The organism is Pseudomonas sp. DSP3-2-3 (assembly GCF_049898225.1).
In the GTDB taxonomy this organism is placed as follows: Bacteria; Pseudomonadota; Gammaproteobacteria; order Pseudomonadales; family Pseudomonadaceae; genus Aquipseudomonas.
Map to the genome: position 1 here is coordinate 110650 of NZ_JAFCXH010000012.1, position 56255 is coordinate 166904.

A 56255-nucleotide genomic window follows, 5' to 3' on the forward strand; every position below is an offset into this window, starting at 1 on the left:
CACGTTCAGGCGCATCGCCCGGTAGCCTGTGGAAGTCGGCGAATTCGATTGTGCGAACGCCTGCACGGCCTTCCACGTGGACGACTGCATCCAATGCAGACAAGGCGACGCACATGTCAGAAGGATGAGTCGCAACACATTCGTCGCTGGCGCCCAGAATGGCGTGAATCCGGTTCAGGCCCTCGCGTGCCGGACAGCCGCTGCCCGGTTCTCGTTTGTTACAGGGCACGCTCGCGTCGTAGAAGTAATAGCAGCGGGTGCGCTGCAACAAATTGCCACCCGTGCTCGCCATGTTGCGCAATTGCGGCGACGCGCCAGCCAGAATCGCTTTGGACAACAACGGATACTGCTTTTCGATTATCGGGTTCCAGGCCAGATCGGCATTGCTCACCAAGGCACCAATCAACACGCCGCCACCAGCTGTCTGCGTGACGCTCTTGAGTGGCAGGCCGGTAATATCGATCAGGTGCTCGGGCCGGGTGATGTTTTCTTTCATCAGATCGAGCAGATTGGTGCCGCCAGCGATAAACCGCGTCGCCGCGCCACTGAGGTGGACGGCATCGCTGACGGTCGCGGGTTTGCTGTAGGTGAAGGGATTCATTGGCCGCTCCCTGTGCGTTGAGCTTCGCGCATCTCGGGCAGCACTTCTTCAACTGCGGCGATAATGTTGCTGTACGCCCCACAACGGCACAGGTTACCGCTCATCATTTCCTGGATTTCGGCGCGGCTGTTGGCGCGGCCTTCATTGGCCAGGCCAACTGCCGAACAGATCTGCCCCGGCGTGCAATAGCCGCACTGGAAGGCATCGTGCTTGATGAAGGCCTGCTGCAGCGGATGCAGTTGCTCGCCGTCGGCCAGCCCTTCGACTGTGGTCAGTTCGGCGCCATCGCACATGATCGCCAGGGTCAGGCAGGCATTGATGCGTTTACCGTCACGCAACACGGTGCATGCGCCGCACTGGCCGTGGTCACAGCCTTTCTTGCTGCCGGTCAGGTCAAGCCGGTCGCGCAGCAGGTCCAGCAATGTCGTCCACGGCTGTACATCGAGCGTCCGGGTTTGGCCGTTGAGGGTCAGGCTTATCGCATGGCCGGCGAAATCCTTGGGGGTCGTTGCACTCATGGGAACCTCACGGTAGGTACGTAGTAGCGCATTTTTTCTGCGTCTTAAGGGCTACGACTTCGCGAGGTTGGCAACGTTCAGGGTTTCTGGATGGGCGTCGATCCAGATTCAAAAGCTGGTTAGGGCTGATACAAAACGGTAGGAGGGGACTTGTCCCCGAAGGCGATTGGACGGACAACGACACACGCCTCGGAATACGCTTTCGGGGACAAGTCCCCTCCTGCCAGCGTCAGGCAATAGCATCAAGAACCGCCGCCTTCCGAGCCTTGCCGCACAGCTGCTCGACCAGCATCAGCGCAAATTCCAACGCCGCGACTGAACCCTTGGCAGTGATGCAATTGCCGTCCACCACTACCGGCTGATCAACAAATGCACAGCCTGAGAGCTGATCACTGACCGCCTCGCTGCAGGTCATGCGGCGTTGTTTGAGAACGCCGTATGCCTGAAGGGCCAGCGCCGGGGATTCAGCTATACCGGCGTAAAACCGGCCAGCGGCCGCCTGTTCGCGGACGCGTTGCGCCAACGGCTGATGCTCGGCCAGATGCCGGGCGCCGGGCAAGCCACCGGGCAGCACGATCAAATCGAACGTCTGCGCCAGTACATCCACAAGCATGGTATCGGCAGTCAAACGAGTGCCTCGCGCGCAAGTCAGCATGCGCCGCGCTTCGATGCTGGCCACTACCACGTCGATATCGGCACGCCGCAGCAGGTCGATCAAGGTCACGCTTTGCAGGTCGTCGATGCCATCCGCCACCACAATCAAGGCTCTTTTACTCACAGGCGACTCCTCGAAAAGGTTTCAGGCAAGCTTAGCCAGAATTTGTGAACAACCGCCGATGATCGGTGAGCAGTCATATGAACACGCTACTGGTATGATGCGCGGCTTTTTCGACCCACAGAAAATGTCCCGGCTGCCTGAGCAGTCTGTGCTTTGCTGTTTTAGTCGATTCATTTACGACGCACGCGCGTCACGGGGAGCCAGACATGCTGGAACGGCTGTTTCAACTCAAGGCACACAACACCAATGTGCGTACCGAGATTCTCGCGGGCGTCACGACCTTTCTGGCCATGGCCTACATCCTCTTCGTCAACCCGAGCATCCTCGGCGAAACCGGCATGGACAAGGGCGCGCTGTTCGTCGCCACTTGCCTGGCCGCCGCCATCGGCTCGGCGACCATGGGTCTGATTGCCAACTACCCGATTGCTCTTGCGCCGGGCATGGGCCTCAACGCGTTCTTCACCTATACCGTCGTGTTGCACCTGGGCCATACCTGGCAGGTGGCGCTCGGCGCGGTGTTTATTTCGGCAGTGATGTTTTTCGTGCTGTCGATCTTTCGCATTCGTGAGTGGATCATCAACAGCATTCCACTGCCGTTGCGCTCGGCGATTGCCGCCGGTATCGGCCTGTTCCTGGCACTGATTGCCCTGCACAACGCGGGCATCGTGGTCAGCAATCCGGCAACCATGGTTGGCATGGGCGACCTGAAACAACCGGCGCCGGTGCTGGCGACGTTGGGCTTCTTCCTGATTGTCGCTCTGGAAAGACGCCAGGTACGCGGCGCGGTATTGATCGGCATTCTTGCGGTGACCATCGCCTCCATCGTCCTGGGCTTCACGCCCTTTGGCGGGGTGATCTCGATGCCGCCTTCGCTGGCCCCGACCTTCCTGCAGCTGGACATCAGGGGCGCGCTGGACATCGGTCTGATCAGCGTGATCTTTGCCTTCCTGTTCGTCGATCTGTTCGACAATTCCGGCACCTTGATCGGCGTCGCCAAACGCGCGGGCCTGATGGACAAGAACGGCCACATGCCAAAAATGGGCCGCGCCCTGATCGCCGACAGCACTGCGGCCATGGCCGGTTCGCTGCTGGGTACCTCGACTACCACCAGCTATATCGAATCCGCCGCCGGTGTCAGTGCTGGCGGCCGCACCGGGCTGACTGCGATTGTCGTAGCGATTCTGTTCCTGCTGGCGTTGTTCTTCGCGCCGCTTGCCAGCAGCGTTCCGGCCTTCGCCACGGCCCCTGCCCTGCTGTTCGTGGCCGTGCTGATGACTTCCGGACTGGCTGAAATCGACTGGGATGACATCACTGTCGCGGCGCCCGTGGTCATCACTGCGCTGGCCATGCCATTCACCTATTCCATTGCCAACGGCATTGCCTTTGGCTTCATTTCCTGGACCGCGATCAAACTGTTGTCGGGCCGCTGGCGCGAGCTGAATTCGGCGCTGGTGATCCTGTCGATTCTGTTCGTGATCAAGTTGGGTTGGTTCCCTGCATGAGTCTTCTTCAATGAGTGTTCCATTCGATCCTGCTAGCTACGACCGTCAGCTCGAAGCAAAAGCCGTGCGCCTGCGTGAACTGCTGGCGCCGTTCGATGCGCCCGAGCCGCAGGTGTTTGACTCGCCGCGCGAGCATTACCGGCTGCGCGCCGAGTTTCGTCTGTGGCGCGAAGATCAGAAGCGTCACTACGCGATGTTCGCCCCCGGCGACAACCGCACGCCGATCCTGCTGCAAGGTTTGCCCATCGCCAGCGCGCGCATCAATGCGCTGATGCCGGTACTGCGCGACCGCTGGGAAGCCAGCGGCGTGCTGAGCCACAAGCTGTTTCAGGTGGACTTCCTGACCACGCTGGCCGGCGACGCGATGATCACTTTGTGTTATCACCGCCCGCTGGATGAGGAGTGGACCGCCGCCGCCGAAAAACTTGCCGCCGAACTGGACGTCAGCCTGATCGGACGTTCCAAGGGCCAGCGGCTGGTGATCGGCCGCGACTACGTGACCGAAGAACTGGACGTCGCCGGGCGCACCTTCAGTTATCGCCAGCCGGAAGGCGCGTTCACTCAGCCCAACGGCACGGTGAACCAGAAGATGCTCAATTGGGCCTACGATGCCTTGGGCACGCGGGATGACGATTTGCTGGAGTTGTATTGCGGCAACGGCAACTTCACCCTGCCGCTGGCGACGCGGGTGCGCAAAGTGCTGGCCACCGAAATCAGCAAGACGTCGGTGAATGCGGCCTTGGCCAATCTGGCGGACAACGCGGTGGATAACGTCACGCTGGTGCGTCTTTCTGCTGAAGAGCTGACTCAGGCGTTGAATGAAGTGCGACCGTTCCGTCGCCTGCATGGCGTGGATTTGAAGAGCTACGAGTTTGGCAGCGTCTTCGTCGACCCGCCCCGCGCCGGCATGGACCCGGACACCTGCGAGCTGACCCGGCGTTTCGAGCGCATCCTGTATATCTCCTGCAATCCGGAAACCCTGGCCGAGAACATCGCGCAACTGCACGACACCCATCGTGTCGAGCGTTGCGCGCTGTTTGACCAGTTTCCGTATACCCACCACATGGAGTCGGGGGTTTTGCTGGTAAGGCGTTAACGCCGCACGCCCCGTGGGACCGGCTTTAGCCGGGAAGAGGCAGGTACATACGCTGCATTTATAGCGTCTGGATTACTGTCTTCCCGGCTAAAGCCGGTCCCACGTCGCTTTGCGCAGCTCCTTGATTTACAGGGCCTTTATCTGCCCAATCCCCACCGCCCCCGGCCCTTCGCCGATACCGTTTTCCAGCGCCGCGCCGAACTCGTCCAAGCTGATCTGGAAGCGGTCGCCGGGCTGGGTTTTCACCCCGTCGGCAAAAGACAAAGTTGCCGTGCCAAAATAGTGGATGTGCACATCGCCGGGGCGCAGGAACTGGCTGTACTTGAAGTGGTGGTATTCGAGGTTCGCCAGGCTGTGGCACATATTGTCTTCGCCGCTGAGAAATTCCTTTTCCCACAACACCTGACCATCGCGCACTACGCGGCTCATGCCGGACAGATGACGCGGCAGTTCGCCCACGCGTAATTCCGGTCCATAGGCGCAGAAGCGCAATTTGGAATGCGACAGATACAGATAATTGCGCCGCTCCATGACGTGATCGGAAAACTCGTTGCCCAGCGCATAGCCCAGGCGATACGGCTGGCCATCGTCGCCAATCACATACAGGCCGGTCAGCTCGGGTTCTTCCCCGGCATCCTCGGCAAACGCCGGCACCGGAAAGTCAGCTCCGGGCCGCACGACGATGCTGCCATCGCCCTTGTAAAACCATTCCGGTTGCGCACCGACCTGCCCCGCTGCCGGTTTGCCGCCTTCGATGCCCCACTTGAAGATTTTCATCGTGTCGGTCATGCCCGCTTCGACCTGACCGTCATGCTGGTGCATCTTGTCCCAGGCCGAGGCGCTGCCCAGATGTGTGAGGCCGGTGCCGCTGATCAGGCAATGGGCCGGGTCTTCGTGATCCAGCGGCGGCAGGATCTGGGGGTTTGCAGCAACGCCCGGAAGTCCGGACCGGGCTCGGTGCCGCGACTGGCAACTTCATCCTGCAGGCTGCGTTGTCCGCGAATGGCGGCAAGGGCCAGTTCGCGAGTGCTTTGGGTATTGCGGACCACATCAAGACGGTCGCCGTCGCCGTCGCCGTCGACGGCACCGACCTGACGCTGGCCGGACTGGGTTTCAAACTGGATCAGGTGCATGAATTAATCTCCAGAAACTCGTAGGAGCCAACCTTGGTGGGAGCGAGCTTGCTCGCGAAGAGGCCGATACATCCGAAGCACTACCAGCGCCCGAACCATCGACTTCGCGAGCAAGCTCGCTCCCACGGAGGCCGCCACAGGCGTTACTCAATAATATTGAAGTCGCTCAAATACTCGTCGGAGATCTCCAGGCCCAGTCCTGGTTTGTCATCGTCCAGCTGGATGTAGCCGTTGACCGGCTGTGGTTCGCCCTTGAACAAGTAATAGAACAGCTCGTTGCCGACCTCCACGTCGAATACCGGGAAGAATTCGGCCATTGGCGAAGCGGTGGTGGACATGCCTTACGGGCTGATCACCCGCCGCCATCGCATCCAATCCTCGGCGATGCAGGCGTTCATCCAGTCAGTGAAAGCCGAACACGAGCTGGTTAGAAGCTGAATCCAGTGCGGATAATGGCGAACTAATACCTGCCGAAACATCTCTACTTATCCGTCGAAGCTTTGCTGTCAGCGTCATCCATTTCGCCAGCCCTGATAATCGGACTGGCGCATACCCGACCTAGCAGCGAAACTCCTTAAAGGATAAGTAGAGGATTGCCCCATGCTATGGAAAAAAGGTCGCCGCAGCGACAACGTGGTAGATGCGCGAGACAGTGGTAGCGGCGGCGGAGGGATGCGCTTGGGCGGCAAGGGATTGGGGATCGGTGGCATCGTCATCATCGTCGCCATCGGTCTGTTGACCGGCCAGGACCCGATGCAGATTCTCGGGCAGATCACCGGCCAGCTGAGCGAACAACCTGCGGCGGTCTCCCCGCAAACAACGCAGGCGCCACCCGCCAACGATCAGCAGGCCGAGTTCGTCCGCTCGATTCTGGGCGATACCGAAGACACCTGGCGTGCAGTCTTCCAGCTCAATGGCCGCCAATACCAGGACCCGAAACTGGTCCTGTTTCGCGGTCAGGTCCAGTCGGCGTGTGGTTTTGCATCGTCGGCCAGCGGCCCGTTCTACTGCCCGGCAGACCGGCAGGTCTATCTGGACATGGACTTCTTCCGGGAAATGTCACAGCGCTTCAAGGCCGCAGGAGATTTCGCCCAGGCCTATGTGATTGCTCACGAAGTAGGCCATCATGTGCAGACGTTACTGGGTGTTTCAGATAAGGTTCAGGCAGCCCGTCAACGGGGCCAGAAAATGGAAGGCACCAATGGGTTGCTGGTACGCCAGGAACTTCAGGCCGACTGTCTGGCAGGTGTCTGGGCTTTCAATGCGCAAAAGCGTTTGAACTGGCTCGAACCCGGTGATATTGAAGAAGCGCTGAACGCGGCCAACGCCATTGGCGACGACCGTTTGCAGCAGCAAAGCCAGGGCCGCGTAGTACCCGATTCGTTCACGCACGGGACCTCCGCTCAACGGGTTCGCTGGTTCAAGACCGGCTTCGCCCAAGGCCAAATCAATCAGTGCGACACGTTCGCAGCAAAGAGCCTCTGATCACATGATAAAACCGCTTCTGGTCCTGTCGTTAAGCGCCCTTCTGAGTTTTGCAGCTCATGCCGAGGATCAGGCGGTCAAATCAATCAGTCCGGATCGACTGACCATCAATGGCGTGCAGGCTACGCTGGGCCTGAGCCAGGAATGGCTTCGGCCCAAGCCGCAGATCGAGCGTGCGGTGATCGTGCTGCATGGCCGCTTGCGCAATGCGCAGACTTATTTGCGCAGCATCGAGCGGGCGGCCAATCAGTCCAAGCAACGCAGCAAAACGCTGTTGATCGCGCCGCAATTCCTCAATGAGAAGGACGTCGTCGCTCACCATCTGGCAGACAACATCCTGCGCTGGCACGGCAACGACTGGATGGCGGGCGACACCGCCGTCGGGCCAAAGCCGGTCAGCTCGTTCATCGTCATCGACCATATCCTGCGCCGCCTCAGCGACAGCAAGTTGTACCCCAACCTGAAGGAAATCGTGATTGCCGGTCACTCCGGCGGCGCACAGGTGGTGCAGCGCTACGTGATGCTTGGCGGCAAGGAAGATGTGCTGCTGCGCAAAGAAGGTATCAAGCTGCGCTATGTGATTGCCAACCCGTCCAGCTACGCCTGGTTCGATGCCGAACGGCCATTGCCGGTAACGGCGGCACAGTGCCCGGGCTTTGATGACTGGAAGTACGGTTTGAAACACATGCCGACCTATGCCGGCAAAGTGAACCCGGCGGAAATCGAGCAGGGTTATGTCAAACGTGACGTTACCTACTTGCTGGGTGAACTCGACACCAACCCCAATCATCCCGCGCTGGACAAGACCTGCGGCGCCGAAGCCCAGGGCGCATACCGCCTGGCGCGCGGCCAGAATTACTTCAACTACTTGACCAAGCGCCACCCGGAAGGCCTGAATCAGCGTTTGATCATCGTGCCCAATGTCGGCCACAACGGCGACGGCATGTTCACCTCGCCTGAAGGCCAGGCTGTATTGTTCAAGCCGCTGTAAATGATCCTGCGTTGGAGCGAGGCTTGCCCGCGAACATAGAATCTCCAACGGTTCTGCACGTACAGCCGATGCATTTGCGTCTACTGGAATGCCGTCTTCCCGGCTAAAGCCGGTCCCACAGTGGGACCGGCTTTAGCCGGGAAGACGTCGGTTCAGACAATACATCTGGCGCCTGGCGGTTGCCCCCAGACATAGAATCTCCAAAAGGGGTGATCAGCCCAACAACCCGCGCAATTCCACGCAATCCTGTGCATGCCAATCGGCGAGTTCCGGCCATGGGTTTTCCGGCAGGTTGACCAGAATCGTCCGGGTTCCGGCAGCGCGGCCGCAGTCCAGATCAAACCGGTAATCGCCGACCATGACCATTTGCGATGGCTCGACCTGCCAGGCGTGCGCCAGATGCAGCAGGCCGGCCGGGTCGGGTTTGTGCGCGGCTTCGTCGCGTCCGAGAATGTCTTCCAGCGCAAAACAATCCGCCAGCCCGATGGCTTCAAGCGTCACATGCGCCAGCTCCCGCGCGTTGCGGGTCAGGATGCCGAGCCGAAAACCACGCCCCGCCAGATCACGCACCAGCTCCACCGCGCCCGGCGCGGCTTGCGAACCCAAGGCCAGTTCGCGCTCGTGCTCCAGCAACCAGGCATGCTTGGCCGCAGCCACATCGGCGGGCAATGCCGCGAGATGACCAAGAATGTCGTGATCCTGCGGGATATCCAGCGCGCGTTTGATCGCCGGAAAATCATGCACCGCGATGGTCAGGGTGCCGTCCATGTCGAACACCCAGTGGTGAATTCCGTTCAGGTTCATGCCCAATCCTTGCGGTGACGAATCAGGCCTTCCTGGCTGACCGAGGCCACTAGCTGACCGGCGCGGTTATAAACGCTGCCTCGGGAAAAACCACGGGAATTGCCCGCCCACGGGCTGTCCATCGCATACAGCAGCCAGTCATCGGCGCGCAGGTCGCCGTGGAACCACAGCGAATGGTCGAGGCTGGCGACTTGCATGTCCTTCTGCCAGACCGTTTTGCCGTGGGGCAGCAGCGACGTGGTCAGCAGGTTGAAGTCTGACGCGTAGGCCATCAGGTATTTATGCAGCGCCGGGATCTCGGGCAGCGTGCCGTCGGCGCGGAACCAGACGTACTTCACCGGCTCCGCAGGCTGCGGATTGTAAGGATCGGACGCCGTCACCGGACGGAATTCGATCGGCTTGGGGCAGAGCATTTTGTCGCGCATCTGCTCCGGAATCAGGTGCGCGCGTTGCTGCAGCAATTCCAGCTCCGAAGGCAGGTTTTCCGGGCCGACCACATCAGGCATCGACGTCTGATGTTCAAAACCCTTTTCGTCGTACTGGAAGGAGGCGCTGCAGGTGAAAATCGGCTGGCCTTTCTGAATGGCCGTGACCCGACGCGTGCTGAAACTGCCGCCATCGCGCACCCGATCCACCTGATAGACCACCGGCAGAGCGGCATCGCCGGGGCGCAGGAAGTAGCCGTGCAGCGAATGCACGTGGCGCTCGTCCTCCACGGTCTGGCTGGCGGCCGACAGCGACTGGCCCAGCACTTGCCCACCGAACAACTGACGAAAGCCAAGGTCCTGGCTGCGGCCGCGAAACAGGTTCTCTTCAATCGGTTCCAGAGTCAGCAGCTCGACCAGATCATCCAATACTTGGCTCATTCATCATTCCTCACGTATAACTTGATCGCCCTTTGCGGCGCGACAAAGTTGAAATGATACAGAAATAAACCAGGCATTCCCGGTCAAGCTTGCAGGGTTTTCAGCCATTGTTGGCGATTGATTCGATACAGCACGTGGGGCCGCAGCGGATGCCCTGGCGCAAGTTTCGGGTGCTCGAAGTTTTCCGCAGGGTCGCTGTGCATGCCGATGGCCTGCATGACTTTCTGCGACGGCTGGTTGCTGACGGCGGTAAACGACACGATCTGCTCCAGCCCCAGACGCTCGAACCCGCACCCCAGAGCGGTCCAGGCCGCTTCACTGGCGTAACCGAAACCCCAATGCTCGCGAGCCAGGCGCCAGCCGATCTCCACCGCCGGGGTGAAATCCGCATCGAAACTCACCACGTGCAACCCGGTAAAGCCGATGAACTGGCCACTGTCCTTGCGTTCCAGTGCCCAAAGTCCGAAACCCAGCTCCGCAAAATGCCCACGCACGCGTCCGATCAACGCCGCGCTTTCCAGGCGAGTCAGCGGCGCTGGAAAGTAGCGCATGACCTGCGGATCGGCGCACATCGCAGCAAATGCCGGCAAATCGTCATCTCGCCACTGGCGCATCAACAAACGTGCGCTCTCCAGCTTGAGTATCGGCTCCATCGCTTGCTCCTTTACAGCCTGTCTGAACCGTCGGGGGATAAGTCGGCCAGTGTCGCGCTCGGTTGACCCGCAAAGCTGGGCGGATACGAGCAATGCTGGCACTATCCGGCTTCGACCTCTCAACGGACGCAAAATGTCCCTGCCGCTCATCTATCACGAGGATTACAGCCCGGACTTCCCGGCTGACCATCGCTTCCCCATGGACAAGTTCCGTCTGTTGCGCGACCACTTGGTCGACAGCGGCCTCACGACTGAGGCGCAGTTACTGCGTCCGCAATTGTGTCCGAACGATATTCTGGCCCTCGCCCATGACCCTTCGTACATTCGCCGCTATATGGAAGGTGATCTGTCTCGGGAAGATCAGCGCCGCCTCGGCCTACCGTGGAGCGAAGCCCTCGCCCGCCGTACTGTACGCGCGGTCGGCGGCTCGCTGCTGACCGCCGAAAAGGCCCTCGAACACGGCCTCGCCTGTCATCTGGCGGGCGGCACCCATCACGCGCACTACGATTATCCCGCCGGATTCTGCATTTTTAATGACCTGGCGGTGATCAGCCAATACCTCTTGCAAAGCGCCCGCGTGAGCAAGGTGCTGATTTTCGATTGCGACGTGCATCAGGGCGACGGCACAGCGCGGATTCTCGCCGACACCGAAGACGCCATCACCGTATCGCTGCATTGCGAAAAGAACTTCCCGGCCCGCAAGGCCCGCAGCGACTGGGATATTCCGCTGGCCATGGGCATGGGCGATGAGGAATACCTGACCGTCGTCGATGATGTGCTCAACTATCTGCTGCCGTTCTATAAGCCGGATCTGGTGTTGTATGACGCGGGTGTCGATGTCCATCAGGACGACGCCCTCGGCTACCTGAAACTGACCGACGCTGGAGTAGCCGCGCGGGACGAAGCCGTGTTGCGCCACTGCCTGCGCCGGGATATCCCGGTGATGGGCGTGATCGGCGGCGGCTACAGCAAGGATCGCCAGGCCCTGGCGCGGCGACACGGGATTTTGCATCACAGCGCGCAGAAGGTCTGGGTTTCGGAGGGGTTGTGATTCGATCTTGTGGGAGATTCTATGTCTGGGGGCAACTGCCAGGCGCCGCAGAAAGTATTGTCTGAACCGACGCCTTCCCGGCTAAAGCCGGTCCCACTGGATCGAGCTGATTTTGTGGGACCGGCTTTAGCCGGGAAGACGGCATCCCAGTAGACGCCAATGCATCGGCTGTACATCCTATCGCGAATGTTGTGTAGATCCGTTGGAGCGAGGCTTGCCCGCGAACATAGAATCTCCAACAGAATCAGGCGCCACCGCAACACTGAGGCTGAAGTAGAATGCCCCACTCATTTGCAATAATAGATGCCAAATCCGCCATGACCAGCCCCGCCGCCACATCCCAACCCTCAGTCGCCATCATCGGTGGCGGCCCTGCTGGCTTGATGGCCGCCGAGGTGTTGAGTCAGGCGGGGATCAAAGTCGACCTGTACGACGCCATGCCTTCGGTGGGCCGCAAGTTTTTGCTGGCCGGGGTCGGCGGCATGAACATCACTCACTCGGAACCTTACCCGGCGTTTCTGTCGCGCTACGCGGAACGCGCGCCGCAAATCGCGCCGATGCTGCGCAGCTTCGGTGCGGACCAGCTGTGCGAGTGGATTCACGGGTTGGGCATCGAGACGTTTGTCGGCAGCACCGGCCGGGTTTTCCCCGCTGACATGAAAGCCGCGCCCTTGCTGCGCGCCTGGCTCAAGCGTTTGCGCGAGGCTGGCGTGACGATTCATACCCGGCATCGCTGGCTGGGCTGGGATGCGCAAGGTCATTTGCGTGTCGCCAATGCTGACGGCGAAACAGCGATCAACCCAGATGCCGTGCTGCTGGCGCTGGGCGGCGCGAGCTGGGCACGCCTGGGTTCCGACGGCGCGTGGCTGCCGTGGCTGGAACAACGCGGAGTTACCGTCGCGCCTCTGCAAGCGGCCAATTGCGGCTTCGAAACAAGCAGCTGGAGCGAGTTGCTGCGCAGCAAATTCGCTGGCGCACCACTGAAGAACATCGCCATGGGCCTGCCCGGTCAGGCCGCGCGCCTGGGCGAATGTGTGCTCACCGAAACCGGCGTTGAAGGCAGCCTGGTCTACGCGCTGTCCGCGCAGATTCGCGAGCTGATCAATCAGCGCGGGTCAGCCACGGTTTATATCGACTTGCTGCCTGGCAAAACCGCATCGACCATCGAAAAACTTCTCGCCAAACCGCGTGGCTCGCGCTCGATGTCCAAGCATCTGCACAGTCAGTTGGGGATTGATGGGGTCAAGGCGGCATTGCTGCGGGAACTGGCCTCGAAAGAAACATTCGATAATCCCGCTCAGCTGAGCAAGGCATTCAAAGCCCTGCCACTCAAGCTGGTCAAGCCGCGACCGCTGGACGAAGCCATCAGCACCGCAGGCGGCGTGACCTTCGAAGCCCTGGACGAGCGCCTGATGCTCAAGCCATTGTCAGGAGTGTTCTGCGCCGGCGAGATGCTCGACTGGGAAGCCCCCACCGGCGGCTATCTGCTGACCGTCTGTTTCGCCAGCGGCCGCGCGGCGGGGTTGGGGATGGTGGAGTGGTTGGCAGATAAATGACGTAAAACCCGTAGGACCGGCTAATAGCCGGTCCTACGGGATAAAGCCGAGGCCTCGATCAAGGCTTCTTCTTGCGCGGCCCGGTGTTGAATACGGGCACTTTACGCACCGGCTTGACCGCCACCGGATCGGGCGCCGTGTCGCCGCTGTCGACCCATTTGCCCAGGTTGCGTTTGCCGCCACCGGAGATTTTCGGTTTTTTCGGCTTCTTGGGTTTCTTCAGAATCTGCCCGGTGGAATCGGTCGTCGGCACCCGATGCTCAGGCGTGAAGTCCGGTTCTTCTTCGCGACGCAAGGTCTGCCGCGTCAGGGTTTCGATAGCCGACAGCAGCTCGACTTCATCGGCGCAGACCATTGAAATCGCTTCGCCAGTCAGGCCAGCACGGCCGGTGCGACCGATGCGGTGGATGTAATCCTCGGCCACGATAGGCAGGTCGAAGTTGACCACTGTCGGCAGATCGTCGATATCCAGACCGCGCGCTGCAACGTCAGTCGCCACCAGAATCTGCACTTCGCTGGCCTTGAAGCGATCCAGCGCCCGCTGCCGGGTAGCTTGTGGCTTGTCGCCATGAATGCCGTCGGCGTTAAAGCCCAGACCTTGCAGACGCTCCACCAGTTGATCGACGCCGACGCGCGTCTTGGCGAATACCAGCACCTGGGACCAGCGCAGTTTTTTCAGCAGATGGATGAACAGTTCCGGTTTGCGCTTTTTGTCGACAGTCACCACCCATTGCTTGACCGAACTGGCGGCCACGTTGCGCGGGCTGACTTCAATCGTCAGTGGATCGTCGAGCATTTGCTCTGCCAACTGGCGGATCGCGTCGGAAAACGTCGCCGAGAACAGCAATGTCTGGCGGCGCTTGGGCAGCGCGGCATAGATGCTGCGCAGCTCTTCCGAGAAGCCCAGATCCAGCATGCGGTCGGCTTCGTCGAGGATCAGGGTTTGCAGCTGCGAGAACTTCAGTGCGTTCTGGCGATGCAGATCCAGCAGACGACCCGGCGTGGCGACGAGAACGTCCACGCCTTTGCGCAGCTTCATCATCTGCGGGTTGATGCTCACGCCACCGTAGACCGCGTAGGTGCTCAGCGGCAGGTGTTCAGCGTATTGACGGATGCTCTCGTGAACCTGTTCGGCCAGCTCGCGGGTCGGCACCAGAACCAGGGCGCGGATCGAGTTGGCGGCGACTTTCGGGCCTTCCAGGGTCAATCGTTGCAGCAGCGGCAAGGCAAAACCGGCGGTCTTGCCGGTGCCGGTCTGGGCAGCGGCCATCAAGTCACGCCCGGCCAGAACCGGAGGGATCGCCTGGGTCTGCACCGGCGTCGGCGTCTGGTAACCGAGCGCTTCAAGGGCGCGCAGCAGGGGTTCGATCAGGCCAAGAGTGGCAAATGTCATCGGTAATACCATAGGGAAATTCAACGCAAGACGCGGAGTTTACCCTGTCCTCACCGATCCGGCCTGTTCCGGCTGCGGCTTTCGCCATTGCGGCAGGCCAATCAGCACCACGGCGCTGATAATCACCGCCATCGCCAGGCATTCTTCCGGGCCAATGGTCTCGCCGGCAAACAGGATACCCAGCAACACTGCGACCGCCGGATTGACGTAGGCGTAACTGGTGGCAGCGGCGGGCCGGACGTTTTTCAGCAGGTACATATAGGCACTGAACGCGACGATCGAACCGAACACAATCAGGTACACCAGAGCGCCCCAACCCGCTGCGCTGGGCATATGGTCCAGATGCTCGCCGCTGATGGCGCTGGCGATCAGCAACATGACGCCGGCGGTGATCATCTCGGCGCCGCTGGCCATCGGGCCTTCGGGCAATGGCAGATGCTTGCTCCACACCGAGCCGAACGCCCAGGCCGCGGCGGCGAAAATCACCAGTGCCGCGCCGTAGGGACTGGCTTGCAGGTTCGAACCCAGATTCAGCAGCCCAATGCCGATCAGCCCCAGAATGATTCCTGCCCACTCAAGCCGCGTGGTGCGATTGCCCCAGAACAGGCCGAACAGCAGAGTAAACAGCGGCATGGTCGCAATCGCCAGCGCGGCAATGCCCGACGCGATGCCCGCATGTTCCGCCAGCGTCACCCCGCCGTTACCGCACGCCAGCAGCAAAAAGCCGATGGCAGCCGATGCCTTCCATTGCGCAAAAGTCGGAGCCGGTGCGCCACGAAAACGCAGGAAGCCATACAGCAGGCAACCGGCGATCAGGAAACGAATGCCGGCCATCATCAGCGGCGGCCAGGATTCGACGCCAATGCGGATCACCAGATAGGTCGATCCCCACACCAGATACAAAGCCACGAAGGCACCAATCAGCAGCAACGGAAAACGACGGGAACTCGGCATATCAGGCTCGAAAGTTAATTATTATTCGCCAGCTCTTTGGAAAGGCTGATCTGAAAAGCAAACACTAAACCTTTTTAAACGAGCTGACCTTCGAGGAAAACCCGTTTCTTGCTCACCTACTTCAACAACACGGATCAGAAACCGCGTTGACGCTTGAGGGCTTCGCTGATTTTGGCGGCGGGGACTTTCTGCAAAGTGCAGAGCAACTGATGGGAAATCCCGGCGATGCCATGGGTGTGGCGCAATTCGTTGGTGAGGTGCGCCGTGAGGTTGGCGGCCATTTCGGCGTCGGCCATGGCTCGGTGAGCCTTGCCGGTATTGGGTAAACGCGCGTAGCTGGTCAGGGTGCCAAGCTTGTGGTTCGGCGCGCCGGGCATCAGGCGGCGGGCCAGCAGCATTGAGCAGGCGAAGCTTTGTTCGCGGTTGCGCTGGATGCGCGACAGCTCGTAATCCCAGAACTTCTGGTCGAAGGAGGCGTTGTGCGCCACCAGCGGAATTACGCCGACAAAATCCGCCACATCGTTCATGACGCGCTCGGCGCTAGGCGCTGTACGAATCATGCTGTTGCTGATGCCGGTCAGCGACTCGATGAAGGAAGGAATGCGCACGCCAGCGTTCATCAGGCTCTGATAGCGCTCGACGATTCGCCCCTGCTCCATGATCACCACAGCGATTTCCGTCGCCCGGCAGCCGTGGCCTGGGGAAATGCCGGTGGTTTCAAAGTCGATGACTGCGATGCGTTCCAACACTTGCCTGAATCCTTTGAAAAATGAACATACTCAGTTGCGCAGCAGCAGCGAACCTTCGATCGGTACATAGCGCGTGGCGGCACGGATCAACGAGTTGGCGGTCAAGCCGGGTACGCCGTAAGCGACAGCCTCGACGCCATGCTTGTTGATGATGTGTTCGAGCAGCAAATCGAAATCGCCATCACCGGAAGCAAGCACCACTTCGTCGACTTGCGAGGCGATGTCCATGATATCGATGGTGATGCCCACATCCCAGTCGCCCTTGGCCGAACCGTCGCTGCGCTGGATGTACGGCTTGAGTTTGACGGTAAAACCGAGGTTGCGCAGGATCTGCTGGAATTGCTGCTGTTTGCTGTCGCCCCGGTCGATGGCATAGGCGTAAGCCTGCACGATCTCGCCGTGCTGGCTGATATCAGCCCACAACGCCGCGTAACTGAAATGGCAGCCATGCGCCTGACGAACGGTGTAATAGAGGTTCTGTACATCGGCGAACACTGCAATTTTTTTCACCGGAAATCCTCATGACGCCGATCCAGAAGTGGATCGGCGCCCAGTATGCCAGCTTCCCGCCATCCGTAGGACCGGCTTTAGCCGGGAGGGCACCAATCAGACAAACGAATCATCATCGCCAAACATGTCATCGCCACCGCCATCGTCGTAGCCATTGTCGGCGTAGCTGTCCTGATTGCCGTTGACGTCGTTGTCGCTGACGCGCTGTTCGTCGTTGCCCCAGTTGTTGCCGCTGTCGCTATTGCCGTGATCGGCGACCTGGGCAGGTTCTTCCTTGATCACTTCCACCACTTCCTGCGGCTGTTCGTGATGACCGAACATGCTGCTGATGCCTTGGGCCAGCATCACGCCGCCCGCCACACCGGCCGCGGTTTTCAAGGCGCCGCCGAGAAAACCGCTGCCCATCGGTGCTGCCGGTGCCTGCTGTTGCGGCGCGGCATAGTTGCCTTGCTGAGGATTGCCTTGTTGCGGATTACCTTGCTGGAAATTGGCAGGCGGCGGGCTGGCCGGCCCATCGCGCCAGCCGCCCGAAGACGACGGATTGCTCGGCCGCGCCTGCTGTTGCGGCTGGGAGTTGCCACCACCGAAGATGCTCGACAGGAAACCGCCGCCGCTCGGGGCCGGTGCCGCTGACGACTGCGCCTTGGCCTGCTGCAATTCGGCCTGAAGCTGCTGGATCTGCTCGTCGCGCTGCTTGATCTGCAGGTTCAATTGATTGACTGCCGCTTCCTGCACCAGAATTGCCTGCGCCATGTAATAAGGGGCTGCCGGCTGCTGGGTGAGATGCTCCTTGATCCTGGCTTCGGCCTGCGCATCGCGTGGGGCTGAAGCGGTTTCGGCACTTTTCAATTTCGAGAAAAGGCCATCGATCAGGGTTTGCTCTTCGCTGTTCATGGCGACCTCGTTAGATTGCCGTTAAATATCGTCGCCTGACCAAATGGCCAGACGTACGCAAGGTAATGGGGCTGATCCGATGCGTTTCAATGGCTGTGCGTAAATGTTAAGAATGCCGCGCAGCGCTCTGGCTCGCGCTTGGTTCGCTGGGGTGCATGGGCTAAAGTGACCACCTGCTTTTTCTCTGCGACCCGATTCCATGAACCCGCTGATCGTTCTGCAAGACTCGCTGTATTTTTTCCGGCGCAACCTAGCGAGCATTCTGCTGCTCTGTCTGCCGCTGGTGGTACTCGAAGCCTTGGCCAAGCAGGCGCTGGGCAATGCGCTGGCGGCGGAAGCTTCACCGGCTTACGAACTGCTGGTCGGCCTGTTGTTTTATCCGCTGTACACTGGCGCGCTGATTCTGTTTCTTGACGCCCGCAGCCGTGGCGAAGAACCCCACAAACGCGACCTGCTGGCCATGGCCCTGCGCCTGTGGCCAACCTTTGCCGTGTTGTCGGCGTTGAGCACGTTGCTGATCATGTTCGGCCTGTCGATGTTCATCATTCCCGGCGTGTACATCATGGTCAAACTGGCATTTTCCGAGTATCTGCTGGTATTGCGCGGACTGACGCCGCTGGCCGCGATGCGCGAAAGCCTGCTGCTGACCAAAGGCCAGTTCGTGCGCATCCTGGCCTGCGTACTGTGCGTCTATCTGCCGCTTTCGGTGCTGGAAGGCATCGGCATGTTCCTGCTGCCGGAACCTCAAAGCGCGCCGGTTTCGCTGGCTATCGACAGCATCAGCAGCTTTCTGCAGTTATTTACCAGCGTGGTAATGTTCCGCCTGTTCATGTTGGTCAGCGAACCAGGACAACCGGCGTGAAAGCCCGCATCCTCGCCATTATCGTGCTGTTGACCGGCCTGTTTATCGGCTTTGTCTACAGCGTGACCTGGCGCCCCGCCGCCCACGAGCACCTGCCCGTAACCTGCAACCCGAAACTGCAAGCGCCCACGCTGGTGCCGGGGCAAGCCTTGAAGGTCATGACCTGGAACATCCAGTATCTGGCGGGCAAACGTTATGTGTTCTGGTATGACCTGGACGATGGCAGCGGCGCGGATGAACGGCCTACGCCCGAGGACCTGGCCTACAACCTCGATGAAGTCGCACGGGTCATTCGTGACGAACAGCCGGATATTGTCCTGCTGCAGGAAGTCAGCGACGGCGCCAAGAACACCGACTACGCCGACCAGCTCGCGTTGCTTCAGGAGCGGGTCACTGATTTGTATCCATGCAGCGCCCAAGCGTTTGACTGGAAAGCTGACTTTGTCCCGCTGCCACACATCTTCGGCAGCGTCGGCACTAAGCTGGCGACGCTGAGCCGCTATCACATCGACCGCGCCGAGCGCATCCAGCTGCCCATTCAGGATAGCAACCTGCTGGCGCGCCAATTTCAGCCCAAGCGTGCATTACTGGTCAGTTACCTGCCGTTGCGTGACGGTGGCCAGATGGCGGTGATCAACACTCAACTGGATCGCTTCGCTCAGGGTAGCGACACGCAAGATCGCCAGATGCTGGCCACCAGTCAGCTGCTGGACAAGTTCGAAAGCAGCGGTACACCGTGGTTGATCGGCGGGGACTTCAACCTGTTGCCGCTCGGTCAATACCGGCGTCTGCCACCCGAACAGCGCAGCCGCTACCAAGCGGACAGTCAGCTGCAGGTGCTGTGGGACAAGTACCCAATGATCCCGGACAACACCGAAGTCAGCGGCATTGATCGCAACAACTGGCTGACCCACTTCCCCAACGACCCACGAATCAGCGGCCCGGACCGGACTGTGGATTACCTGTTCTACAGCCCGCACCTCAAACGTGTGAATGCCCGGGTCCGGCGGGAAGACACGCTGTTGATCTCCGATCACTTGCCGGTGATTGGGCGGTTTTTGTTGCCCGTGGTGCAGTGAGCGCCTGCATCAAGGACGCGAAGCCACTTCATCCAGATGCTGCAGCAAGTCCAGTGGATCTTCATAGACTCTCAGCGCGCCCGCCCTTTCCAGCTCGCTGATGTCATAGCCACCCGATAACAAGCCAATACCGGTTGCCTTGCAGCGCCTTGCGGCAAGCATGTCCCAGATTGCATCACCAATGACCAGGCATTGCTCAATGGGCACAGCCAGCTTGCGCGCTCCAGCCAGAAACAGGTCTGGATCGGGTTTGCCGTAATCAACGTCATCCCGGGTGATGAGATTGATGTCTTTGATATCCAGCCCCAGCGCCTTGAGATTAATCTTCGCCGTAGACATGGCGCCACTGGTCGCGATACACCATTTGAGTTTTTCCTTGTCCAGCGTCTCCAGAAGCTCAACTGCCCCCGGCAGCGCAATGATCTGATTCTGTAGTTCTTCGTAGTGCTCGGCATGTTTGGCGCTCAGCCTTTCGGCTTGCTCTTCGCCAATCTCCAGCCCGGTTTCCCGCGACAAGGTCTTGAGCATCAGCCCGCCGCTCATGCCGATCTTGCGGTGAATTCGCCACATGGCCAGGGGGATTTTCTCGGCATCCAGAGCCAGTTTCCAGGCTGCGACGTTTTGATAGACGCTGTCGGTCAACGTGCCGTCCAGGTCGAATATGAATGACGTTTGCGGTCGCATAAGTATTACTCCTCAACATTGCTCTTTTTTTCGAAACCACACCCGGCCAGGCGTTCCGTCTTTCGCTCGGCGATGGTGGTCAGCGGCGGCAATGTGAGGATGCGTTCACGACTTCCTTGGTTTGATCCGCGCCGTTGGTTCGGCAATCAATGGATCGTCGGGCCAGTAATGTTTCGGGTAGCGGCCTTTCAGGTCCTTTTTCACTTCGGCATAGGTGCTGCGCCAGAAGTTGGCCAGGTCCTGCGTGACCTGCACCGGGCGGCGGGCCGGTGACAGCAGGTGCAGCTTGACGATCTGCCGACCGTTGGCGATGCGTGGCGTGTCGGCCAGGCCGAACAATTCTTGCAGGCGCACCGCGAGAATCGGCGGATGTTCGCTGTAGTCCAGGCGCACCGACGAACCGGACGGCACACTCAGATGATGCGGCGCCAGCTCATCAAGACGCTGGGGCAGCGGCCACGGCAGCAGGTTATGCAGGATCGACGACAAGTCCAGATTGCTGAAATGACTGAGTCGTTGCACCTTGCCCAGATACGGCAGCAGCCAGTTTTCGAGTTTTTCCAGCAAGCCTGCGTTGCTCACATCCGGCCATTCGCTGGCGTCCTGACGTTGCAGATCCAGTTGCCGCAGCAGCCCGACCCGCGCCTGCCATTGGCGCAGTTCCGGAGTCCACGGCAGCAATTCGAGGCCTTTGCGCCGCACCAGAGCCAGCAACGCCTGACCTTTGGCGGACTCATCCAGACCGGTCAATGGCTCGCGACTGAGGATCAGCTCGCCGACCTTGCGCTGTCGCTCGGCGCGGAACACGCCTTCGCGTTCGTCCCAGTCCAGCTGATCGAGCGCCACGACCTGTTCGGCCAATACCGAATCAAACAACGCCGGATCGAACTCGGCGGCCAGGTAAATGCGCTCTTCACGCTGCCCCTGCCGACTGCCCAGATCGGCAACCACCAGCCAAGGCTGCTTCATCAAGGCATCGGCTTCGGCAAACAGCGCTGCCCGGCCATTAGCCAGTCGATATTCGGCGCCGCCGGCCCGACGCTGCTGCGCCACCCGGTCGGGATAAGCCAAGGCCAATAACGCACCTAACCAGCGCGAATGCTCGGGATCACTGACCGGCTCAGTCGCAGCACCGCGCAAATAGCCGCGATATTGCCGGGCCAGTTGCCTGGCGCGCTGCACGCCGCCCTGCGTCCCACGCGCCCGCTCGCTACCGGACAGCAGATGCAGACGGCTGTGCAAATCCGCACCCGCACCGCGCAGAATGTCGCGCTCGCCCAATAACGCCGCCACGTCGCAGGCCAGCGCGCCAAGGCCCAACGCTTGACCGCGCAACAGCAAATGGGCAATGCGTGGATGCGCAGGCAGTTCAGCCATCGCTTGTCCGTGAGGCGTGAGCTTGCGCTCCTCGCCGGGCTTGACGGTCAGCGCACCGAGGCGACCGAGCAAATCCTGCGCCTGGGCAAACGCCGCTGCCGGAGGAATATCGAGCCAGACCAGCTGCGGCGGCGTCACGCCCCAACGAGCCAGTTGCAGCGCCAGGCCGGCCAGATCCGCCTGGAGAATTTCCGCCGTGCCGTAGGCCGCCAGCTGTTCATGCTGGGCTTCGGACCACAAGCGATAACACACACCGGGTTCAAGACGCCCCGCGCGGCCGGCGCGTTGCGTGGCGCTGGCGCGGGAAATCCGCTGAGTGTCGAGGCGGGTCATGCCGCTGCCGGGATCGAAACGCGGCACCCGCGCCAATCCGGCATCAATCACCACTCGCACGCCGTCGATGGTCAGGCTGGTTTCCGCGATATTGGTCGCCAGCACCACTTTGCGGATGCCTTTGGGCGCAGGTTCGATTGCCGCGCGCTGGGCATTGAGGTCCAGCTCGCCATGCAGTGGGCAGAGCAAAATATCGGCCCGCGTGCCCAATGCCTCAGCCAGTTGTTGATTGACTCGGCGAATCTCGGCCTGACCCGGCAGGAACACCAGCAGGCTGCCGGTTTCGTCGTTGATGGCATCGAGCACGGTTTGTACGACGCGCGGCTCGATGAATTCCCCAGACTGAAATGGTCGACTCCAGCGCATCTGCACCGGAAACATGCGCCCGTCGCTGCGCACCACCGGGGCGTCGTCGAGCAGGCTGGACAGCCGCTCGCCTTCCAGCGTGGCCGACATCAACAGGATCTTCAGCGGCTGATCGTCGCGAAACAGTTCACGGCCGTTGAGGCTCAGGGCCAGGGCCAGATCCGCATCAAGGCTGCGTTCGTGGAATTCATCGAAGATCAGCAAACCAACGCCTTCCAGCGCCGGATCGTCCTGCAAGCGTCGGGTCAGAATGCCTTCGGTGACGACTTCGATACGCGTCCTGGGACCGACCCGGCTTTCCAGGCGGATGCGATAGCCGACGGTTTCGCCGACCTTTTCGCCCAGCTCACTGGCCAGACGCTCAGCCGCCGCCCGCGCCGCCAGCCGCCTGGGTTCGAGCATGAGAATGGTTTGCCCGGCGAGCCAGGTTTCTTCCAGCAGCGCCAAGGGCACCCGCGTGGTTTTACCGGCGCCGGGCGGCGCTTCGAGCACGGCTTCATGGCGTGCGGCCAAGGCCTGGCGCAGATCAGGTAAAACGGCATCGATGGGCAAGGAAATCATGGCAGCTCCAGAACAGGCGGCTGATTATACGTGCATTCGCAACAGCAAATTCCCGTTGGAGATTCTATGTCTGGGGGGCAACCGCCAGGCGCCGCAGAAGTATTGTCTGAACCGACGCCTTCCCGGCTAAAGCCGGTCCCACTAGATCGTACGACCTGTCGCGAATGTTGCGTCGATCCGTTGGAGCGAGGCTTGCCCGCGAACATAGAATCTCCAACAGATTTCAGAACCCCAAGATGAAGCAATAGTCATAGCCCTGTTGTCTTTGCCTTGTATAGTTGCCACTTCACTTCATGGAGATTGTCATGCGCATTCCTTCTCGTTTCATCGGCGGCGTTATGGTCGCGACGCTGCTTACTCAACTCACTGCGTGTGGCAGCATTTTCTATCCTGATCGGCGCGGTCAGATCGATGGCAAGATTGATCCGGCAATTGCCGTACTCGATGCTGTCGGCCTGCTGTTCTACGTCATTCCCGGCTTGATCGCCTTCGCGGTGGACTTCGCCAGCGGCGCGATTTACTACGCCCCAGGCGAGCACGCGCAGATTGACCCGCAGAAGCTGCAACCGGCGATCAACGCTGACGGCAGCGTCGACAACCTCAAGCTACAGGCCATCATTGAAACCGAGCTGGGCCGCACCTTGCCATTGAACGACCCACGCCTGATCCAGCATCGCGGCAGCGTGCAGCAGTTGGCAACGCTGGGTCTGGTGCCTTCGGCCTGAATGTGATTTTGAAGGAAGCACCATGAGCACCAGCGTCGAACATGCCCGCCTGATGCGGCTGGCAACCCGTGCCTCGCTGGCCGTTGCCAGCATCCTGATTATTGCCAAGGCGGTTGCCTGGTGGCTCAGTGGTTCGGTTAGCCTGTTGGCCGGGCTGACCGACTCGCTGCTCGATGGCGCGGCTTCGTTCCTGAATCTGCTCGCGGTGCATTACGCCCTGCGTCCGGCCGATGACGATCACCGTTACGGTCACGGCAAGGCCGAGGCGCTGTCGGGCATGGCCCAGGCGTTGTTCATTGCCGTCAGTGCCTGCCTGATTGCCTATCAGGCCATTGATCGCATTCAGCATCCGCAGGAACTCGGCGCGCCGGGGCTTGGCATCGTCGTGATGCTGCTGTCGTTTGCCTTGACGGTGGCGCTGTTGATCCTGCAACACAAAGTCATCAAGGAAACCGGTTCAGCGGCGATTCGCGCTGACTCGCTGCACTACCGTTCCGACTTGCTGCTGAACTTGAGCATCCTCGTCGCGCTAGTGCTGGCGTGGTATGGCTGGGCGCAGCTGGATGCGTATTTCGGCCTGGGGATTGCGGTGTACATTCTCTGGAGCGCCTTCCAGATCGCGCGGGAAACCGTGGCGGTATTGATGGACGAGGAATTGCCGGTGGATGTCAGCGCGCACATGCTCGAACTGGCCTGTGCCGTGCCGGGTGTACTGGGCGCTCACGATTTGCGCACACGGATTTCCGGCAACCACTGGTTCGTGCAGCTGCATCTGGAATTGCCGGGAAGTTTGAGCCTGTCAGCGGCGCATACGATTTCCGATCAGGCCGCCGACGCTATTCACAAGGAATACCCGAAGGCCGAAGTGCTGGTGCACGCCGACCCGCAGGAAGTCGTGCAGCCAGCATCCCGTCTGATCAGTTGATGGCGTAGCCGCGATCCATCAGGCACGCCACCATCGAGCGGCGATACACCTGAATCATCGCCGGTGCTGGCTGATAACCCGGATTCGCCGGGTCGAAGCTGCTTTGCTCCACCGACCAGCGATAGCAATCGTAACGGTCCTGTTCGATCTGCTCGGGGCTCTGGCCATTGGCCGGATACGCAACCGGATCGTAAGGGCTGCCCTGGCCAATCGGCTGCGCAATCGGTTGAGCATAACCGCCCGATTGAACCGGCTGCGGCGGCGTGGTCACGATGTATTCCTGAGTGTCGTTCTGATACATGTAGTAAGTGCCAGCCGCCAGGAAAAACAGCGAGCTGCCGATCACCACTTCCTGGGAATACGACGGCAGGCTGCGCACGCGAGCGCCGTAAGGCGGTGTCACCACCACGTAGCGCGGGCCGTCCGGACGATACCAGTAGCCGCCCGAATAGTAATAATCCTGGCCGCGATACGGCACACGCGAGTAATCCGAAGGCACGCGATCAATCACGTGACCGGGGCGATATTGCGGGCCTGGGCCCCAGCCATTGCCGTGGCCATCAGGTCGACCGTCCCAATGATCATTGGGACGGTAATTGCCACCCGCCTGACGATTGCGGTTGTTGCCGTTGTCGTTGTAATAGCCCTGGCGCGGTTGCTGGGTCTGGCGTGATTCGCCAGGACCGCTCTGGATCGGCAGGTTGTTCTGGCGCTGCTGCAACTGCTGGCGCTCAACCTGGCGCTGTTGATTCTGCTGTTCCTGAATCTGCCGCTGCTGGTTTTGCTGTTGCTGGTTTTGCAGGCGCTGGTTCTGCTGCTCTTGCTGACGCTGCTGGACCTGTTGCTGCTGAATTTGTTGCTGCTGCTGGCGCTCGACCTGACGCTGCTGACCCTGCTGCTGTTGAATCTGCTGTTGCTGCTGGCGCTCGACCTGACGTTGCTGGCCCTGCTGCTGTTGAATCTGTTGTTGCTGTTGTTGACGCTGCTGCTGGTATTGCTGGCCGGCGTTATTCTGCTCGCGTTCCTGCCCGCCGCCATTGTCGGAGTTGCCGCGGTTCTGCTCACGCGGACCCTGGCCTTGATCCTCAGCCAATACCTGAGCGCTGATGCTCAGACACAACAGGCTTACACCTGCCAACTGCCAGATGCCTGATTTCATGTTTTCCTCACTGGGACACGGATGTACGCGGTTGTACATGAATAAGACTGCGATATAGACGCGTCGTTCGGCGCACTCTATCAGTACGCCATCACTGTCGGACATAATCCGGGCACAAAGAAAAAGGGGACCTCGCGGCCCCCCTTGAAAGTTTCGTCCTGGCTCAACGCTTGTGGCGTCGGCTCACCTCATGCCGTCTTCTGGACAGTATGTAGCCCGGGGGCCTTGCCAACCCTTTGGGGCTGGAGGCCGCAGCTGGCCTGATTTGGCGAGCCGCGCTGGACGCTATGTCCGGGCAGTGATTCTGGTTAAAAGAATAGGCCTGAGGCACCAGCAGAGGATTGCTAAAATTGCTCAATAAAACATAACTTGCGCAATTTTTAACTTCAGACAGATAATTAAGCGCAATTTAACCTAGAAAGGTGATCTTAGTGAGCAAGCTTGACAGGTACGACTTGAGTATTTTGGCTGAATTGCAGCGCGACGCGCGCATCTCCAATCAAGAGCTGGCTGAACGCATCGGCCTGTCGCCTTCGCCTTGCTCGCGCCGGGTCAAGCAGCTTGAAGATGATGGCTATATCGTCCGTCAGGTCGCCTTGCTGGACCGCAAGAAGCTGGGATTGAACCTGACCGCTTACGTCTTGATCGGCATGGATCGACATACGCCCGAGCGATTCGAGAACTTCGAGATGCACATTCGCAACCTGCCCCAGGTGCTTGAATGCAGCCTGGTAACGGGAATGGATGCCGATTATCAGCTCAAAGTCGTGGTGTCGGACATGGACCACTACCAGAAACTGCTGCTGGGTCACCTTACGCGCATTGAAGGCGTGACCAGCGTGCGGTCGAGCTTCGTGCTCAATCAGGTCCTGGCCAGTACCGAATTGCCGTTGATCCACCTGCGCAGCTGATCGGGCGCGCCATCGGGCCGCATAGGAGGGATCCTGCCGTTCCCGTATACTCGCCGCCCACTGTTTTGTGCTGGAGATGAATGATGGATCCTGCGGTTTTCGAAGAATGGATGATGACGATTCTGGTCACCATCCTGATCGGCTTCATGGGCTTCATCGTCTGGGACCTGGCGAAGAAATCCAAGGCCGGCAGATTCGGCACCTTCATCCTGTTCTTCGTGCTCGGCCTCGGGATCATGGCGTTCGTGATCAAGACCGTGGTGATTGCGTATATAGAAAGCTGAATGCCCGCCTCGCTTTTTGGGCAGGATTTGAAGCCACCCATTGCTCCATGTGGCAGCACAGTCCATGGTTAACCCATTTCCCTGTGGGAGAGGACTTGTCCTCGATGGCTGTCATTTCAGCGCTGCATGTGGGTCAGGCGGATCAGGGTCGTCTGGGCTGGCTATCGAGGACAAGTCCTCTCCCACAAAAGCGCTTTTGCCAGACTGCCAGGCATTGCGACTATAGAATCTCCAACGGTCTCACAGTTTTGCCGGCACTTCCCGCCATTGCCCCTGATCCAGCCCTTCCAGCGTCCAGTCGCCAATCCGAACCCGCACCAGACGCAACGTCGGCAAGCCGACGGCGGCGGTCATGCGCCGGACCTGGCGGTTGCGGCCCTCCTTGATGACCAGTTCCAGCCAGCTGGTCGGTATGCTTTTACGAAAGCGCACCGGCGGATTGCGTGGCCAGAGTTCAGGTTCGTCCAGCTGACGTGCTTGCGCGGGCAACGTCGGGCCGTCGTTGAGTTGCACGCCGTCGCGCAATTGCTGCAACTGTTCAGCGCTTGGCTCGCCTTCGACCTGCACCCAGTAGGTTTTCGCCAGTTTGTGTTTCGGATCGGCGATACGCGCTTGTAGCTGACCGTCATTGGTCAGCAGCAACAATCCTTCGCTGTCCCGGTCCAGCCGTCCGGCCGGGTAAATACCGGGGATCTCGATGAAATCCTTGAGCGTCGCCCGCCCTTCCCCATCACTGAACTGCGTCAGCACGTCGAAGGGTTTGTTGAACAGAATCAGCTTCGGTTCGGCGGGCGGGGCTTTGGCGATACGACGGCCAGCGCCAGGGTTGGCGGGCGCAGGACGGCGAGCAACGGGGCGTTGAATGCGGGACATGACGGTTCAGGATTCGGCAAACAGAAAGGGCCACTTTAATGGCCCTTTGGTTAATTACCTAACTGATCAACGGAACGGCGGCTCATCGAAGCTGCGCAGTTTGCGCGAGTGCAGCGAATTCAGCTCGGTGCGCAACAGATCCAGCGCGGCGATACCGATCTTCAGATGCTGGCTGACCGCACGTTCGTAGAACGCATTGGCCGAGCCCGGCAACTTGATTTCGCTGTGCAACGGCTTGTCCGAAACACACAACAACGTGCCATAAGGCACCCGCAAACGGTATCCCTGGGCAGCGATGGTGCCGCTTTCCATGTCCACGGCAACCGCCCGGGACAGATTGATCAGCGGACGTTCCTGAGCCCAGCGCAATTCCCAGTTACGATCGTCGTAGGTCAGGACCGTGCCGGTGCGCAGGCGCTTCTTCAGATCATCGCCACGTTCGCCAGTGATTTGCGCCGCCGACTCCTGCAGGGCGAGCTGCACTTCGGCCAGGGCCGGGATCGGAATATGCGGCGGCAGCACGCGGTCGAGAATCCCGTCGCGACGCATGTAGGCGTGAGCCAGCACATAGTCGCCGATGGTCTGGGATTGGCGCAGCCCGCCGCAGTGGCCGATCATCAGCCAGCAATGCGGACGCAACACGGCCAGGTGGTCGGTGATGTTCTTGGCGTTGGACGGGCCGACGCCGATATTGACCAGCGTAACGCCATGGCCATCTTCGGCGATCAGGTGATAGGCCGGCATCTGGTAGCGGTGCCAGACCACGCTGGCGACGATGGCCTGCGCCTCGCCGTGATCCATGCTCTTCTCCACCACGACGTTGCCCGGCAAGACCATGCGCACGAAACGCGGGTCTTCGCGGAGTTTTTCCAGGCCGTGGACGATGAACTGGTCAACGTAACGGTGGTAGTTGGTCAGCAGAATCCAGGGCTGGACGTGCCGCCAGTCGCTGCCGGTGTAATGCACCAGGCGCCGCAACGAGAAGTCCACGCGTGCGGCATCGAACAACGCCAGCGGCAAAGGATCCGTGTTGGCCCAGTCGTACAGGCCATCGGCGATGCCGTCGGTGGCGGCGGACAAGTCGGTGCTGGGGAAAACCCGCGCCAGCGCTGCGGCGGTCACGCCGGAACCCGCCAGCTCATCGCCCTGCTCGACCACATACGGATACGGAATATTCTGCTCGCTGACGCCGATTTCCACCGTAATGGTGAAGTCATTCATCAGTGGCACCAGCTGTTCCAGCAGGTATTTACGGAATGCTGCGGGATGAGTGACGGTGACGCTGTAAGTGCCCGGCAGCTGGACTTTGGCGTAAGCCCGGGTGGTCAGCGGCACTTCGCCCTGACACAGATAAGTCAAACGAATCTCCGGATAACGGAACAGCGCACGCTGCTCGGCATCAGGCTCGACACGGTCTTTGAGATAACGCTTGAGGGCCTGGCTCAGCGCATCGGTTGCAATCTGGTGCAGTTCAGCGAGCCGATCCACGGCTTGCTCGGCAGTTTCAACGACAATAAACGCTTGAGTCACGATTGGTATCCTTCTGATCTTGCAGGCCTCCATCTTGCCTGCATCGTCGAGGGAAGGCACTAGTGGCGGTGTGGCAGATCCAGCCCAACAGCTAACTTTAGGCGCGGTACGACTGTGGGACCGGCTTTAGCCGGGAATTCGGCACATCCGACAATGAAGACTTGGCGCGTGCAAGGGCCTCTTCCCGGCTGAAGCCGGTCCCACGGGGTTAACTCATCTGCGGCGCAGACCGCGCCACCAGCGCCTCGACATCCACGCCTCTGGGCAGCGCGCCATAGACGCTGCTGCGCGACGCCAGGCGGCTGGCGATGAAACCGTCGCTGACCACGGAATTGCCCGCTTCAAGGAGCAATTTGGCCTGTAAAGCCAAGGCAATGTCTTCGGTGAGCTGGCGGGCGCGATACTGGATATCGCAGGTATCGCGGAACCCTGTCTTAAGCCGGTCGATGTGCATCGCCAGGTCCTGATCACCGTGGCCGTCGCCCAATTCGGTGAACAACGCATCCAGCACGCCGGGTTCCTTGGACAGCGCGCGCAGCACATCAAGGCATTGCACGTTGCCCGAGCCTTCCCACGTCGAGTTGACCGGCGCTTCGCGATAAAGGCGCGGCAGGATGCTTTCTTCGACGTACCCTGCGCCGCCCATGCATTCGGCGGCTTCGTTGATCATCGCCGGGGCGCGTTTGCAGATCCAGTATTTGCCCACGGCCGTGACCAGCCGGGCGAAGCGCGCCTCGTGGGGATCCTGCAAATTATCCAGGGCGCGGCCCATGCGCAGGGTCAGCGCCAACGCCGCTTCGCTTTCCAGCGCCAGGTCGGCCAACACGTTCTGCATTAATGGCTGCTCACTGAGCACCCGGCCGCCAACAGTTCGGTGTGCGCAGTGATGACTGGCCTGGGTCAACGCCTGGCGCATCAAGGCGCTGGAACCGACCATGCAATCGAAGCGGGTCATGGCGACCATTTCGATGATGGTCGGCACTCCACGGCCCTCTTCGCCCAGCATCCAGGCAAACGCGCCGCGAAACTCGACCTCGCTGGAGGCGTTGGACCAATTGCCCAGTTTGTTCTTCAGGCGTTGTATGTAGAACTCGTTGCGCGTGTCATCCGGGCGATGACGCGGGAGCAGGAAACACGTCAGGCCCTTGTCGGTCTGCGCCAGGGTCAGAAAGGCATCGCACATCGGCGCCGAGCAAAACCATTTGTGCCCGACCAGCTCATACGCCTGACCTGGCCCACCGGTGCCGACCGGATAAGCCCGAGTGGTATTGGCCCGCACGTCGGTGCCGCCCTGTTTTTCGGTCATCGCCATGCCGATGGTCACGCCCGCCTTGTGCGCCATACCGACGTTACGGGGGTCGTACTCGGTGGCGAGAATCTTCGGCAGCCAGCTTTGCGCGAGATCCGCCTGCATGCGCAGCGCCGGAACGCTGGCGAAAGTCATGGTCAACGGGCAACCGCTGCCGGCCTCGGCCTGGCTGTGCAGATAGCTCATGGCGGCCCGCGCCACGTGCGCGCCGGGTTGCGGATGAGTCCAGGGCAAGGACGGAATGCCATGTTCCACCGCCGTGCGCATCAGTTGATGGTAGGCCGGGTGAAACTCCACCAGATCGAGGCGATGCCCGTAGCGGTCATGGCTGACGAACACCGGTTTGTTCTGATTGGCGAGAAAGCCCGCCTCCATCAACGGTCCGCCCGCCAGCGCGCCGTAGGCATCGAGCCGTGCCTCGGCCCAACCCGCGCCGAACCGCTCGGACCAGTCTTGCAAAGGCAGGTCGATGCGATAGAGGTTGCTGCCGTCCAGCGAAGGCGGCTGGTTGGTCACTTCGTGGGTTTCGGCGAACTGATGCAGGTTCATGACGGGGCTCCTGTTGACGGAACACGGCTGCGGACCCGTTGCGACAGGTCCATAAATCGCAGTGAACCACGCAGTCGAGTGTTTAAAAAGTGCCGTACATGACTAAATACCGGCGCTTTTGCCCTGCGAATCGCTCACTAGAAAATTTCCCGACGCTCCTGCGCATGCAGCTGCGCCTGACAGGAAAGCACCCGCAACGGCACGCTCAGCACGAAACAACTGCCGCGTCCCGGCTCGGACTGGTGACTGAGGACGCCGCCCTGCAGCTCGATCAACTGGGCGCAGATTGCCAGGCCGATGCCCAATCCGCCGTACTCGCGCGTCATGGAGCCATCGACCTGGAAAAAACGCTGATAAGGGACGGCGTCGTTCAATCGAGTGAAGCCGATGCCGCTGTCGATGACTTCGATCTTGACCTGAAACGCCCCGGTGCCCGCCGGCGCGCCCGCGACGCGCACCTGGATGAAACCGGTCCGGGTGAACTTGAGGGCGTTATCCAGAAGACATTCCAGGCATTCGCGCAGTTTGCCGGGGTCGCCCTGCACGTTGTCCGGCAACGGTTCGTCCAGCTCCAGGACAAATTCCAGCCCCTTGGCCTGGGCCAAGGGGCTGAAAGCCGCCGCCATGGACTGAAACAGCGCGCGCAGATTGAACGACTCGGCAGCGACGCCAACCCGCCCGGCGCGCAGCTCGGTAAGGGTGAGGATGCCGTTGACCAGGCGCATCATGTTTTGCGCCGAACAGGCTGCGGTTTGCTGATAGGACTCAAGCTCAGAGTCCATTTTCACGGTCTGCATGAGTTCAAGTGAACCGATCACACCATTCATTGGCGTACGAAGTTCGTGGGTCAGCGTGGCGAGAAACTCATCCTTGAGGCGATTGCTGGTGGCCAGTTGCTCGTTCAGACGTTCCAGTTTTTCACCGGTTTGCTGCAGCACCCGCGCCTGTTCGTCCCGGGCATGATTGATGCGCGCCGCCAGCGCCATCGACAGCAGCGCGACTTCCAGTGCCGAGCCGATTTGATTGGCATACATGGTAAAGAAGGTATTGGGCAGATATCCCATCAACATGCAGGTGTGAATGGCACTGCCAACTAAAAAAGCCGACCAGGCGATCACAAAGTAACGCGCGACATACATGCCCTTGAAGATTGCCGCAAATCCGGCCATGAAGATCACCAGCGTGCAAGCCAGCACCAGGATATTGGCCAGGCGCAAGGCGAGGCTGTAATCAGGGTTGAGCGCCAGCACCGCCACCAGTCCGGCGAAGCCCATCAGCAGCGCCAGCGCCCGATCCACCCAGCGTCCGACCGCGGCAGTGTGCAGAAATGAGCGGGTGAACTGGCAGGCAAAAAACATCGAGGTGCCAATCAAAAACGGCGGAGCCGCGTTGGCCCACCAGGTGTTATCCGGCCAGAGAAACTCTGCGCCGGTGCCATGGACCGCCAATTGATAGAGCCCGAACGGCGCGATGTAGAGGATGTAGTACAAATAGCTGGCGTCGCGCACGCCTATATAGATGCACAGGTTGTAAACCAGCATGACCAGCAGCACGCCATATAAAAGGCCGAGAAAATACAACCGGGCCGGTTGGTCTTCCAGAAACGCGCGAGTGGACCAAAGGCTCAACGGCACCTGGATCGAGCCCAGGCTGGCCACCCGCAGATAGACTGTCCGGCTCTGCTCGGGCAGAACGCTGAACTCGAACAGGTAATTGTTCTGTTTAAGCTGGCGACTGGAAAACGGCAGCATGTCGCCGGTGCTGTTAACCAGTCGTGCGGTGCCGGCGTCATCGGTGAGGAAAAGGTCGACATGATCCAGCGCCGGGAAGGCGACTTCCAACAGCCAGTCCCGGTGCGCGCCGGAATCGTGGGGCCGGTAGCGCAGATCAACCTTGAGCCAGAAGGCCGAACGCGAATAGCCAGCATTCAAGGTCGCGCGCTTCAGCGGTTTGAAATGCGCTGCCATGGCTGGCGAACTGACACTCTCTATCGTCGCCTGGCCGCTGACGTCTTCAAGCACTTGCGCCTTGGAACCCAATGCGAGGGTGCGGGTGTTTTCGTCGAACTCGACGGCTGCGGCCATTAGAGGCAGCAAGGCGACCAGCAATAACAGCAAATAGCGCATACGGCCCCGGCGAACAGTTCAGATCGTGCGAACACTCCTTCCACTGGAGCTTCGGTACCTGTGAATTCGTTTTATTGGAATAGGTCCGGATCGTCCTTGAAGCCTTCGTCTCAGTGTCGCTCTTGTTTTTATTTTTATATAGCCCGGTTTCCCGGCAGGTTGCTTCCCCGACAACGACAAAGGGACACGCAAAAACCGTCGTGTGATCAGAGTGCTGACAGCATAGCTGGCAATGGGGATTGGACACCAACAGTTTACAATCCTGGCAAAGGCTCTATTCCGGCACTCTCAGCTCAGGCACGGAAAATTTACGTGGGAATTTTCATTACGCCGGCATAGAAATAGAGATTTGGGTTGCAGGAAAATTCCAAGGCTGGCGAGGGCTGGGGAAAACGTTTAGTGGTAAGCTCGCGCACCATGAATATCTATAGCTCCCGCCCCGTTGTCCTCTGTCTCTCCGGCCACGACCCTAGTGGCGGCGCCGGCTTGCAGGCAGATATCGAAGCCCTGCTCGCCCAGGGTTGCCATGCCGCTCCGGCGGTCACCGCATTGACCGTCCAGGACACCGTGAATGTCAGCGATTTCCGCGTACTGGATCGCGAGTGGGTGCTGGCGCAAGCCAATGCCGTGCTCAACGACTCCACGGTCGCGGCAGTCAAGCTCGGCATGCTCGGTTCTCTGGAAATGGTTGAAACAGTCGTCGAACTGCTGCAGGCCCATCCGCATTTGCCGCTGGTCTGCGACCCGGTGCTGCGCGCGGGCGGCGGCGGGCGGCTCGGCAAGGATGAAGTCGGTTACGCCATGCGTGAACGGCTGCTGCCATTAGCCACCATCGCCACGCCGAACCTGCCTGAAGCGCGGATTCTCGCTGAGTTGCCCGAAGGCACGGCAGACGAATGCGCGGCCAGGCTCCTGCCCTATTGCGAGCACTTGCTGATTACCGGCGGTCACGGCGATGAGCAGGAAGTCCACAACCGTCTTTATATACGTAACGGCGAAACCCGGACCTTCACTTGTCAGCGTCTGCCTGGCAGTTATCACGGTTCCGGCTGCACGCTGGCCAGTGCTCTGGCTGGCCGTCTGGCGCATGGCGAAGAGCTGGTCAGCGCGGTTAAATCAGCACTGGACTACACTTGGCGCACGTTGCGCGACGCCGAACAGCTGGGCAAGGGACAATTCGTTCCGCGCCGCCTGCCGCTGGATTTTTGTTCGTAACGCCACGTCATGAGGCTCAATCAATGAAACTACGTGGCCTGTACGCCATTACCGACAGCCAGCTGTTGGCGGGCAAGTTTTTGTCTTACGTCGAAGCCGCCCTCGAAGGCGGCGTCACTCTGTTGCAATACCGCGACAAGGGCAATGACGAGTCACGCCGACTGCGTGAAGCCACTGCCCTGCTCAAGCTGTGCGAGCAATACAAGACCCGACTGATCATCAACGACGACGCTGAACTGGCCTCACGTCTTGGCGTCGGCGTTCATCTGGGCCAGACCGATGGCTCGTTGACGTTGGCCCGCACCATCCTCGGCCGCGAGGCCATTGTCGGCGCCACCTGCCATGGCAGCCTTGAGCTGGCCGAACAAGCCAAGGCTGATGGTGCCAGTTACGTGGCATTCGGGCGCTTCTTCACCTCCAATACCAAACCCGAGGCCCCGGCCATCCCGCTGGATATCCTGGAACAGGCCCGCGCACGTTTTCACCTGCCGATTGCAGTGATTGGCGGCGTCACCCTGGAGAATGCTCCGCAACTGATCGCCCACGGTGCCGATCTGCTGGCGGTGGTGTACGGCTTGTTCGGCGCTGACACCACCCAGGAAGTCACCCGCCGCGCCCGTGCTTTCAATGCCTTGCTGAAAAAGGCCTGACGCTCTTTCCTGAATCAGGCCGCCCCCCTATTTCGATTAAACGTAGAGACCTGCACATGTCCCGCTCTGAAACATTGTTCGCCAACGCTCAAGTCCATATTCCCGGCGGCGTGAACTCGCCGGTTCGCGCTTTCAAAAGCGTGGGCGGCACGCCGTTGTTTTTCAAGCATGCAGCCGGCGCGTACGTGACGGACGAAGACGACAAGCGTTATGTGGATTACGTCGGCTCCTGGGGGCCGATGATTCTCGGTCACAGCCACCCGGAAGTCCTCGACGCGGTGCGCAATCAACTGCAACACGGCCTGTCGTACGGCGCGCCGACCGCCATGGAAACCGAGATGGCGGATCTGGTCTGCTCTATCGTGCCCTCCATGGAAATGGTGCGCATGGTCAGCTCCGGCACCGAAGCGACCATGAGCGCGATCCGTCTGGCGCGGGGCTACACCGGCCGCGACAGCATCATCAAGTTCGAAGGCTGCTACCACGGCCATTCCGACAGCCTGCTGGTCAAGGCCGGTTCCGGGGCGTTGACCCTGGGCGTGCCAAGTTCTCCGGGCGTTCCGGCGGCATTCGCCAAACACACCCTGACCGTGCCGTTCAACGACCTTGAAGCGGTCAAAGAACTTCTGGCCGAAGTTGGACAAGAGGTTGCGTGCATCATCGTCGAGCCGGTCGCCGGCAACATGAACTGCGTGCCGCCTGCGCCGGGTTATCTGCAAGGCTTGCGCGACCTGTGCGACGAGCATGGCGTGGTGTTGATCTTCGACGAAGTGATGACCGGTTTCCGCGTCGCCCTCGGCGGCGCCCAGGCTTACTACAACGTGACGCCTGACCTGAGCACCTTCGGCAAGATCATTGGCGGCGGCATGCCGGTCGGCTGTTTCGGCGGCAAACGCGAAATCATGTCGCACATCGCCCCGCTCGGCCCGGTTTATCAGGCGGGTACGCTGTCCGGCAACCCGTTGGCCATGGCTGCTGGCCTGACCACGCTGCGCCTGATCAGCCGTCCGGGTTTCCACGACGAGCTGAGCGATTTCACCCGTCGCCTCCTTGAAGGTCTGCAACAACGCGCCGATGCCGGAGGTATCCCGTTCGTGACCACCCAGGCGGGCGGCATGTTCGGCCTGTATTTCAGCGACGTGAAAGAAATCGTCACCTTCAAGGACGTGATGACCAGCGACGCCGATCGCTTCAAACGCTTCTTCCACCTGATGCTCGAAGGTGGCGTGTACCTGGCGCCCAGTGCCTTCGAAGCAGGCTTCACCTCCATCGCCCATGGCGACGAAGAGCTGAAACTGACGCTGGATGCGGCCGAGAAGGCGTTTGCGGCGCTGAAATAAGCCTGGATTGCGCGTTGTGGGACCGGCTTCAGCCGGGAAGAGGCAGGCACATTCACGACATATATGTCGTCAGGCGTGCCGCCTTCCCGGCTAAAGCCGGTCCCACAAACCTTTCACACCCTTTAAAAACAGCCATTTCAAGCCCGTGCAGCAGAAAGTCAGTAAAGACTTTGTAAGGTTGGCCTCGCTTATTTCATAATGCGCAGCCAGCACGTTTAGCTGGACGGGTACGCCCGCACCTTTTTCAGAGGTAAGTCGATTCCCATGAACCGCACCGGCCGCACCCTTGCATTGGGCTGCCTGTTGCTTATTCATCCCCTGCTGGCGGACGCAGGCGGCAACTCGTTGTTAATCCCAGCGGTGGGTCGTTGCACCCTCAATACCCAGCCAGACAACCTGCCAGCGGCGCTTTCGGCGTGCAAGCAGGCTGCGCAATCCGGGGATGCACAAGCGCAATACGAGTTGGGTGAGTTTTACCACGACGGTAAACACGCGCCACGCGACCTGCCTCAAGCGCTCAATTACTTCGAGCAGGCCTCGTTGCAGGGCCATCCTCAGGCGCAATATCAGCTGGGCCTGATGTTCTCCAGGGGCGAAGGCGTGCAGGCCAATAACATTCAGGCGTATATCGTGCTGAAAATGGCCGCAGTCAACGGCTCGGAAGATGCACTCGACGCAGCCGATGAAGTGTCCGAACGCATGCAGCGCGATGAACTTGAAGTGGCCACCCAGGTGCTGGGTCAGATCTTTCGCAAATACCTGCTGGAACTGCAAACGGCTGAAGGTCGTACGCCGTTTGCGCCGCTGCCCTAAGCAAGCGACAGTCGCTCAACTCGATTTCAGGCTGATTACTTATCCGGCATCGGCATCGGAAACGGCATCACGTTGCTGGTGCCGCGCGCTTCGCTGATTTTCGGCGTACCTACCCGCTCGACTTCGTCGATGCGCACGATGGAATGCATCGGCACGAAACTGCGCACCACACCCTCGAACTGCGCCTTGAGTTTTTCTTCGCTCGGATCCACCACGACGGTCGTACGCTCGCCGAAGACGAACTCTTCCACCTCCAGGAAACCCCACAGATCACTTTGATAGATCTGCTTGGCATACATCTCGAATACCTGTCCCTGGTTGAGGAAAATCACCTTGTAGATTGGAGCTTCGCGTTTGGTCATAAAGGGCGGGCAAGAGTCGGGGATATAAAAGAGGGCGCGAACTATAGCATGCCCGTTCGGTAGACGATGCTAGGAACCCAAGACCTACGCCACTATAATGCGCGGTTCTTTGAACCACCTGATGACGTACGCATGGCCAAGAAGCTTTATATCGAAACCCACGGTTGCCAGATGAACGAGTACGACAGCTCGCGCATGGTCGACCTGCTGGGCGAACATCAAGCCCTGGAAGTCACCGCCCGCGCGGAAGATGCCGACGTCATCCTGCTCAATACCTGCTCGATTCGCGAGCGCGCCCAGGATCGGGTGTATTCCCAGCTGGGCCGCTGGCGTGAACTGAAACTGGCCAACCCGGAGATGGTCATCGCTGTCGGCGGTTGCGTGGCCAGCCAGGAAGGCGCGGCGATTCGTGACCGTGCGCCCTACGTGGACGTGGTCTTCGGCCCACAAACCCTGCACCGTCTGCCGGAAATGATCGACGCTGCACGCCTCACGCGCCTGCCGCAGGTCGACGTCTCGTTCCCGGAGATCGAAAAATTCGACCATTTGCCCGAACCTCGGGTCGATGGCCCGAGCGCTTATGTGTCAGTGATGGAAGGTTGCAGCAAATACTGCACGTTCTGCGTGGTGCCTTATACGCGCGGCGAAGAAGTCAGCCGGCCGTTCGACGACGTGGTCGCCGAAGTGTTTCACCTGGCCGAAAACGGTGTGCGTGAAGTCACTCTGCTGGGCCAGAACGTCAATGGTTATCGCGGCACCACCCATGACGGGCGGATTGCCGATCTTGCCGATCTGATCCGCGTGGTTGCGACCATCGACGGCATCGATCGCATCCGCTACACCACGTCCCATCCGCTGGAGTTCTCCGACAGCCTGATCCTGGCCCACGCCGAAGTGCCGGAGCTGGTCAAACACCTGCATTTGCCGGTGCAATCGGGTTCGGATCGGGTTCTCGCGGCGATGAAGCGCAACCACACGACGCTGGAATACAAGTCCAAGCTGCGCAAGCTCAAGGCTGCAGTTCCGGGCATCAGCATCAGCTCGGACTTCATCGTCGGCTTCCCAGGCGAGACCGAGAAAGACTTCGACAACACCATGAAGCTGATCGAAGACGTCGGTTTCGACTTCTCGTTCTCGTTCATTTATAGCCCGCGTCCCGGCACACCGGCCGCCGACCTGAAGGACGAAACCCCCGAAGCGCTGAAAAAGGAGCGCCTGGCTGCACTGCAACATCGCCTCAACCAGCAAGGTTTCGAGATCAGCCGCCAGATGGTCGGCAGCACCCAGCGCATCCTCGTCACCGACTATTCGAAGAAAGACCCCGGCGAACTTCAGGGCCGTACCGAGAACAACCGGATCGTCAACTTCCGCTGCGACAACCCCAGGCTGATCGGCCAGTTCGCCGACGTGCACATCGACGACGCGCAACCGCACTCGTTGCGGGGATCACTGCTGAATTGAAAGAAATCGTGGGAGCGAGCTTGCTCGCGAATGAAATGCCGACTCGGTAAAGATCGTGATTATCGGTGTCCGAGCCGACGTTTTCGCGAGCAAGCTCGCTCCCACAGGGTCATTCTTGCCCTGCTTCCACTAACCTTTCTCAAGTCAAAGCTTTCGCACGCGAAGCGCTGGGGTTATCCTTCGTTTTACCTTAATTGCCCCAGGGCGGCTAAAAACGACCTTGAACGCACCAGTCGAACCACATCGTTTTATCCTCGAACCCTTTGAGGCTCATCGCTTCGCAAATCTGTGCGGGCAACTCGACGAGCATTTGCGCTTGATCGAACAACGCCTGGACATCGAAATCCGCAATCGCGGAAACCAGTTCGAACTGATTGGCGAGCCTAAACACACCACTTCGGCCGAGAATCTGCTGCGCCGCCTGTACCGGGAAACCAAAGGTACCGAGCTGTCGCCGGACATGGTTCACCTGTTCCTTCAGGAATCTGGCGTCGAAACCCTGGACAACCACCCTGCCGCCGAACCCGGCGTGGCCCTGCGTACCAAAAAGGGCATGGTTCGCCCGCGCGGCCTGAACCAGCAGCGTTACGTCAAGGAAATCCTCGGCAACGACATCAACTTCGGTATCGGCCCGGCGGGTACAGGCAAGACCTATCTTGCCGTGGCCTGTGCCGTGGACGCTCTGGAGCGGGAACAGATCCGACGCATTCTGTTGGTGCGTCCGGCGGTCGAAGCGGGTGAAAAACTCGGCTTCCTGCCCGGCGATCTGGCACAAAAGATCGACCCTTACCTGCGCCCGCTGTACGACGCGCTCTACGAAATGCTCGGTTTCGAATACGTCGCCAAGCTGATCGAGAAGCAGGTCATCGAAGTCGCGCCACTGGCCTATATGCGTGGCCGGACGCTGAACAACAGCTTCATCATTCTCGACGAAAGCCAGAACACCACGGTCGAGCAGATGAAGATGTTTCTGACCCGGATCGGCTTCGGCTCCACTGCCGTGATCACCGGTGACATCACTCAGGTCGACTTGCCCAAGGGCACCAAGTCGGGCCTGACCCATGTCATCGATGTGCTCAAGGACGTGCCGGGTATCAGTTTTACGCACTTCAAGCCCAAGGACGTCGTTCGCCATCCCTTGGTGCAGCGCATCGTCGAAGCCTACGAGCGCTTCGAAGACCGCTTCAGCGACGAGCCGCCGGCTGGCGCCAATTCCTCACGGGAATACCGCCGCGATGCTTGAGCTGGACCTGCAACTGGCAAGTGAAGCAAGCGCCCCCAGTGAAACCCAGTTCCGCCTTTGGTGCGAAATGGGCCTGCGCCAGCGCAGTGCCGATTCCGAGCTGACCATTCGGCTGGTGGATGAAACTGAAGGCCGCGAGCTTAATCACACTTGGCGACACAAGGATTACGCAACCAACGTGCTGTCGTTCCCGGCAGATGTCCCCGACGAGATGCTGGATATCCCGCTGCTCGGCGATCTGGTCATCTGCGTGCCTGTTGTGACGCGCGAAGCGCAGGAACAAGGCAAGGAACTCGACGCACACTGGGCGCACCTGGTGATTCATGGCTGCCTGCATCTGTTGGGTTTCGACCATATCGACGATGAAGAAGCCGAAGAAATGGAAGCACTGGAACGAACGTTGCTTGCGGAGTTGGGCTACCCCGACCCGTATGCCGACGACGAAAGCGCCGACCATCCACATTCAGCAACACCAAGCAAGGACCACGAGTAAGGGCTATGAGCGAAGACCGATCGAGCAACGGGCAAAAGTCATGGCTGGGTAAACTGACCCAGGCTTTTGCCCACGAGCCGAAAAACCGCCAGGAGCTGCTTGAGCTGCTGCGCGAAGCCCATCAGAACAAGCTGCTGGACAGCGAAGCGCTGGCCATCGTCGAAGGCGCCATCCAGGTGGCTGACCTGCAAGTACGCGACATCATGGTGCCGCGCTCGCAGATGATCAGCATCAAGGCGACCCAGACTCCACGCGAATTCCTGCCTGCCGTCATCGATGCCGCGCACTCGCGCTACCCGGTGATCGGCGAAAGCCACGACGACGTGCTCGGTGTGCTGTTGGCCAAGGATTTGCTGCCACTGATCCTCAGCGAAAACGGCAGCGAAGGTGATATCAAGAAACTGCTGCGCCCCGCGACCTTCGTTCCGGAATCCAAGCGGCTGAACGTGTTGCTGCGTGAATTTCGCGCCAACCACAACCACATGGCCATCGTCATCGACGAATACGGCGGCGTGGCGGGCCTGGTGACCATCGAAGACGTCCTGGAGCAGATCGTCGGCGATATCGAAGACGAGCATGACGTCGAGGAAGACAGCTACATCAAACCGCTGCCCAGCGGCGACTTCCTGGTCAAGGCGCTGACGCCTATCGAAAGCTTCAACGAGTTTTTCGACAGCGAGTTTTCCGATGACGAATTCGACACCGTCGGCGGTCTGGTGATGAGTGCGTTCGGGCATTTGCCCAAGCGTAACGAAATCACCGTAATCGGCGAGTATCGTTTCCGGATTCTGAACGCTGACAGCCGTCGAATTCACTTGCTACGCCTGAGCCCGCTCTCGCGCTCGTAAAAAGTCCTACCCGTTTTAAGGAAAGTACATGCGTTGGATCACCCGCCCCGGCTGGCCCGGTAACTTGCTGGCCGTGGTGGCTGGTGCGCTCACCACTTTCGCCCTGGCACCGTTCGACATCTGGCCGTTGGCGCTGGTGGCGCTGGCGATGTTCTATCTGGGCTTGCGCGACCTGAGCCCTCGTCAGGCGCTGGGCCGGGGCTGGTGTTTCGGCTTTGGTCTGTTCGGCGCAGGCACCAGCTGGATCTACGTCAGCATTCATAACTTCGGCGGCGCTTCGGTATTGCTGGCCGGTTTCCTGATGCTGCTGTTTATCGCCTGCATCGCCTGGTTCTTCGCCCTGCCCGCCTGGTTGTGGGCACGCTGGATTCGCCGCAACGAAGCCCCCCTCGCGGACGCTCTCGCCTTCGCCGCCTTGTGGCTCGCGCAGGAAGCCTTTCGCGGCTGGTTCCTGACCGGTTTCCCGTGGCTGTATTCCGGCTATAGCCAGCTCGACGGCCCGTTGGCAGGCCTCGCTCCGGTCGGCGGCATGTGGCTGGTGTCCTTCACCCTCGCCTTGACGGCGGCTCTGCTCTGCAACCTGAGCCGGTTGCGGGCACGCAAGTCGTTTCTGGCCGCTGGCGTGGCATTGCTGCTCGGGCCCTGGATCGTCGGCCTGGCGCTGAAGAACTACGCCTGGACCGAGCCGTCCGGCGCGCCGCTGAAGGTCGCCGCCTTGCAAGGCAATATCGAACAAAGCATGAAGTGGGACCCGGAGCAGCTGAACGCGCAACTGGCGCTGTATCGCGACATGACGTTCCGCTCGCAGCAGGCTGACTTGATTATCTGGCCGGAAACCGCGGTGCCGGTGCTCAAGGAATCGGCTGAAGGTTACCTGACGATGATGGGCAAGTTCGCCGCCGACCGGGGCGCGGCCTTGATTACCGGTGTGCCGATCCGGCAGATCGGTGGGCATGGCGAAAAACGCTTCTACAACGGCATCACCGTGGTTGGCGAAGGCGATGGCACTTACTTGAAGCAGAAACTCGTGCCGTTCGGCGAGTACGTTCCGCTGCAGGACATTTTGCGCGGCTTGATCGCCTTCTTTGACCTGCCGATGTCGGACTTTGCACGCGGCCCAAGTGATCAGCCGATGCTCCAAGCCAAGGGCTATCAGATCGCGCCGTTCATTTGTTACGAAGTCGTCTACCCCGAGTTCGCGGCCGGTCTTTCCGCGCAGAGCGATTTGCTGCTGACCGTGAGCAATGACACCTGGTTCGGCACGTCCATTGGGCCACTGCAACATCTGCAAATGGCGCAGATGCGCGCGCTGGAAGCCGGACGCTGGATGATCCGCGCGACCAATAATGGCGTGACCGGCCTGATCGATCCGTTCGGCAAGATCACCGTGAAGATTCCGCAATTCGAACGTGGCGTGCTGTATGGCGAAGTAGTGCCCATGCACAACCTCACGCCTTACCTGCGCTGGCGGTCCTGGCCGTTGACGATCCTGTGCATCGCGCTGATCGGCTGGGCGCTGGTGGCGGGACGAGTTTCGAAGACGGTTTAGAGGCGTCGTGTGGGACCGGCTTTAGCCGGGAAGGCGGCAACACAGCCAATGCATCTGCAGCGTTGCGAATGCAGTCTTCCCGGCTAAAGCCGGTCCCACAGTAAAAATCGTTCTTTCAGCGATACAACACCCGATACGTCCACAGCCCCGCCGCTTCATTCAACAACTGCCCGTTCTGCCACACCGCCCGGCTTTCCGGCAGCCAGCCGCCGAACGGCACAGCGTTATCGCGACCAAGAAAGCCCACCGGCGCGCTGATCACAGTGAAACCGGCGTGTTCGAAACTCCAGCGTGAACGCGGCATATGCCACGCCTGCGTCACCAGAATGATGCGTTTGATGCCCTGCGGATGCAGAACCACCGCGCTCATGGTGGCGTTTTCCCAGGTGGTGCGGCTCAAGCCTTCTTGCCAACGCACTGGGACACCGAAATCGCGCTCAAGCGATTGCGCCATGATCGCTGCCTCACTCGGCGGCTCTCCATAATGAAGCCCGCCGCTGGTCAGGATCGGCAAACCCGACGCTTTGGCCAGTTGCGCGGCGTAACGCATACGCTCCAGGGCCACGCCGGTGGGAATATCCTCGCCCCAGGTCGGGTCATTGCGTTCGCGGCCGGAACCCAGAATCACAATGGCATCCGCCTGCTGCGCCAGATTCGCCCATTGATCGCGGGGCAACGGCACGTCCTGTTCGATCCCGCGCGCAGCCCACTCGACGACAATCGGCAAACTCATCAGCCACAGGCCACCGACGCCGATGGCAAAACAGGCAGCCGCCAGGCGCGGCCGGGAACGACGCAGCCACCAGGCGAGCAGCAACAACAGCAAGAGAACGCCGGGCGGCAGCAGCAGGGATTTAAGCAGATAGCGAATAGGCATCGAGCATCTCCAGAGATGCTCGAAGCCTAAGAGGATTGACGTTAAGCGACAATGCTTAAAACAGCAGGCGCGCAGCCTGCATCAGGTTCTAGCGTTTAAAAAAATTGCTTGAACTGTAACGACTCAACTTTGCCGATGCCTTGGCGCGTTTTTGATCTTTCAGCCAGATGACCTTGGCTGAAGGTTGCGGCGTCGATACCGGCCCAGCGGGTTCCCGTGAAGCCATGAAGCTGCCCTTCAACTCGCCGGTCAATACAGTCACCGGCGCTGGTTTGCCTTTTCCAAGATACGCTTCAATAAGCTCGAATTCAGCATGACTAAGGCCGCGCAATTCCAGCTCCTGAGGGAGTTCGTTTCGCAGACGGACCGAAGTTTTCGCTATCTCCAAGGCAAGCCCCAGTCGATTAATCAAACGTTCATACAGCTCAGGGTTTGTTTCTGTGTGCTGCAACTCTGTCATCCGTTCACCTCATCGAAGATAAAACATACCCTCGACATTCAGCTTAGCGCCGCTGTCAAAACCGGCCGGTTGCAGCGACCAACGGCGGCGGCAAGGCGCTGATCGGGGCTTCTCGACGCATCAGCCAAGCAAACAGCGTTTCCCTCGATAGTCGGCGCTCATGTATGCTACGGCGCTTCCTGTAATTCCACTTCCGCTCTCTTGAGCTGGGACGCACCGCGCAGGCAGTCCCTTTTGTCCGGCAGCGGTGCCGACCTGACTCGACGAAGCCACGAAGAGGTCAAGGGTCACCAATTCTTAGTAAAAAGTAGCCATGCACGAACTCTATCAGCCCCGCGAAATCGAAGCCGCCGCCCAAACCTTTTGGGACGAGCAAAAGTCTTTTGAAGTCAGTGAGCAGCCAGGCAAGGAAACGTTCTATTGCCTGTCGATGTTTCCTTACCCTAGCGGCAAGCTGCACATGGGTCACGTGCGCAACTACACCATTGGTGACGTGATCGCCCGCTACCAGCGCATGCAAGGCAAAAACGTCATGCAGCCCATGGGCTGGGACGCGTTCGGCATGCCGGCGGAAAACGCCGCGATGAAAAACAACGTCGCGCCCGCCAAGTGGACCTACGAAAACATCGCTTACATGAAGACCCAGCTGCGCAGTCTGGGCCTGGGCGTTGACTGGTCCCGCGAGATCACCACCTGCAAGCCGGATTACTACCGCTGGGAACAATGGCTGTTCACCCGCCTGTTCGAAAAAGGCGTGATCTACCGCAAGAACGGCACCGTAAACTGGGACCCGGTCGACCAGACCGTCCTGGCCAACGAACAAGTCATCGACGGTCGCGGCTGGCGTTCGGGCGCGATCATCGAGAAACGCGAAATCCCGATGTACTACTTCAAGATCACCGCTTACGCGGAGGAGCTGCTGACGGGTCTCGACGAGTTGCCGGGCTGGCCTGAGCAGGTCAAGACCATGCAGCGCAACTGGATCGGCAAATCCCGAGGCATGGAAGTGCAGTTCCCGTATGACCAGGCGTCCATTGGCGAAGCCGGCGTACTGAAAGTTTTCACCACCCGTCCAGACACCCTGATGGGCGCGACCTACGTCGCCGTGGCTGCCGAGCATCCGCTGGCAACCCTCGCTTCCCGGGGCAATGCCGAGCTGCAAGCCTTCATTCACGAATGCAAGAGCGGCAGCGTCGCGGAAGCTGACGTCGCGACCCAAGAGAAAAAGGGCCTGCCGACTTCGCTGTTCGTCGAACACCCGCTGACCGGTGAGAAACTCCCGGTCTGGGTCGCCAACTATGTCTTGATGCATTACGGCGACGGCGCGGTCATGGCGGTGCCTGCCCATGACGAGCGCGATTTCGAATTCGCGACCAAATACCATCTGCCGATCAAGCCAGTGGTGCGCACCAGTGCCGGCGATGAAACGCCTGCGCCTTGGCAAGCCGCCTACAACGAGCACGGCCAGCTGATCAATTCCGGCGAGTTCGATGGCCTGGACTTCACTGGCGCGTTCGACGCGATTGAAGTCGCGCTGATCAAGAAAAACCTCGGCGAATCCCGCACCCAGTTCCGCCTGCGCGACTGGGGCATCAGCCGTCAACGCTACTGGGGCTGCCCGATCCCGATCGTGCATTGCGACACCTGCGGCGACGTGCCAGTCCCTGAAGACCAGTTGCCCGTCGTGCTGCCGGAAGACGTCGTACCTGACGGCGCCGGTTCGCCATTGGCGCGCATGCCTGAATTCTACGAGTGCAGCTGCCCGAAATGCGGCGCACCGGCCAAACGCGAAACCGACACTATGGACACCTTCGTGGAGTCCTCGTGGTACTTCGCGCGCTACGCCTCGCCTCATTACGAAGGCGGCATGGTCGACCCGGCCGCAGCCAACCACTGGCTGCCGGTAGATCAATACATCGGCGGCATCGAACACGCGATCCTGCACTTGCTCTATGCGCGCTTCTTCCACAAGTTGATGCGCGACGAAGGCCTGCTCAGCTCCAACGAGCCGTTCAAGAACCTGCTGACCCAGGGCATGGTCATCGCCGAAACCTATTACCGCCTTGAAGCCAATGGCAGCAAGACCTGGTTCAATCCGGCTGACGTCGAGCTGGAACGCGACAGCAAGGCCAAGATCATTGGCGCCAAACTGATCAGCGACGGCCTGCCGGTCGAGATCGGCGGCACCGAGAAGATGGCCAAGTCGAAGAACAACGGCGTCGACCCGCAGTCGATGATCGATCAGTACGGCGCCGACACTTGCCGCCTGTTCATGATGTTCGCTTCGCCGCCTGACATGAGCCTGGAATGGTCCGATTCCGGCGTCGAAGGTTCGCACCGCTTCCTGCGTCGCGTCTGGCGTCTGGCGCAAGCCCATGTTTCGCAAGGCCTGCCGGGCGCACTGGATATCGCCACGCTGAATGACGAGCAGAAAGTCATTCGCCGCGCCATTCACCAGGCGATCAAGCAAGCGAGCCAGGATGTCGGCCAGCATCACAAATTCAACACCGCCATAGCGCAAGTGATGACCTTGATGAACGTCCTGGAAAAAGCCCCGCAGGCTTCGCCACAGGACCGCGCCTTGCTGCAGGAAGGTCTGCAAACCGTTGCCCTGCTGCTGGCACCGATCACCCCGCACATCAGTCATCAGCTGTGGACCGAACTGGGCCACAACACGCCGATCATCGATGCGGGCTGGCCGATTCTGGACAAGACCGCGCTGGTGCAGGACAGCCTGCAACTGGTGATTCAGGTCAACGGCAAGCTGCGCGGCCACATTGAAATGCCTGCCAGCGCGACTCGCGAAGAAGTCGAAGCGGCGGCCCGGATCAACGAAAACGTCTTGCGCTTCACCGATGGCCTGACCATCCGCAAAGTGATCGTGGTGCCCGGTAAACTGGTCAATATCGTCGCAAGCTGATGGGATCAAGCGCCCGGTATCGATCGGGCGCTGAACATATTTCCAGGGACGCACTGTCGGCCCATACGGTTTCAAGGGGAGCATCAAGATGATCAAACGCAATTTGCTGGTTATGGGCCTCGCCGTGCTGTTGAGCGCCTGTGGCTTCCAGCTGCGTGGCACCGGCAGTAACGAGATCGCGATCAAGGAACTGGATCTCAGCGCGCGTAACGCTTACGGCGAAACCGTGAGCCAGCTGCGCCGTGTGCTGGAAGGCGGTGGCGTCAAGGTCTACACCGGCGCGCCGTACAAACTGGTCCTGACCGACGAGCAGGAATCCCAGCGTACCGCGAGCTATTCCGGTTCTGCGCGCTCGGCTGAATACTCGCTGACCACCGTGCTCAACTATGAAATCCACGGTGAAAAAGACCGCCTGCTGACCGGCGGCAAAGTCCAGACCGACAAAACCTACGTGCATGACGGCAATAACCTGATCGGCTCCGACCAGGAAGCTGCGCAGATCCGTAAGGAAATGCGTAACGAACAAGTGCAGAAGATGGTCGCTGCGTTGAGCCGCCTGTCGCCAGCACGCCTGGACGAACTGCAACAGAAAGCCGATGCCGTTGCCAAGGCCGAAGCCGACGCACTGGAAGCCGCACAGAAAATCCGCGACGAAACACCGCAACAGTCGCCTATCGAAATCCCGTCGCGCTAAATGCTTGGGGCCAGCTTGCTGGCCCCAACATCATCTGACTTATGAAACTGAATTCCGCCCAGCTCGCCAAACACCTGCAAGGTGCGCTCGCGCCTGTGTATATCGTAAGTGGCGACGATCCCTTGTTGTGTCAGGAAGCCGCCGATGCGATTCGTGCTGCGGCGCGTCAGCAAGGTTTCGACGAACGCCAGGTGTTCAGCGCTGATGCCAGCTTCGACTGGGGCACGCTGTTGCAGGCGGGCGCCAGCATGTCGCTGTTTGCCGAGCGGCGCCTGTTGGAACTGCGCCTGCCGTCCGGCAAGCCCGGCGACAAGGGCGCTGCGGCGCTGATGGAATATTGCGCTCGCCCCGCCGAAGACACCTTGCTGCTGATCAGCCTGCCGAAACTCGACGGCAGCGCGCAAAAGACCAAATGGGGTAAAGCTCTGGCCGAAGGTGCGCAGACGCAATTCGTGCAGATCTGGCCGGTGGATATTGGCCAGTTGCCGCAATGGATTCGCCAGCGCCTGTCCCAGGCCGGGCTTGCTGCGACTCAGGATGCTGTGGAGTTGATCGCGGCGCGGGTCGAAGGCAATTTGCTGGCGGCGGCTCAGGAAATCGAAAAGCTCAAGCTGATGGCCGAAGAAGGCCAGATCACCGTCGAAACCGTGCAGGCTGCGGTGGCTGACAGTGCGCGCTTCGATGTCTTCGGCCTGACCGACGCAGTGCTCAACGGCGAAGCCGCTCACGCCTTGCGCATGCTCGAAGGCCTGCGTGGCGAAGGCGTGGAACCGCCGGTGATTCTCTGGGCCTTGTCCCGGGAACTGCGCGTGCTGGCGAACCTGGCGTTGCAATTCAGCCAGGGCGTACCACTGGACAAAGCCTTCAGCTCCGCCCGCCCGCCGATCTGGGACAAGCGCAAACCGTTGATGAGCAAAGCCCTGCAACGCTACTCGGCCAAGCGCTGGAGTGAACTGCTGATGGATGCGCAACGCATCGACGCGCAGATCAAAGGCCAGGCGGCCGGCTCACCCTGGAGCAGCCTGACCCGTTTGGCGTTGCTGATGGCCGGACAACGGTTGGCGTTGCCGGCCGAGTAATGCACGACGTGGGATTTCGGTGGGAGCGAGCTTGCTCGCTCCCACAAATGATTTGTGCAGCGCTCGCTCCTGATAGTACAGATCAATTAGACACATCCACCCCTGAAGCCGATCATTTGCGCCGCTACCACCTACCCAGAGAGCATCCGCCATGAAAAAATCACAGCGGGCCAACAAGGCCAAATCCATCGTCGCCCAGCCATTGTTCCGCAGCCGTCAGGAACAACCCGGCAAAGGTAAGGGCAGCTACCGCCGCGAAGCCTTCCAGTCTAAAAGCTGGGAGGCTTCTTACCTTCTGGCGGCTTGAAACACTGCGACTTCCCCCCGACGCCCCTTAGATCGGGCTGGCGTGTTAAGGTCTGCACCTATCGGTAATACCTTGGACCCAAGCATGCCCTCTTGTTTTTCCCGACGTTGGCAGTTACGCCAACTGATCGCCGCCTCAAGCCTTATCCTGTTAGTTGCCTGCGCGGAAAAACCCACCGCAGCCGACGCCACGCCTCTCCCAATTGCCAGCACGTTGCCTGTTGCGCCGGTTGCGCCCGTCGCTCCGGCTATTGCCGTTGATGCGAACCTCGATATCCAGCCGACCATCAGTTTCAGTGACTGGCAGGCAGGGTTTCGAGCCCAGGCGTTGCAGGCAGGCATCAGGCCGGACATTTTCGACAACGCTTTCGCTGGCGTGACGCCAGACATGAGCGTGGTCAAGGCCGACCGCAGCCAACCCGAGTTCACTCGCCCGGTCTGGGAATACCTCGACGGCGCGATATCCGCGGCGCGGGTTCGCAAGGGTCAGGCATTGCTCAATCAATACGCCGATGTGTTGCAGAGCATCGAGACGCGTTATGGCGTAGATCGCCAGGCGCTGGTTGCGGTCTGGGGCATGGAAAGTAATTTCGGCCAGTTCCAGGGCACACAATCGGTGATTCGCTCATTGGCGACCCTGGCGTATGAAGGCCGTCGCCGCGGCTTCGCCCAGGATCAGCTGCTGGCGGCGCTGCAGATTATCCAGCATGGCGATATCACCGCAGACCGCATGCTCGGCTCGTGGGGCGGCGCCATGGGGCAGACGCAATTCATTCCGACGACCTACAACACCCACGCCGTGGACTTTGATGGCGACGGTCGCCGCGATATCTGGAACACCCCGGCTGACGCCTTGGCGTCCACTGCGCATTACCTGCAAAGCTCGGGTTGGCAGCGCGGCCAGTCGTGGGGCTACGAAGTTGGCCTGGCGAAAGGTTTCGATTACGCGCTGGCCGATGCCTCTACGCGTAAAAGCCTCGCCCAATGGCAGCAACTGGGCGTAAGCCTGGCCAATGGCTCGCCTTTGCCGGCTGGCACCGATCAGCAGCAGGCCGCCCTGCTGTTGCCCGCAGGCTATCGCGGCCCGGCGTTTCTGGTGATTGATAACTTCCGGGCAATCCTCAAGTACAACAATTCGTCTTCCTACGCCCTGGCCATCGGCCTGCTTTCCGAGCGTTTCAGAGGCGGCGGCTACGTTATAGGTGAATGGCCGCGCGATGACACACCTCTAAGCCGGTCTGAGCGCGTCGAACTGCAGAACCTGCTTTCGGCCAAGCAATATGACGCAGGCACGCCAGACGGGATTATCGGCGCGAACACCCGCAAGGCGATTCGTAGCGCCCAGCAATCCTACGGCTGGCCTGCGGATGGCTACCCGACGCATGAATTGCTGGAGACGTTGCGCAAGCCTTGAGCGTGATGCAAACCGACGCATTCCCGGATAAATCCGGTCCAACGGGATCGCGCCAGTTTCGAAATTGTGGGAGCAAGCTTGCTTGCGAAGGCAATATTTCAGACCACGACACTGTGGTGGATGTACTGACCTCTTCGCGAGCAAGCTCACTCCCACCAAAACAAAACACAATAAAAAAGGGCCGGATATCACTATCCGGCCTTTTTTTGGTTTCAGCTCTGCGTTACAGCATCGCTTTGACAGCCGTCTTGGCCTGTTCGTCGGCGTGGTACGAGGAACGTACCAACGGGCCGGAGGCAACGTTCTTGAAGCCCATCTTGTAGCCTTCTTCGGCGAACCAGGCGAAGACGTCCGGATGCACGAAGCGCTCAACCGGCAAGTGGCTGCGCGACGGTTGCAGGTACTGGCCCAGGGTCAGCATGTCGATGTCGTGTTCGCGCATGCGTTTCATGACTTCGATGACTTCTTCGTCTGTCTCGCCCAGGCCCAGCATCAAGCCGGACTTGGTCGGCACGTGCGGCACCATTTGCTTGAAGCGTTGCAGCAAGGTCAGCGACCACTGGTAATCAGAGCCAGGACGCGCAGCCTTGTACAGGCGCGGCACGGTTTCCAGGTTGTGGTTGAACACATCTGGCGGCTCGGCAGCGGTGATTTCCAAAGCGATGTCCATGCGACCGCGATAGTCCGGAACCAGTGTTTCCAGCTGCACGTTTGGCGACAGCTTGCGGATCTCACGGATGCAGTCGGCAAAGTGCTGGGCACCGCCATCACGCAGGTCATCGCGGTCCACAGAGGTGATCACCACGTACTTGAGGCGCAAGTCAGCGATGGCAACGGCGAGGTTCACCGGCTCATTGACGTCCAGCGCCTTCGGACGGCCGTGGCCGACGTCGCAGAACGGACAGCGACGGGTGCAGATGTCGCCCATGATCATGAACGTCGCGGTGCCGCCGGAGAAGCACTCGCCCAGGTTCGGGCAGGACGCTTCTTCGCAGACGCTGTGCAGTTTGTGTTTGCGCAGCAATTGCTTGACGCGATCAACCTCGGGGGAAACCGGGATGCGGACACGAATCCAGTCGGGCTTCTTTGGCAGATCGACGGTCGGAATGATCTTCACCGGAATCCGTGCAACCTTTTCCGCGCCGCGCAGCTTCACGCCGGCTTCGACTTTCGGGCGGGCAACACGCTCGGAAACATCAAGCGTCGGGATCAGGTTTTGCACGGGGCTCTCAGCAATGTCGGTCGCAGTAGTCATATCAATCGATTCCGCCCGTGAGGGTCGTCTGCTCAGCATAGTCGAGGTGTTTGACGAGCTGCGCGCGCAGCCGGGCACTAACCTCGGCAAATTCAATCGGGCCTGCATGATCACGCAGCTGGGTCATCGCCAGCCCCGCATATCCGCAGGGATTTATCCGTCGAAACGGTTCAAGGTCCATGTCGACGTTCAACGCCAGACCATGAAATGAACAACCGTTGCGAATTCGCAGCCCCAGGGACGCGATTTTCGCTCCATCGACGTAAACACCCGGTGCGTCGGGTTTCGCGGCTGCCGTTACACCGTAACTGGCCAGCACTGCGATGAGGCTGCGTTCGATCCGGGAAACCAGATCACGCACGCCAAAGCCAAGGCGCCTGACGTCCAGCATCAGGTAAGCAACCAGTTGGCCGGGGCCATGATAGGTTACTTGGCCGCCACGATCGACCTGTATGACCGGAATATTGCCCGGCAACAGCAGATGCTCAGCCTTGCCGGCCTGCCCCTGGGTGAAGATCGGCGGGTGCTGGACCAGCCAGACTTCGTCCCGCGCCTCTTTACCGCGCTCGTCGGTAAAGCGCTGCATCGCGTGCCAGGCACGTTCGTATTCGACCAGCCCGGGATCACGAAAACCCAGGGTGCCGGTCATCAGAGCACCATGTGCACGAAACCGGTAGCGCGCAGGGCGCTATTGATATCGCGCAATTGGTCTTCGCCCGTGGCAATGATATGCAGCTGAACGGTGGTGTATTTACCGTTGCTGCTTTGGCGCTCGGCAAGGGTCTTGATATCGAGCGTGGCGTATTTCGCCAGGATCTCGATCACCGAATCGGTGAAGCCCACAGTGGTGTCGCCGATCACTTTGATCGGATAGTCATCGCAGGGAAATTCGATTTTGTGCGACTTAACGTCGGAATCAGTCATGGCAGTAAAGGTCTCACAAGCCGTGACGACGGACACGCGCCCACTCAGGGTATGAGCGGGCGCGAGAAGGTCGGCATTGATTTCTTGGGATGTCAGTTGAACAAGCCGTAGAAGAACAAACGGATGCTATCCCACACTCGACGGAAGATACCACCTTCCTCGACCGGTTCCAGCGCGATCAGGTTGGCAGTGTGAACCACCTTGTCTTCCATTTTCACTTCAACTTTACCGATCACGTCGCCCTTGGCGATTGGCGCAACCAGTTGCGGGTTCATGGTCATGCTGGCGGTGAGCTTCTTCATCTCGCCTTTAGGCATGGTCATGCTCAGATCTTCCGCCAGGCCAGCCTTGACCTGATGCTCTGCGCCTTTCCAGACCGGAGCCTGGGCCAGCTCAGTGCCTTTCTGATAGAAGTTCTGGGTTTCGAAGAAACGGAAACCGTAGGTCAGCAGCTTCTGGGTTTCAGCCGCACGAGCCTGTTCGCTGTTGGTGCCGAACACTACTGCGATCAAACGCATGCCGTCACGTACAGCCGAAGACACCATGCAGTAACCGGCTTCATCGGTGTGACCGGTTTTCAGACCATCGACGGTCTTGTCGCGCCACAGCAGCAGGTTGCGGTTAGGCTGCTTGATGCCGTTCCAGAAGAACTCTTTCTGCGAGTAGATCGCATAGTGCGCCGGATCTTCATGAATGATCGCCCGAGCCAGAGTCGCCATGTCGTGCGCCGAAGAGTAGTGCTCCGGGTTCGGCAGGCCAGTCGGGTTCATGAAGTGACTGTTGGTCATGCCCAGATCGGCAGCAGTCTTGTTCATCATGTCAGCGAACGCGTCTTCGCTGCCGGCGATGTGCTCGGAAAGCGCAACACTGGCGTCGTTACCCGACTGAATGATGATGCCGTGCAGCAGATCGCTGACCGTGACCTGGGTGCCGACCTTGATGAACATCCGCGAACCGCCGGTACGCCAGGCGTTTTCGCTGACGGTAACCGGATCGTTCTCGCCGATCTGACCGCGACGGATTTCCAGGGTAGCGATGTACGCCGTCATCAGTTTGGTCAGGCTCGCCGGCGCCAGACGCTGGTCGCCGTTGTTCTCGACCAGAACGTTGCCGCTGGTGGCGTCCATCAGCACATAGGCCTTGGCAGCCAGTTGCGGCGCGGCGGGTGTCATCTGTTCAACCGCCCAGGCGGCAGGAGTGATGATCAGCGGTACAAGCAGGCATAAGCGTTTTGCAAAGGTGGTGATGTTCATCCGTCTCTCGAAATTGCTAATGGGCAAACATGCCCTCACGGGCAAAGCTGATCAGGCGGTGAAAGCGAAAACACTTTTCACGACCTGCTACGCCAGGCTCTGATCCTGGCAAACAAGGTCGTCTGTTCGACAGACAAACTTGCATACAGTTGCCGGAAACGCATGCTCTGCTGGCAAATGCGCATCTCCGGGAACCGCCAGCCGATCAGTTCCGGATCGCTCCGAAACCACATCGACTATTGATCCGATGTCACGACGCTAGGCTGACCAAGATTGGCTGACCTGACGCTGTTCTGTAATTGCTGGGCTTCACCCTGCGTGTCGATCGGTCCCATTCGCACCCGATACAGTGTTTGCTGATTGCGTGCGATCGAACTGACGAAAACCGGCGCCCGGACCATCCCGCTGAGCTTCGACCTCAGGAGTTCCGCAGCGTCCGGATTGGCGAAGGCTCCCACCTGGAGAAATAGCCCAGACGCTTGTCCGGAAGCGTTTTTTTTTGCGTCGACCTGCAACGGGACGGCCGGTGCCGCGTGCTGCTGCGGTGGTGGCGTGTATTGTTCGATGGTGCCCGCGGAAACAGTCAGCGCTGGCGGCGTGGCCTGGGCGATAACCTGCGGCTGATTCGGCAACAGCGGCGCCGGGCGGCCGTTCTGCGCCAGCCACTCTTGAGGATCGATGCCTTCGACCTTGACCCTAGCCGTGCCGGTTTCGGCATAACCGAGCTTCTTGGCTGCGGCATAGGACAAGTCGATGATGCGGTCGGAATAGAATGGTCCGCGATCATTGACCCGCAGGATGACCGTGCGGTTGTTGTCCAGGTTGGTCACCCGCACATAGCTCGGCAGCGGCAGGGTCTTGTGCGCGGCACTCATCCCGTACAGGTCATACACTTCGCCGTTGGCGGTGTTCTGGCCATGGAATTTGGTGCCGTACCAGGACGCCGTGCCCGAAGCGACATAGCGCCGGGAATCGTTTAGCGGGAAATAGGTTTTGCCCAGCACGGTATACGGGTTGGCTTTATAAGGGCCGTTGTGCAGGGTTGGCGTGGCGTCGGGAATACGCGACACGTCGACATCCCACCACGGCGCGCCGTCTTTGTGCGCCCGGTTGATATCCAGGCCCGGCGTCGAGCGCACCGTGGCGCCGCCTTTTTGGGGCGAACGGCTAGTATTGGAGGAGCAACTCACCACCAGCAACGCGAGCGCAGCGTAGGACAGCAACTTCAGCGGTGTGCGAATCGGCATTGCCGGCATTACTTGACGCCCCGAGCTTGAACCAATAATTCAGACAGCTGATGCACGGTCATGGCGTACATCACGCTGCGGTTATAACGCGTGATTGCATAAAAATTCTTCAGACCCAGCCAGTATTCCGGACCCTTTTCGCCCTCAAGGCGAAATGCAGTCACCGGCAGATCATCGCGCAGCGCATCATGACTCGCCCAACCCAGCGCTCGCAACTCCCCAACGGTCTTTACCGGATCAATGCCCGGACTCAAACCTTCATCAACCCGGTCACCGCGCACGCTCGCAAGGCTGACCACGGGTTCGCCAGCGACCCAGCCATGACGCTTGAAGTAGCTTGCAACACTGCCAATGGCGTCGTCCGGGTCGGTCCAGATATTGATGTGGCCGTCACCGTCAAAATCCACGGCGTACGCGCGAAAACTGCTCGGCATGAACTGCGGCAAACCCATGGCTCCGGCGTAGGAGCCTTTGAGCGTCAGCGGATCGACCTGCTGTTCGCGGGCCAGCAGGAGAAACTCGCGCAGCTCCTTGCGGAAGAAATCGGCACGCGGCGGATAGTCAAAGCCTAGCGTGGACAAGGCGTCGATGACCCGATAATTGCCGGTATTGCGCCCGAAAAACGTCTCGACGCCAATAATCGACACGATCACCTGGGCGGGAAC

53 protein-coding genes and 4 pseudogenes (2 of these 57 only partly in view) are annotated in these 56255 nt (G+C 60.1%); 28 read left to right on the forward strand and 29 right to left on the reverse strand.

Translation table 11 applies throughout. The features are described from left to right. The 3 genes from ACP7E4_RS15840 to ACP7E4_RS15850 all read right to left on the reverse strand — a co-directional run. Positions 1 to 601, reverse strand: the 5' portion of a protein-coding gene (locus tag ACP7E4_RS15840) for an FAD binding domain-containing protein (protein ID WP_426115786.1). The gene continues 389 nt to the left of window position 1, outside the view; 601 of the gene's 990 nt are visible here — the first part of the coding sequence; the start codon lies at positions 599 to 601; the stop codon falls past the left edge of the window. Continuing rightward, the gene (locus ACP7E4_RS15845; RefSeq protein ID WP_426115784.1) at positions 598 to 1119 is read right to left on the reverse strand and encodes a (2Fe-2S)-binding protein; all 522 of its coding nucleotides are present in this window, start codon (positions 1117 to 1119) and stop codon (positions 598 to 600) included. Before ACP7E4_RS15845 ends, ACP7E4_RS15840 begins: the two co-directional genes overlap by 4 nt. Before the next feature lie 229 nt (positions 1120 to 1348). After that, positions 1349 to 1897, reverse strand: coding sequence for a DJ-1 family glyoxalase III (locus ACP7E4_RS15850; protein WP_426115782.1), 549 nt, complete (start codon positions 1895 to 1897; stop codon positions 1349 to 1351). 206 nt (positions 1898 to 2103) lie between these two features. Here ACP7E4_RS15850 and ACP7E4_RS15855 point away from each other — a divergent pair, with 206 nt between their 5' ends. Together ACP7E4_RS15855 and trmA are read left to right on the forward strand one after the other, a co-directional pair. Continuing rightward, positions 2104 to 3399 carry an NCS2 family permease gene (locus ACP7E4_RS15855; protein WP_426115780.1) on the forward strand — a complete coding sequence of 432 codons (1296 nt, stop codon included), beginning with the start codon at positions 2104 to 2106 and terminating at the stop codon, positions 3397 to 3399. A 10-nt stretch (positions 3400 to 3409) separates the two neighbouring features. Continuing rightward, entirely contained in the window at positions 3410 to 4495 is a 1086-nt protein-coding gene (gene trmA / locus ACP7E4_RS15860) for a tRNA (uridine(54)-C5)-methyltransferase TrmA (protein WP_426115778.1), read from the forward strand. 126 nt (positions 4496 to 4621) lie between these two features. Here the strand turns inward: trmA and araD1 are convergent. Both araD1 and ACP7E4_RS15870 read right to left on the reverse strand, forming a co-directional pair. Further along, a pseudogene (gene araD1, locus ACP7E4_RS15865) lies at positions 4622 to 5628 on the reverse strand (AraD1 family protein). A 143-nt stretch (positions 5629 to 5771) separates the two neighbouring features. After that, positions 5772 to 5966 (reverse strand): annotated as a pseudogene (locus tag ACP7E4_RS15870) (L-rhamnonate dehydratase); the annotation flags it as partial. Between the two features lies 1 nt (position 5967). Here ACP7E4_RS15870 and ACP7E4_RS15875 point away from each other — a divergent pair. From ACP7E4_RS15875 to ACP7E4_RS15885, 3 genes and pseudogenes are all read left to right on the forward strand, one after another. Then, positions 5968 to 6066, forward strand: a pseudogene (locus tag ACP7E4_RS15875) (LysR family transcriptional regulator); the annotation flags it as partial. A gap of 162 nt (positions 6067 to 6228) precedes the next feature. Then, positions 6229 to 7113 (forward strand): KPN_02809 family neutral zinc metallopeptidase, encoded by an 885-nt coding sequence (gene ypfJ / locus ACP7E4_RS15880; RefSeq protein WP_331153124.1) that lies wholly within the window; start codon positions 6229 to 6231, stop codon positions 7111 to 7113. 4 nt (positions 7114 to 7117) lie between these two features. After that, on the forward strand, positions 7118 to 8104 hold the full coding sequence (locus ACP7E4_RS15885) for an alpha/beta hydrolase (protein ID WP_426115775.1): 987 nt from the start codon (positions 7118 to 7120) through the stop codon (positions 8102 to 8104). Positions 8105 to 8317: 213 nt separating this feature from the next. Here ACP7E4_RS15885 and ACP7E4_RS15890 read toward each other — a convergent pair whose 3' ends face one another. From ACP7E4_RS15890 to ACP7E4_RS15900, 3 genes are all read right to left on the reverse strand, one after another. Then, entirely contained in the window at positions 8318 to 8908 is a 591-nt protein-coding gene (locus ACP7E4_RS15890; RefSeq protein ID WP_426115773.1) for an HAD family hydrolase, read from the reverse strand. Beyond that, positions 8905 to 9774 carry an acyl-CoA thioesterase II gene (gene tesB / locus ACP7E4_RS15895; RefSeq protein WP_426115771.1) on the reverse strand — a complete coding sequence of 290 codons (870 nt, stop codon included), beginning with the start codon at positions 9772 to 9774 and terminating at the stop codon, positions 8905 to 8907. The genes ACP7E4_RS15890 and tesB overlap by 4 nt, the downstream gene beginning before the upstream one ends. Before the next feature lie 83 nt (positions 9775 to 9857). Further along, entirely contained in the window at positions 9858 to 10427 is a 570-nt protein-coding gene (locus ACP7E4_RS15900; RefSeq protein WP_426115769.1) for a GNAT family N-acetyltransferase, read from the reverse strand. A gap of 133 nt (positions 10428 to 10560) precedes the next feature. Between ACP7E4_RS15900 and ACP7E4_RS15905 the strand changes: the two genes are divergently transcribed. Both ACP7E4_RS15905 and ACP7E4_RS15910 read left to right on the forward strand, forming a co-directional pair. Next, positions 10561 to 11478 carry a histone deacetylase family protein gene (locus ACP7E4_RS15905; RefSeq protein ID WP_426115767.1) on the forward strand — a complete coding sequence of 306 codons (918 nt, stop codon included), beginning with the start codon at positions 10561 to 10563 and terminating at the stop codon, positions 11476 to 11478. Between the two features lie 317 nt (positions 11479 to 11795). After that, complete coding sequence (locus ACP7E4_RS15910; protein ID WP_426115766.1) at positions 11796 to 13034, forward strand: TIGR03862 family flavoprotein; 1239 nt, start codon at positions 11796 to 11798, stop codon at positions 13032 to 13034. A gap of 58 nt (positions 13035 to 13092) precedes the next feature. Here ACP7E4_RS15910 and ACP7E4_RS15915 read toward each other — a convergent pair whose 3' ends face one another. The 5 genes from ACP7E4_RS15915 to ACP7E4_RS15935 all read right to left on the reverse strand — a co-directional run bounded on the left by ACP7E4_RS15915 (position 13093) and on the right by ACP7E4_RS15935 (position 17534). After that, on the reverse strand, positions 13093 to 14427 hold the full coding sequence (locus tag ACP7E4_RS15915) for a DEAD/DEAH box helicase (RefSeq protein ID WP_426115764.1): 1335 nt from the start codon (positions 14425 to 14427) through the stop codon (positions 13093 to 13095). A gap of 39 nt (positions 14428 to 14466) precedes the next feature. After that, the gene (yedA, locus tag ACP7E4_RS15920) at positions 14467 to 15381 is read right to left on the reverse strand and encodes a drug/metabolite exporter YedA (RefSeq protein WP_426115762.1); all 915 of its coding nucleotides are present in this window, start codon (positions 15379 to 15381) and stop codon (positions 14467 to 14469) included. A 134-nt stretch (positions 15382 to 15515) separates the two neighbouring features. Continuing rightward, positions 15516 to 16127, reverse strand: coding sequence for a 3'-5' exonuclease (locus tag ACP7E4_RS15925; RefSeq protein ID WP_426115976.1), 612 nt, complete (start codon positions 16125 to 16127; stop codon positions 15516 to 15518). A 33-nt stretch (positions 16128 to 16160) separates the two neighbouring features. Then, on the reverse strand, positions 16161 to 16640 hold the full coding sequence (locus ACP7E4_RS15930) for an NYN domain-containing protein (RefSeq protein ID WP_426115760.1): 480 nt from the start codon (positions 16638 to 16640) through the stop codon (positions 16161 to 16163). A gap of 96 nt (positions 16641 to 16736) precedes the next feature. After that, positions 16737 to 17534 (reverse strand): DUF2076 domain-containing protein, encoded by a 798-nt coding sequence (locus tag ACP7E4_RS15935; RefSeq protein ID WP_426115758.1) that lies wholly within the window; start codon positions 17532 to 17534, stop codon positions 16737 to 16739. Positions 17535 to 17733: 199 nt separating this feature from the next. Between ACP7E4_RS15935 and ACP7E4_RS15940 the strand changes: the two genes are divergently transcribed. Both ACP7E4_RS15940 and ACP7E4_RS15945 read left to right on the forward strand, forming a co-directional pair. Then, positions 17734 to 18396 (forward strand): YciC family protein, encoded by a 663-nt coding sequence (locus ACP7E4_RS15940; protein ID WP_065833740.1) that lies wholly within the window; start codon positions 17734 to 17736, stop codon positions 18394 to 18396. An 8-nt stretch (positions 18397 to 18404) separates the two neighbouring features. After that, complete coding sequence (locus ACP7E4_RS15945) at positions 18405 to 19475, forward strand: endonuclease/exonuclease/phosphatase family protein (protein ID WP_426115974.1); 1071 nt, start codon at positions 18405 to 18407, stop codon at positions 19473 to 19475. A gap of 9 nt (positions 19476 to 19484) precedes the next feature. On the opposite strand, the gene ACP7E4_RS15950 is transcribed toward ACP7E4_RS15945, so the two are convergent. Both ACP7E4_RS15950 and hrpB read right to left on the reverse strand, forming a co-directional pair. After that, on the reverse strand, positions 19485 to 20159 hold the full coding sequence (locus ACP7E4_RS15950; protein ID WP_426115756.1) for an HAD family hydrolase: 675 nt from the start codon (positions 20157 to 20159) through the stop codon (positions 19485 to 19487). Between the two features lie 105 nt (positions 20160 to 20264). Further along, the gene (gene hrpB / locus ACP7E4_RS15955) at positions 20265 to 22796 is read right to left on the reverse strand and encodes an ATP-dependent helicase HrpB (protein ID WP_426115753.1); all 2532 of its coding nucleotides are present in this window, start codon (positions 22794 to 22796) and stop codon (positions 20265 to 20267) included. 305 nt (positions 22797 to 23101) lie between these two features. Between hrpB and ACP7E4_RS15960 the strand changes: the two genes are divergently transcribed. After that, positions 23102 to 23521, forward strand: coding sequence for a hypothetical protein (locus ACP7E4_RS15960; RefSeq protein WP_020290976.1), 420 nt, complete (start codon positions 23102 to 23104; stop codon positions 23519 to 23521). Positions 23522 to 23543: 22 nt separating this feature from the next. Continuing rightward, positions 23544 to 24446 (forward strand): cation diffusion facilitator family transporter, encoded by a 903-nt coding sequence (locus ACP7E4_RS15965; RefSeq protein ID WP_426115751.1) that lies wholly within the window; start codon positions 23544 to 23546, stop codon positions 24444 to 24446. On the opposite strand, the gene ACP7E4_RS15970 is transcribed toward ACP7E4_RS15965, so the two are convergent. After that, positions 24439 to 25167, reverse strand: coding sequence for a DUF6515 family protein (locus ACP7E4_RS15970; protein WP_426115749.1), 729 nt, complete (start codon positions 25165 to 25167; stop codon positions 24439 to 24441). The two genes, ACP7E4_RS15965 and ACP7E4_RS15970, sit on opposite strands and share 8 nt — an antisense overlap. 3 nt (positions 25168 to 25170) lie before the next feature. On the opposite strand from ACP7E4_RS15970, the gene ACP7E4_RS15975 reads away from it, so the two are divergent. The 3 genes from ACP7E4_RS15975 to ACP7E4_RS15985 all read left to right on the forward strand — a co-directional run bounded on the left by ACP7E4_RS15975 (position 25171) and on the right by ACP7E4_RS15985 (position 26800). Beyond that, positions 25171 to 25599: a hypothetical protein gene (locus ACP7E4_RS15975; RefSeq protein WP_426115972.1), complete on the forward strand. Its 429-nt coding sequence runs from the start codon at positions 25171 to 25173 to the stop codon at positions 25597 to 25599. Positions 25600 to 26036: 437 nt separating this feature from the next. Continuing rightward, positions 26037 to 26516 carry an Lrp/AsnC family transcriptional regulator gene (locus ACP7E4_RS15980; protein WP_426115747.1) on the forward strand — a complete coding sequence of 160 codons (480 nt, stop codon included), beginning with the start codon at positions 26037 to 26039 and terminating at the stop codon, positions 26514 to 26516. Positions 26517 to 26599: 83 nt separating this feature from the next. Then, a complete protein-coding gene (locus ACP7E4_RS15985; protein ID WP_020290971.1) occupies positions 26600 to 26800 on the forward strand; it encodes a DUF2788 domain-containing protein in 201 nt (66 codons plus the stop codon). Positions 26801 to 27040: 240 nt separating this feature from the next. On the opposite strand, the gene ACP7E4_RS15990 is transcribed toward ACP7E4_RS15985, so the two are convergent. The 4 genes and pseudogenes from ACP7E4_RS15990 to ACP7E4_RS16005 all read right to left on the reverse strand — a co-directional run. Next, positions 27041 to 27607, reverse strand: coding sequence for a pseudouridine synthase (locus ACP7E4_RS15990; RefSeq protein ID WP_331153152.1), 567 nt, complete (start codon positions 27605 to 27607; stop codon positions 27041 to 27043). 132 nt (positions 27608 to 27739) lie between these two features. Next, positions 27740 to 29236 (reverse strand): AMP nucleosidase, encoded by a 1497-nt coding sequence (gene amn, locus ACP7E4_RS15995; RefSeq protein WP_426115744.1) that lies wholly within the window; start codon positions 29234 to 29236, stop codon positions 27740 to 27742. A 175-nt stretch (positions 29237 to 29411) separates the two neighbouring features. Continuing rightward, positions 29412 to 31061, reverse strand: a complete 1650-nt coding sequence (locus ACP7E4_RS16000) for an acyl-CoA dehydrogenase family protein (protein ID WP_426115742.1) — start codon at positions 31059 to 31061, stop codon at positions 29412 to 29414. Between the two features lie 200 nt (positions 31062 to 31261). Next, positions 31262 to 33187: pseudogene (locus ACP7E4_RS16005) on the reverse strand (sensor histidine kinase); the annotation flags it as partial. A gap of 417 nt (positions 33188 to 33604) precedes the next feature. Between ACP7E4_RS16005 and ACP7E4_RS16010 the strand changes: the two are divergent. The 4 genes from ACP7E4_RS16010 to ACP7E4_RS16025 all read left to right on the forward strand — a co-directional run bounded on the left by ACP7E4_RS16010 (position 33605) and on the right by ACP7E4_RS16025 (position 37205). Further along, positions 33605 to 34402: a hydroxymethylpyrimidine/phosphomethylpyrimidine kinase gene (locus ACP7E4_RS16010; protein WP_426115740.1), complete on the forward strand. Its 798-nt coding sequence runs from the start codon at positions 33605 to 33607 to the stop codon at positions 34400 to 34402. Between the two features lie 23 nt (positions 34403 to 34425). Then, positions 34426 to 35052 carry a thiamine phosphate synthase gene (gene thiE / locus ACP7E4_RS16015; RefSeq protein WP_426115738.1) on the forward strand — a complete coding sequence of 209 codons (627 nt, stop codon included), beginning with the start codon at positions 34426 to 34428 and terminating at the stop codon, positions 35050 to 35052. Positions 35053 to 35108: 56 nt separating this feature from the next. Beyond that, positions 35109 to 36392 (forward strand): glutamate-1-semialdehyde 2,1-aminomutase, encoded by a 1284-nt coding sequence (hemL, locus tag ACP7E4_RS16020; RefSeq protein WP_426115736.1) that lies wholly within the window; start codon positions 35109 to 35111, stop codon positions 36390 to 36392. 264 nt (positions 36393 to 36656) lie between these two features. Continuing rightward, complete coding sequence (locus ACP7E4_RS16025) at positions 36657 to 37205, forward strand: tetratricopeptide repeat protein (RefSeq protein ID WP_426115734.1); 549 nt, start codon at positions 36657 to 36659, stop codon at positions 37203 to 37205. A gap of 35 nt (positions 37206 to 37240) precedes the next feature. On the opposite strand, the gene ACP7E4_RS16030 is transcribed toward ACP7E4_RS16025, so the two are convergent. Then, the gene (locus tag ACP7E4_RS16030; protein WP_065833723.1) at positions 37241 to 37567 is read right to left on the reverse strand and encodes a DUF1820 family protein; all 327 of its coding nucleotides are present in this window, start codon (positions 37565 to 37567) and stop codon (positions 37241 to 37243) included. A gap of 132 nt (positions 37568 to 37699) precedes the next feature. Between ACP7E4_RS16030 and miaB the strand changes: the two genes are divergently transcribed. The 5 genes from miaB to lnt all read left to right on the forward strand — a co-directional run bounded on the left by miaB (position 37700) and on the right by lnt (position 43161). Further along, on the forward strand, positions 37700 to 39028 hold the full coding sequence (gene miaB / locus ACP7E4_RS16035) for a tRNA (N6-isopentenyl adenosine(37)-C2)-methylthiotransferase MiaB (protein ID WP_020289582.1): 1329 nt from the start codon (positions 37700 to 37702) through the stop codon (positions 39026 to 39028). Between the two features lie 220 nt (positions 39029 to 39248). Beyond that, complete coding sequence (locus ACP7E4_RS16040) at positions 39249 to 40271, forward strand: PhoH family protein (protein ID WP_426115731.1); 1023 nt, start codon at positions 39249 to 39251, stop codon at positions 40269 to 40271. Then, positions 40264 to 40764 carry an rRNA maturation RNase YbeY gene (gene ybeY / locus ACP7E4_RS16045; RefSeq protein WP_426115729.1) on the forward strand — a complete coding sequence of 167 codons (501 nt, stop codon included), beginning with the start codon at positions 40264 to 40266 and terminating at the stop codon, positions 40762 to 40764. The genes ACP7E4_RS16040 and ybeY overlap by 8 nt, the downstream gene beginning before the upstream one ends. Before the next feature lie 5 nt (positions 40765 to 40769). Continuing rightward, a complete protein-coding gene (locus ACP7E4_RS16050) occupies positions 40770 to 41612 on the forward strand; it encodes an HlyC/CorC family transporter (protein WP_020289585.1) in 843 nt (280 codons plus the stop codon). Between the two features lie 28 nt (positions 41613 to 41640). Then, the gene (lnt, locus tag ACP7E4_RS16055; RefSeq protein WP_426115727.1) at positions 41641 to 43161 is read left to right on the forward strand and encodes an apolipoprotein N-acyltransferase; all 1521 of its coding nucleotides are present in this window, start codon (positions 41641 to 41643) and stop codon (positions 43159 to 43161) included. Between the two features lie 115 nt (positions 43162 to 43276). Here lnt and ACP7E4_RS16060 read toward each other — a convergent pair whose 3' ends face one another. Both ACP7E4_RS16060 and ACP7E4_RS16065 read right to left on the reverse strand, forming a co-directional pair. Beyond that, positions 43277 to 44038 carry a YdcF family protein gene (locus ACP7E4_RS16060; RefSeq protein WP_426115725.1) on the reverse strand — a complete coding sequence of 254 codons (762 nt, stop codon included), beginning with the start codon at positions 44036 to 44038 and terminating at the stop codon, positions 43277 to 43279. An 88-nt stretch (positions 44039 to 44126) separates the two neighbouring features. Then, positions 44127 to 44498 carry a hypothetical protein gene (locus tag ACP7E4_RS16065; RefSeq protein WP_020289588.1) on the reverse strand — a complete coding sequence of 124 codons (372 nt, stop codon included), beginning with the start codon at positions 44496 to 44498 and terminating at the stop codon, positions 44127 to 44129. Between the two features lie 313 nt (positions 44499 to 44811). Here ACP7E4_RS16065 and leuS point away from each other — a divergent pair, with 313 nt between their 5' ends. From leuS to ACP7E4_RS16090, 5 genes are all read left to right on the forward strand, one after another. Further along, positions 44812 to 47418, forward strand: a complete 2607-nt coding sequence (gene leuS / locus ACP7E4_RS16070; protein WP_426115722.1) for a leucine--tRNA ligase — start codon at positions 44812 to 44814, stop codon at positions 47416 to 47418. Positions 47419 to 47506: 88 nt separating this feature from the next. Further along, positions 47507 to 48112, forward strand: a complete 606-nt coding sequence (gene lptE, locus ACP7E4_RS16075) for an LPS assembly lipoprotein LptE (protein ID WP_426115720.1) — start codon at positions 47507 to 47509, stop codon at positions 48110 to 48112. Between the two features lie 41 nt (positions 48113 to 48153). Further along, positions 48154 to 49191: a DNA polymerase III subunit delta gene (gene holA, locus ACP7E4_RS16080; protein ID WP_426115718.1), complete on the forward strand. Its 1038-nt coding sequence runs from the start codon at positions 48154 to 48156 to the stop codon at positions 49189 to 49191. A gap of 151 nt (positions 49192 to 49342) precedes the next feature. Next, on the forward strand, positions 49343 to 49498 hold the full coding sequence (gene arfA / locus ACP7E4_RS16085) for an alternative ribosome rescue factor ArfA (protein WP_426115717.1): 156 nt from the start codon (positions 49343 to 49345) through the stop codon (positions 49496 to 49498). A gap of 84 nt (positions 49499 to 49582) precedes the next feature. Continuing rightward, positions 49583 to 50911, forward strand: coding sequence for a lytic murein transglycosylase (locus tag ACP7E4_RS16090; RefSeq protein ID WP_426115715.1), 1329 nt, complete (start codon positions 49583 to 49585; stop codon positions 50909 to 50911). A 223-nt stretch (positions 50912 to 51134) separates the two neighbouring features. Here the strand turns inward: ACP7E4_RS16090 and lipA are convergent, their stop codons facing one another. The 6 genes from lipA to mltB all read right to left on the reverse strand — a co-directional run. Next, positions 51135 to 52166: a lipoyl synthase gene (gene lipA / locus ACP7E4_RS16095; RefSeq protein ID WP_065833713.1), complete on the reverse strand. Its 1032-nt coding sequence runs from the start codon at positions 52164 to 52166 to the stop codon at positions 51135 to 51137. Between the two features lies 1 nt (position 52167). Beyond that, positions 52168 to 52815, reverse strand: a complete 648-nt coding sequence (gene lipB / locus ACP7E4_RS16100; RefSeq protein ID WP_426115713.1) for a lipoyl(octanoyl) transferase LipB — start codon at positions 52813 to 52815, stop codon at positions 52168 to 52170. Next, on the reverse strand, positions 52815 to 53090 hold the full coding sequence (locus ACP7E4_RS16105) for a DUF493 domain-containing protein (RefSeq protein WP_426115712.1): 276 nt from the start codon (positions 53088 to 53090) through the stop codon (positions 52815 to 52817). The genes lipB and ACP7E4_RS16105 overlap by 1 nt, the downstream gene beginning before the upstream one ends. A 92-nt stretch (positions 53091 to 53182) precedes the next feature. Next, the gene (locus ACP7E4_RS16110; protein WP_065833710.1) at positions 53183 to 54343 is read right to left on the reverse strand and encodes a D-alanyl-D-alanine carboxypeptidase family protein; all 1161 of its coding nucleotides are present in this window, start codon (positions 54341 to 54343) and stop codon (positions 53183 to 53185) included. Between the two features lie 236 nt (positions 54344 to 54579). After that, positions 54580 to 55599 carry a septal ring lytic transglycosylase RlpA family protein gene (locus ACP7E4_RS16115; RefSeq protein ID WP_426115709.1) on the reverse strand — a complete coding sequence of 340 codons (1020 nt, stop codon included), beginning with the start codon at positions 55597 to 55599 and terminating at the stop codon, positions 54580 to 54582. Further along, positions 55599 to 56255: the 3' portion of a lytic murein transglycosylase B gene (gene mltB / locus ACP7E4_RS16120; protein ID WP_426115708.1), read on the reverse strand. It continues 351 nt past the right edge of the window; only the last 657 of its 1008 coding nucleotides appear in the window; its start codon lies beyond the right edge, outside the window; the stop codon is at positions 55599 to 55601. The genes ACP7E4_RS16115 and mltB overlap by 1 nt, the downstream gene beginning before the upstream one ends.

Bases quoted from the DNA above. Each gene is read 5' to 3' on its own strand.
- ACP7E4_RS15845 (WP_426115784.1), bottom strand. From the start codon at position 1,119: ATGAGTGCAACGACCCCCAAGGATTTCGCCGGCCATGCGATAAGCCTG.
- ACP7E4_RS15855 (WP_426115780.1), top strand. From the start codon at position 2,104: ATGCTGGAACGGCTGTTTCAACTCAAGGCACACAACACCAATGTGCGT.
- trmA (WP_426115778.1), top strand. From the start codon at position 3,410: ATGAGTGTTCCATTCGATCCTGCTAGCTACGACCGTCAGCTCGAAGCA.
- ypfJ (WP_331153124.1), top strand. From the start codon at position 6,229: ATGCTATGGAAAAAAGGTCGCCGCAGCGACAACGTGGTAGATGCGCGA.
- ACP7E4_RS15885 (WP_426115775.1), top strand. From the start codon at position 7,118: ATGATAAAACCGCTTCTGGTCCTGTCGTTAAGCGCCCTTCTGAGTTTT.
- ACP7E4_RS15890 (WP_426115773.1), bottom strand. From the start codon at position 8,908: ATGAACCTGAACGGAATTCACCACTGGGTGTTCGACATGGACGGCACC.
- tesB (WP_426115771.1), bottom strand. From the start codon at position 9,774: ATGAGCCAAGTATTGGATGATCTGGTCGAGCTGCTGACTCTGGAACCG.
- ACP7E4_RS15900 (WP_426115769.1), bottom strand. From the start codon at position 10,427: ATGGAGCCGATACTCAAGCTGGAGAGCGCACGTTTGTTGATGCGCCAG.
- ACP7E4_RS15905 (WP_426115767.1), top strand. From the start codon at position 10,561: ATGTCCCTGCCGCTCATCTATCACGAGGATTACAGCCCGGACTTCCCG.
- ACP7E4_RS15910 (WP_426115766.1), top strand. From the start codon at position 11,796: ATGACCAGCCCCGCCGCCACATCCCAACCCTCAGTCGCCATCATCGGT.
- ACP7E4_RS15915 (WP_426115764.1), bottom strand. From the start codon at position 14,427: ATGACATTTGCCACTCTTGGCCTGATCGAACCCCTGCTGCGCGCCCTT.
- yedA (WP_426115762.1), bottom strand. From the start codon at position 15,381: ATGCCGAGTTCCCGTCGTTTTCCGTTGCTGCTGATTGGTGCCTTCGTG.
- ACP7E4_RS15935 (WP_426115758.1), bottom strand. From the start codon at position 17,534: ATGAACAGCGAAGAGCAAACCCTGATCGATGGCCTTTTCTCGAAATTG.
- ACP7E4_RS15940 (WP_065833740.1), top strand. From the start codon at position 17,734: ATGAACCCGCTGATCGTTCTGCAAGACTCGCTGTATTTTTTCCGGCGC.
- ACP7E4_RS15950 (WP_426115756.1), bottom strand. From the start codon at position 20,159: ATGCGACCGCAAACGTCATTCATATTCGACCTGGACGGCACGTTGACC.
- hrpB (WP_426115753.1), bottom strand. From the start codon at position 22,796: ATGATTTCCTTGCCCATCGATGCCGTTTTACCTGATCTGCGCCAGGCC.
- ACP7E4_RS15960 (WP_020290976.1), top strand. From the start codon at position 23,102: ATGCGCATTCCTTCTCGTTTCATCGGCGGCGTTATGGTCGCGACGCTG.
- ACP7E4_RS15965 (WP_426115751.1), top strand. From the start codon at position 23,544: ATGAGCACCAGCGTCGAACATGCCCGCCTGATGCGGCTGGCAACCCGT.
- ACP7E4_RS15985 (WP_020290971.1), top strand. From the start codon at position 26,600: ATGGATCCTGCGGTTTTCGAAGAATGGATGATGACGATTCTGGTCACC.
- amn (WP_426115744.1), bottom strand. From the start codon at position 29,236: ATGGAGGCCTGCAAGATCAGAAGGATACCAATCGTGACTCAAGCGTTT.
- ACP7E4_RS16000 (WP_426115742.1), bottom strand. From the start codon at position 31,061: ATGAACCTGCATCAGTTCGCCGAAACCCACGAAGTGACCAACCAGCCG.
- ACP7E4_RS16010 (WP_426115740.1), top strand. From the start codon at position 33,605: ATGAATATCTATAGCTCCCGCCCCGTTGTCCTCTGTCTCTCCGGCCAC.
- thiE (WP_426115738.1), top strand. From the start codon at position 34,426: ATGAAACTACGTGGCCTGTACGCCATTACCGACAGCCAGCTGTTGGCG.
- hemL (WP_426115736.1), top strand. From the start codon at position 35,109: ATGTCCCGCTCTGAAACATTGTTCGCCAACGCTCAAGTCCATATTCCC.
- ACP7E4_RS16025 (WP_426115734.1), top strand. From the start codon at position 36,657: ATGAACCGCACCGGCCGCACCCTTGCATTGGGCTGCCTGTTGCTTATT.
- ACP7E4_RS16030 (WP_065833723.1), bottom strand. From the start codon at position 37,567: ATGACCAAACGCGAAGCTCCAATCTACAAGGTGATTTTCCTCAACCAG.
- miaB (WP_020289582.1), top strand. From the start codon at position 37,700: ATGGCCAAGAAGCTTTATATCGAAACCCACGGTTGCCAGATGAACGAG.
- ybeY (WP_426115729.1), top strand. From the start codon at position 40,264: ATGCTTGAGCTGGACCTGCAACTGGCAAGTGAAGCAAGCGCCCCCAGT.
- ACP7E4_RS16050 (WP_020289585.1), top strand. From the start codon at position 40,770: ATGAGCGAAGACCGATCGAGCAACGGGCAAAAGTCATGGCTGGGTAAA.
- lnt (WP_426115727.1), top strand. From the start codon at position 41,641: ATGCGTTGGATCACCCGCCCCGGCTGGCCCGGTAACTTGCTGGCCGTG.
- ACP7E4_RS16060 (WP_426115725.1), bottom strand. From the start codon at position 44,038: ATGCCTATTCGCTATCTGCTTAAATCCCTGCTGCTGCCGCCCGGCGTT.
- ACP7E4_RS16065 (WP_020289588.1), bottom strand. From the start codon at position 44,498: ATGACAGAGTTGCAGCACACAGAAACAAACCCTGAGCTGTATGAACGT.
- leuS (WP_426115722.1), top strand. From the start codon at position 44,812: ATGCACGAACTCTATCAGCCCCGCGAAATCGAAGCCGCCGCCCAAACC.
- lptE (WP_426115720.1), top strand. From the start codon at position 47,507: ATGATCAAACGCAATTTGCTGGTTATGGGCCTCGCCGTGCTGTTGAGC.
- holA (WP_426115718.1), top strand. From the start codon at position 48,154: ATGAAACTGAATTCCGCCCAGCTCGCCAAACACCTGCAAGGTGCGCTC.
- arfA (WP_426115717.1), top strand. From the start codon at position 49,343: ATGAAAAAATCACAGCGGGCCAACAAGGCCAAATCCATCGTCGCCCAG.
- ACP7E4_RS16090 (WP_426115715.1), top strand. From the start codon at position 49,583: ATGCCCTCTTGTTTTTCCCGACGTTGGCAGTTACGCCAACTGATCGCC.
- lipA (WP_065833713.1), bottom strand. From the start codon at position 52,166: ATGACTACTGCGACCGACATTGCTGAGAGCCCCGTGCAAAACCTGATC.
- lipB (WP_426115713.1), bottom strand. From the start codon at position 52,815: ATGACCGGCACCCTGGGTTTTCGTGATCCCGGGCTGGTCGAATACGAA.
- ACP7E4_RS16105 (WP_426115712.1), bottom strand. From the start codon at position 53,090: ATGACTGATTCCGACGTTAAGTCGCACAAAATCGAATTTCCCTGCGAT.
- ACP7E4_RS16110 (WP_065833710.1), bottom strand. From the start codon at position 54,343: ATGAACATCACCACCTTTGCAAAACGCTTATGCCTGCTTGTACCGCTG.
- ACP7E4_RS16115 (WP_426115709.1), bottom strand. From the start codon at position 55,599: ATGCCGGCAATGCCGATTCGCACACCGCTGAAGTTGCTGTCCTACGCT.